Origin of the sequence: Empedobacter brevis (assembly GCF_965118635.1) — a bacterium.
Taxonomy (GTDB): Bacteria; Bacteroidota; Bacteroidia; order Flavobacteriales; family Weeksellaceae; genus Empedobacter; species Empedobacter brevis_A.
On the sequence record NZ_CBCPHV010000001.1, the window covers coordinates 288,358 to 346,028 of the forward strand.

The following is a 57,671-nucleotide window of genomic DNA, read 5'->3' on the forward strand; positions in this document are numbered from 1 at the left end:
TAAGTTTCGGATATTTAGGAGTTCAAATGGGTTTCGCCTTGCAAAACGCAAATGCGAGCCGTATTCTAAGTTCATTTGGTGCCGATGTGCACGAATTGTCTTGGTTCTGGATTGTAGCACCTTTAATGGGATTGATTGTTCAACCTATTATTGGTCATTATTCAGATAATACTTGGTCTAGATTCGGACGAAGAAAACCATACTTTTTATTGGGAGCATTGCTCGCTTCTATAGGGTTAATTTTAATGCCTCAAGCAGGAGCATTTACTTCATTAATGCCAGTTCTATGGATGGGCGCAGGTTTTTTGATGATAATGGATGCTTCATTCAATATTGCAATGGAGCCAATGCGAGCATTTGTAGCAGATATGTTGCCTTCGGATCAGCGAACATTGGGTTACTCAATTCAAACTGTAATTATTGGTTTAGGAGCGGTTATAGGTTCATGGTTGCCTTATATTCTGAGTAATTGGTTTGGTGTTTCAAGTGTTGCAGCAGAAGGAGAAGTTCCATTTCACTTAATTTTATCTTTTATTATTGGCGCAATAGCAATAATAGTAACAGTTTTAATCACAATTTTTACAACAAAAGAATATTCACCACAAGAATTAGAAGCTTTCGAAAAAGCAGAAGGTCGAGAACCAATTGTAGAAGAAAGAGCAAGTTTAACTCAAATTTTTACCGATTTTGGAAATATGCCAAAAACGATGAAACAATTGGGCTTAGTTCAGTTTTTTACTTGGTTTGCATTATTTGGCATGTGGGTATTTGCTACTCCAGCAATTGCGCATCACGTTTATGGATTATCATTGAATGATACACATTCCGAAACATATCAAAAAGCAGCCGATTGGGTTGGGATAATCTTTGGAGTTTACAACGGGATTTCAGCAATTTTTGCATTCTTTTTACCAGCAATAGCTTTAAAATTTGGTCGAAAAACTACACACGCTATATCATTAATTTGTGGAGGATTAGGATTAATTTCAATCTATTTTATTCACGATCCAAAATTATTAATCCTTTCTATGGTCGGAGTAGGAATTGCTTGGGCAAGTATCTTATCTATGCCTTATGCAATTTTAGCGGGAGCTATTCCTGCGAAAAAAATGGGCGTTTACATGGGAATTTTCAATTTCTTTATTTGTATACCTCAAATCGTCAACGCATTGTTAGGCGGTCCAATTGTAAAATATATTTATAACGATAATCCAATCTATGCCATTGTTACCAGTGGTGTTGCGTTAGTTATTGCAGCACTTTTTGTAACGCGAGTAAAAGACGTGGATGAACCAATCAAAGCATAATCATTTTGAAAACAAAAGCATTTATTTTTGATTTAGATGGTGTCATTGTTGACACTGCTAAATACCATTATTTAGCATGGAAAAAATTAGCGAATAATCTAAATATCGATTTTACGCATGAACATAACGAATTATTGAAAGGTGTTTCTCGTGTTCGTTCATTAGAAATTATTCTTGGATTAGGTAATGTCGAAGCAACTGAAGAACAGAAAAACGAATGGTTAATTCAGAAAAATAAAGAATATTTAGAATTCATCGATAAAATGGATGAGTCTGAAATTTTACCAGGCGTAATGAAAGTTTTAAAATTTCTAAAAGAAAATAATCAACCAATTATTTTAGGTTCAGCTTCAAAAAATGCACGCCCAATTTTAGAAAAAGTTAATATCCTAAGCTATTTCGATGATATTGTAGACGGAAATGATGTTTCGAATGCGAAACCAGATCCTGAAGTTTTTATCGTTGGAGCGAAAAAAGCAAATCAAACAAACGATAATTCAATTGTATTTGAAGATTCAGTTGCAGGAATTCAAGCCGCAAATATTGCAGGAATGACAAGTATCGGAATTGGAGATTTTTCTGTTTTAAATGAAGCGAAATATAACTTCAATAATTTTAATGAAATCACAGAAGAATTCTTATTAGAATTAATCAATCAATAATTATACAAAAGACAATAAAGAAACAAAATGAATCAAGATTATATCATCCCAAATCCGTGGTCAATTATCGAAGAAGGGTTTGAAAAAGATCGTGTAAAATCTTCAGAAAGCTTATTTTCAATTGGAAATGGAGCAATGGGACAACGCGCTAATTTCGAAGAATTTTATTCAGGCGATACATTTCAAGGAAGCTACATTGCTGGTGTTTATTATCCAGATAAAACAAAAGTAGGATGGTGGAAAAATGGTTATCCAGAATATTTTGCTAAAGTGTTGAATGCTCCAGTTTGGATTGGAATTGACATCGAAATTAACGGTGAAAAATTTGATCTAAATACATGTAAAGAAGTTAAAAACTTTCGTCGTGAATTGAACATGAAAGAAGGTTTATTAGAACGTTCTTTCGTTGCAATTTTACCTTCTGGATTAGAAATAGAAGTAAATGTTTGTCGTTTTCTTTCTGCTGATTTAGATGAATTAGGTGTTATCAAATATGATATTAAACCTCTTAATGGAGATGCAAAGATAGTTTACAAACCTTATGTAGATGCAGCTGTAAAAAATGAAGATGCTAACTGGGAAGAAATTTTCTGGCAACCAGTTTCTTCTGAAATAAAAGGTGAACAAGGTTTTGTACAAGCACGTACGTTTAAAACACATTTTGAAGTGGTAACATTTATGGAGAATAAAATCTTAGTAAATGGAAGTTATCAACAAATCGAACCATCAAATGTTGTAAAAACAGAAACAAAAATAGAATTTACTTACGAAGTTGAGGTAAAATCGAATGATACAGCAACAATAGAGAAGTTTGGTGGTTATGTTGTTTCAACAAATCATGCTAAAAATGAATTAGTTTTTGCTGCTGAAAATGTATTGTCTCAAGCAAATGAATTGGGTTATCAACAATTGTTGAAAAACCAAAAAGAAGCTTGGGCAAAGACATGGGATATGGCAGATATTACCATAGAAGGAGATGTAAAAGCACAACAAGGAATTCGTTTTAATATTTTTCAATTAAATCAAACTTATTCAGGAAAAGATGCTCGTTTGAATATTGGACCAAAAGGTTTCACAGGAGAGAAATACGGAGGTTCTACATATTGGGATACAGAAGCATATTGTTTGCCTTTTTATATGGCAACAAAAAACCAAGAAGTTGCACGAAATCTATTAATGTATCGTTTCAATCAATTAGAAAAAGCGATAGAAAATGCAGAGAAACTAGGTTTCAACAATGGAGCAGCTTTGTATCCAATGGTTACAATGAATGGAGAAGAATGTCACAACGAATGGGAAATTACATTCGAAGAAATTCACCGAAATGCAGCAATCGCATTTGCCATTTTTAATTATACACGTTTTACAAACGACGAATCTTATATTCCAGAAGCTGGTTTAGAAGTTTTATTAGGAATTGCTCGTTTTTGGAAACAACGTGTAAATTGGTCAAATGACAAAAAACAATATGTTATGTTGGGTGTTACAGGACCTAACGAATATGAAAATAATGTGAACAATAATTTCCATTCCAACTATTGTGCGCAATGGTGTATGAATTATTTATTGGAACAAGCAGAAAATGTCAAAACAAATCATCCTGAAGATTATGCAAGAATTGCAGCTAAAACAAATCTATCGAATGAGGAGTTAACAGAAATGAAAAAAATTGCAGCAAATATCTATTTTCCATTTAGTGAAGAGCACGATGTTTATTTGCAACAAGATGGTTTCTTAGATAAAGACTTAACACCAGTTTCTCAATTATCAAAAGAAGAACGCCCAATTAATCAAAAATGGTCTTGGGACAGAATTTTACGTTCAGCTTATATAAAACAAGCAGACGTTTTACAATCATTCTATTATTTTGAAGATCAATTCTCAAAAGATCAATTAGAAAAACATTTCGATTTCTATGAACCATTAACAGTTCACGAATCATCTTTATCACCTTGTGTACATTCAATTCAAGCCGCAACTTTGGGAAGAATGGAACAAGCTTATACATTTTATTTAAGAACATCTCGTTTAGATTTGGACGATTATAACAAAGAAGTTCACGAAGGATTACACATTACATCAATGGCAGGAACATGGATGTCAATTGTAGAAGGATTTGGAGGAATGCGTGTGAAAAACGGACAACTATATTTCGAGCCACGTTTACCAGAACAATGGGAAGGATTTTCATTCAAAGTCAATTTCCGTCATCAAATCTTAAAAGTTATTGTAAACAAAGGAGAAACAACATTTGAATTGGAAGGAAACGTACCGTTAGAGGTTTATGTTTTCGATCAAAAAATAATTGTTCAGCCTTCGATTTAATAAAGGGAATCTAATACCTTGAAGGCTTCGGTTTTCAGGGTATTTTTATCTAAAGTTGAAAATTTATATGTTTCATTTTATGAATTCAGATTTTCTAAAAAAATCATCATAATTCCTATAAAAACCCATTTTAAGTCATTGAATAAAAATGAAGGATAATAAATAAAAAAGATGACTTTATAAACTTAGAAAAACCATAAAACAAATGGATTTCTGGTGAAGAAAGCATCTTAGAAAAACAAAACACATGAAAAAAATACTATTATTATCATCTTTCTTATCAACATTTGCTTTTGCTCAAATACAAAAAGTAGAGCCAATGTTTTGGTGGAAAGGAATGAAAAATCCGGAATTACAGATTTTGGTTTATGGGAAAGATATCAATAAATATACGATTGAATTATCGGATCAAATTCAAATTAAAGAAATCCAAAAAACAGAAAATCCAAATTATGTTTTTGTAACCGTTAATACGAATGATGTTAATAAATCATCTTTCAAAATTAATCTGAAAAACAAAAATAAAATTGTTGATTCGTATATATATGAGTTAAAAAATCGTCAACCAAATTCAGCAAATCGTTCTTCATTTTCTTCAAAAGATGTTGTGTATTTAATTATGCCCGATCGTTTTGCAAATGGAGATGAAAGCAACGATTCTAAAAAAGAGTTAATTGATAAAGCAGATCGCTCTATTCCAGATAGTCGTCATGGTGGAGATTTGCGAGGAATTATCAACAATTTAGATTATTTACAAAATCTTGGTGCAACAGCAGTTTGGTTAACGCCAGTTAATGAAGATAACGAAAAACAACATTCATATCATGGTTATGCACAAACCGATTTATACAAAATAGACGGACGATACGGAACCAACGAAGATTATCGCGAATTATCTCAAAAATTAAATCAGCGCGGAATGATGCTGATTCAAGATTATGTAACCAATCATTGGGGATTATCACATTGGATGATTCAAGATTTGCCTGCTCAAAATTGGATTAATCAATTTCCTGATGGAGGTTTCAAAGGCTTTAAACGTTCTAATTATCGTACAAGTTCTCAGTTCGATACAAATGTTGCAGAAGTAGATAAAAAAGAAGCTCTAAATGGTTGGTTTGATTTATCTATGCCAGATCTGAATCAATCAAATCCTTTAGTCTTAAAATATTTAACACAAAATGCAATCTGGTGGATTGAATATGCAGAATTGGGCGGAATGCGAGTAGATACTTATCCATACAATGATAAAGAAGGAATGGCAAAATGGGTAAAAGCAATTACAGATGAATATCCGAATTTTAATGTTGTAGGAGAAGCTTGGATGCATTCGCCAGCGCATATATCGTATTGGCAAAAAGATTCTAAAATTGCCGAAATCGATCATTACAATTCATATTTACCTGCGGTGATGGATTTTAATTTATTTTCAGAATTACCAAAAGCAATCAAAGAAGAAGAATCTTGGGATGGAGGAATGATAAAATTATACAATTCATTTACCAACGACTTTTTATATCCAAATGTGAACAACATGTTTGTTTTCATGGAAAATCATGATACAGATCGTTGGAATGAAATTATGAATGGAAATCTTAATGATTATAAACTTGGTTTATCATTAATTTCTACAGTTAGCGGAATTCCACAAGTATATTATGGTTCTGAAATAGGAATGCGCGGAGATAAAAGCAAAGGAGATGCTTACATTCGACAAGATTTCCCTGGCGGATGGAACTCAGACAAACAATCAGCTTTTAAGGAAAGAACAGAGGAACAAAGCGCTTTTTACGATTTCACAGCAAAACTTTTGAACTGGAGAAAAAATAAAGAAGTTATTCATTCAGGAAAAACAAAACATTACATGCCACAACATAATGTTTATGTGTATTTCAGATACAATGACAAAGAATCTGTAATGGTTATTTTGAATGCAAATCGTGAAAAACAAACCTTAAAATTAGATCGTTTTGCCGAATCATTAAACGGAATCACTTCAGGAAAAGATATTATTTCAAACAAAGTTTTACCAATTAACACAAATGGCGAAATAACAATTGATGGAAAAACATCAATGATAATAGAATTAAAATAATATTTCGATGAATTTGTAAGAACAAACTTTACAAGTTTTGTTTGACAAAGGAGAAATTAAAATGAGATAAAACAAAAACAAAAAATATGAAAAACTTTAAGTATATATTGGGATTAGGAATCGCAATGATGAATATGGTTTACGGACAAGAATTAAAATCGCCAAATGGTGATTTTGTAATGGATTTCTCTTTGTCTAAAGACGGAAAACCAACATATCAATTAAAATACAAAGGAAAAGATGTTGTAAAACCAAGTCATTTAGGATTTGAGTTTAAAACAAAACACAAAGAAATGGACTTTGCAGTTCAAGATCGTGTAGAAGATGAAAAAGCAAAAGATATTGCGAACTTTTTCTCAGGTTTTGAAATTGTAGGTACAAAAACAGCTACATTCGACGAAACATGGAAACCTGTTTGGGGAGAAGTAGATAAAATTAGAAATAATTTTAACGAATTAGCTGTAACAGTTTCTCAACCAAATACAGATCGTCAAATGATTATTCGTTTTCGTTTGTTCAATGAAGGATTAGGTTTCCGTTATGAATTTCCAGAGCAAAAGAATTTAAAATATTTTGTGATCAAAGAAGAACATTCGCAGTTTGCAATGGCTGGAGATCACACAGCTTTTTGGATTCCTGGAGATTATGATACACAAGAATACGATTACACAGAATCTAAATTATCTGAAATTAGAGGATTATTTGACAAAGCGTATATCGGAAATGCATCTCAACAAGCTTTCTCAAAAACTGGTGTACAAACAGCTTTAATGATGAAAGCTACGAATGGACTTTATATCAATATTCACGAAGCAGCTTTGATTAATTATCCTGCAATGAGTTTAAATTTGGATGATAAAACATTAACATTCGAATCTTGGTTAACACCAGATGCTTTAGGTGATAAAGGTTATTTACAAGCGCCATTCAATACACCTTGGCGTACAATTATTGCAAGTGATGATGCAAGAGTGGTTGCATTTAAAGGACCACAATTAATTTATAATCTAAATGAACCTTCAAAAATAAAAGATACTTCTTGGATCAAACCAGTGAAATATGTTGGTGTTTGGTGGGAAATGATTACAGGAAAAGGTTCATGGGCATATACAGACGAATATCCAACAGTACAATTAGGAATTACAGATTATAAAAATGCAAAACCAAATGGAAAACATGCAGCAAATAACGAACATGTGAAAGAATATATTGACTTTGCAGCTGAAAATGGTTTCGATGCTGTTTTGGTAGAAGGTTGGAACGAAGGTTGGGAAGATTGGTTTGGAAATCACAAAGATTATGTTTTTGATTTTGTAACAGCTTATCCAGATTTTGATGTGAAAATGTTAAACGATTACGCAAAATCAAAAGGTGTAAAAATTATGATGCATCACGAAACATCTGGTGCAACGCGTAATTACGAAAGACATTTGGATAAAGCATATAAATTTATGCAAGACAATGGTTACAATTCTGTAAAAAGTGGATATGTTGGAGATATTGTTCCTCGTGGCGATTATCATTACAGTCAAAATACAATCAATCATTATCAATATGCAATAGAAAAAGCAGCTGATTATAAAATCATGGTAAATGCGCACGAAGCAGTTCGCCCTACAGGAATTGCTCGTACATGGCCAAACTTAATTGGAAACGAATCTGCTCGTGGAACAGAATACCAAGCTTTCGGAGGTTCAAAACCAAATCACGTAACTATTTTACCATTTACTCGTCTTTTAGGAGGACCAATGGATTATACGCCTGGTATTTTCGAAATGGATATTAAAAAGTTAAATCCAAATAATCATTCACATGTAAATTCTACAATTGCAAACCAATTAGCTTTATATGTAACAATGTATTCACCATTACAAATGGCAGCGGATATTATCGAGCATTACAAACAATTTTCTGATGCTTTCCAATTCATTAAAGATGTGCCAGTAGATTGGCAAGATTCTAAATATTTGGAAGCTGAACCAGGAAAATATTTAACAATTGCACGTAAAGATAAAAACTCGAACAATTGGTTTATTGGAAATGTAAACGGAACAGATGTTCGTTCTACGAAAATAAAATTAGATTTCTTAGACAAAGGCAAAAAATATCAAGCAACAATTTATGCTGATGCAAAAGATGCTGATTACAAAACAAATCCACAAGCCTATAAAATTGAAACAAAAAAAGTTGATTCAAAATCAGTTTTAGATTTAACATCTCAAGCTGGTGGTGGTTTTGCAATTAGTATCAAAGAAATTAAATAAGTTTTTTCAACTTAAAAACTTTTAATTATATGTTCTACGTGATAAGTTAATCAAAAACTTAGAGCGTAGAACTTAAAGCCTTTCACATCATTATGAAAAAAATACTTTTCACATTAGGAATAACTTCGTTGTTTTTAAGCTCTTGTTCCAAAACAACAATGCAAGCAACACAATCAAATCATTCGGAGAAACAACCGTTTGTTTGGAATGGCGCAAATGTTTATTTTTTATTGACTGATCGTTTCGAGAATGGAGACAAAAAGAATGATATAAATTATGGACGAACAGAAGAAACAGCTAAATTAAGAGGTTTTGAAGGAGGAGATTTTCGTGGAATTATCAATAAAATAGAAGATAATTATTTTTCTAATCTAGGAATTAATGCGATCTGGATGACACCAATTGTAGAACAAATTCATGGTTCTGTTGATGAAGGTCAAGGGAAAACATACGGTTTTCATGGATATTGGACAAAAGATTGGACTTCTATTGATAAAAACTGGGGAACTGAAAAAGAGTTGCAGGAATTAATTGATAAAGCACATGCGAAAGGAATCCGAATTATGCTAGATGCTGTAATCAATCATACAGGACCAGTTACAACTTCAGATGGCGTTTTTCCTGCCGATTGGGTTCGCGTTTCACCGCAATGTACTTACGATTCTTACAAAACAACTATAGAATGTACGTTAGTAAAGAATCTTCCTGATATCTTAACAGAATCTGATAATGATGTTATATTGCCTCCGCAATTAGTAGCAAAATGGGCACAAGAAGGACGTTTAGATAAAGAAGTTGCCGAATTGAATGCTTTTTTTGCAAAATATAATCTTCCAAAAGCACCGAAATATTATATCATGAAATGGCTTTCAGACTATATTCGTAAATATGGAATTGATGGTTATCGCGTCGATACGGTGAAACATACAGAAGAAGATGTTTGGAAAAAATTCGAAGAAATTTGTCAAGATGCATTTGCGGATTATAAAGCAAAAAATCCATCAAAAGTGTTGGATGAAAATAAGTTTTTCCTTGTAGGAGAAGTATATAATTATTCGATTAATGATGCGCAACAATTTCATTTTCCTGATAAAACTGTAAATTATTTCGAAAATGGATTCGATGCATTGATTAATTTCGATTTACGTTCAACTCAAAATGAATCCAATCAAAAAGTTTTTGATCGATACAATGATATTCTTCAAAACAAAATGAAAGGAAAATCTGTAATGAGTTATATTACATCGCACGATGATGGTTCTCCTTTTGATAAAGATCGTCAAAATACATGGGATGCAGGAACTCGATTATTATTAGCGCCAGGAATTTCTCAAATTTATTATGGAGACGAAACAGCTCGCCCTTTAGTAATAGAAGGAGTTAATGGAGATTCAAATCTTCGTTCGAATATGAATTGGGAAGATATTAAACCAAATTCAGAAACGGAATCATTATTGAAACATTATCAGAAATTAGGACAATTCAGAAGGAATCATTCAGCAGTTGGAGCAGGAAATCAAACAGATTTACAAAATTCTCCGTATCTTTTTACAAGAAAATATAAAACGGATGAAGTTATTATTGGTTTAGAAATGCCAACAGGCAAAAAAACAATTAATACAAATTCAATTTGGAAAGATGGGACGAAAGTTCGTGATGCTTATTCAGGATTTTCTGGAAAAATTGTTAACGGAAATTTAGAATTGAATACTCCATTTAGTATTGTATTATTGGAGAAAGTAAATTAATTTTATTAAAACTAAGAACGTAAAAATGATAAAAAAAATACTTGGTTTAACTTTGATGACAAGTTTGTTTTTGACAAGTTGTAACAACAACAAAAAAGAAACAAACAAAGAAGAAGTTAAATCTGAAAGAAAAGAACAAGCAATTTTACCATTTACAGCAGATATGGCAGAAACTTCTGTTATTTACGAAGTAAATGTTCGTCAGTTCTCACCAGAAGGAACTTTTGAGGGAGTGACAAAAGAAATTTCGAATATCAAGAAATTGGGTGTTAAAATCCTTTGGATAATGCCTATTTATCCAATTGGTGAAGAAAACAGAAAAGAAGGTTTAGGTTCGTATTATTCAATCAAAGATTACAGAGGAATCAATCCAGAATTTGGAACTGCAGAAGATTTCAAGAAGTTAGTTGATGAAGCGCACAAAAATGGAATCTATGTTATTTTGGATTGGGTAGCGAATCACACAGCTTGGGATCATCCTTGGGTAAAACAACATCCAGATTGGTATGAACAAGATAAGAATGGAAAAATGCATTCGCCTTATGATTGGTCAGATGTTGTAGCATTAAATTTTGATAACAAAGAAATGCGCAAACAAATGATTGCTGATATGAAATATTGGTTAGATGATTTCAAAATTGATGGTTTCCGTTGCGATATGGCACACGAAGTTCCAACAGATTTTTGGAATGAAGCAAAACCACAATTGGCAAATGGTCGTGAAATCTTTATGTTAGGCGAAACAGAAAAACCAGATTTGTTAGCGAACAATGCTTTCGATGCAGCTTATGGTTGGGAATTGCATCATATTATGAATGATATTGCAAAAGGAAAGAAAAACGTTTCTGCGATTGATACTTATATGGATTCGATTCCGAAAAAATGGCAAGCAGATGATTACAAATTACTATTCACTTCAAATCATGATGAGAACTCTTGGGCAGGAACTGAATATGAAAGAATGGGTGATGCAGTCGAAGTATTTGCTGCACTAACTTATACTTTACCAGGAATTCCTTTGATTTATAATGGTCAAGAAGAAGATTTTAATCGTCGTTTAAAATTCTTTGTCAAAGATTCTATCGATCGTAATCCAAATGCAAAAATGCGTAGCGTTTACGAAAAATTAGGAGAACTAAAAATTACAAACGAAGCATTTAACGGAGCGAAAAAAGCAGCTTCTTACGAACGTTTAAAAACTTCTGATGATAAATCTATTTTGGCTTTCAAACGTCAAAAAAATGAAACAGAAGCTTACTTCATTGCCAATTTCACAAAGGCAAATAAAGAAATTACAGTTCCAATTAATGGTTCATATAAAAACTTTATGAACAACGAAGATGTTACATTTGATGCAACGAAAAAACTGAAATTAAAACCTTGGGAATACCTAATTTTGGTTCAGAAGAAAAAATAAATTCTTAAAAGCTGGTTAAATTTTTAATCAGCTTTTTTTGTGGTATAATGCTTGTTGATAAATATTCAAAATCCAAATCATGAGAAGAATATTTTTATCAACGGCAGCAATTTTAAGTTTAATTTTATCTTCATGCGATTCGAAGAAATCTGGAGATAATGATGCTATATCAAATAAGTCAGAAGCTGCAGAACAACCAATCGTTTCAGAAACTGATATTTCAACCAATGTAGAATCATCTGCTTCGCCAAATACTTATGTTGTTTTGCAAGATAACGGACAACAGAAAACGATTACTATTGATGCAAACGAAACAGTAATTTCAGCGAATAATTTACCTGTAAATGCACAGAAATTTGTTACTCAAAACTTTGGTAATATTGAATTTATACATGCTGTAAAAGAAGTTGAACAAAATACCACAACGTATAATACTCAACTAAAAGACGGAACTAAAATTGAGTTTACAGATAATGGAGATTGGATAGAAGTGAAAAATGAATTAGGAAAAGCACTTCCAAATAAGTTTTTCCCAGAGAATATTCAAAAATATCTTCAAACGAAATATCCTAACATAAATGTAAAATCAATTGAAATGGATACAAAAGACAACGAAATAAAAGTAGAATTGTTAGAAACAAAAGTTGATTTGAAATTTGATTTGAACGGAAATTTTATCAAAATTGATTAATTATTAATACGTACAAACCTTGTCAATAGATGAGGTTTTTTTAATTTATATTTTAAAAACTTTACAATAATCTTCACATCAATTTTCTGCAAATTTCAATATATTTATATTAGAAAAAAATAAACCAAAATGGATAAAAAATATTTAAGATCATTAATTTTTAGACATCTCGATGGTTTGGTGACAGCTCCAGTGTTAAGCGCTTTAGCAAGAAAAGGTATCTTGCATTATATTGTTGAACGCAAAACATTATTGTTAGAAGAATTGACAGATGAATTTCAGACGAACGAAGGTTATTTGAATGTTGCTTTGCGAGTTTTAGCATCTCAAAATATGTTAGAATATTCTGTTGATAATGCAAAAAATAGTGTAGAAATTCAAACCAATAAATATTCAGATCGAGCATTTACAAATATTGATATTTACCACGATTTAGCTACTTTTTTAGCTGAAGATGAAGTTATAAATCAACATGATTTCTCAGAAGAGTTTTGTAAAAAATGGATTAAACTATTCGATAAATATAAAACCTATTTGATAACAGTAGATGAAAAAGAGTTCTTAGAGAAACCGCTACATTATCAAATTACAAAACACATCGAAGGAACTTTAGTAGGGCCAATTATTGTTCGAATGGGAATGAGTGGATTGTTTCACAAATATTTTATGGAAGCTTCTTTCAATCCAGATGAATTTCATAAAAATCCTCAAACTTTTGAAAAAATATTGGAAAGATTAACCGAATTAGGTTGGTTTACAAAACACGAAAAGAATTACAAATTTACAGAAATGGGATTGTTCTTTGCACGACGTGCTACTTCTTATGGTGTAACAGTTTCTTATTTACCAATGTTTGCGAAATTGAATGATTTACTTTTTGGTTCGCCAACCAAGTTGCGCGAAATTTCTGAAGGTGAAGATGAACAACATGTAAACCGAGAAATGAATGTTTGGGGAAGTGGAGGAGCGCACTCAACATATTTCAAAGTTATAGATGAGTTTATTGTAGAAATTTTTAATCGTCCTATAGAAGAACAACCGAAAGGAATTTTAGATATGGGATGTGGAAATGGGGCACTTTTACAACATTTGTATGATGTGATAGAGCGCCAAACTTTACGCGGAAAACACCTTGATGAATATCCTCTTTTTTTAGTTGGTGCAGATTATAATCAAGCCGCACTAAAAGTAACTCGTGCTAACTTAATCAAAAATGATATTTGGGCAAAAGTGATTTGGGGCGATATTGGCGATCCTGATCGATTGGCAACCGATCTGAAAGATGATTATTCAATAGAATTGAGTGATTTATTAAATATCAGAACGTTTTTAGATCATAACCGAATTTGGGAAGATGTAAAAGATGTCAAAACGAATCGAATTAGTACTTCGACAGGAGCTTTTGCTTTTCGAGGAAAACGATTATCAAATAATGATGTTGAACAGAATTTGTTGAATCATCTTAAAAAATGGGCGCCTTATGTGGATAAATTTGGATTATTACTGATTGAGTTGCATACGATTCCTCCAGGTTTAACAGCTAAAAATTTAGGAGAAACACCCGCTACAGCTTATGATGCAACACATGGATTTTCGGATCAATATATCGTAGAAGTAGATGTATTTCATCGAATTTGCGAAGAAACAGGTTTGCTCCCAGACAAAACATTGTTCAAGAAATATCCAAATAACAAATTGGCTACAGTGAGTATAAATCTTCTTAAACGATAAAATATATATAATTATAAAATCAAAAAGCTCAGCAATTGCTGAGCTTTTTAGTTTTTTTATTTTTTTAAATTAATTAGTTAAGTGTAATTTTTGCTTGACTAATTTTGAATCCATTTTCATAAACATTAAACGTATAAACACCTTTTTGAAAGTCTTCATTTTCCCAATCAAAAGTTATATTTTTTGTTTGTCCGTTTGTGTAATTAAAATTAATTGCATCAGAAAAATTCACAGTATCACCAGATCTTAATTCTATTTGTCCACCTTGTGCATTTCCATATCTTCCTAATGATCCGTCTGGATTATAGATCGCAACATATAATTTTTTGTCACCTGATTCTGTTCTAGAATTACGATCGACATCAAAAGAAACACGAATTTTATCAATACGTTTTGCACGTGTTTTTTCTACTTCTTTTCCGCTGTTTCGTACACGAATTCCTGTTATTTTTTGATTTGATACAGATAAAGTAGAACTTAGTTCGTTGATTTTTCCTTTCGAAATTGCATTATCTTTTTGGCGAACATTCTTTTCTGTTTCGTAGCTATAAGTTAGCTCTTTATTATTTTCTCTTAAGTTGTTATTGTCCGATGTAAGAGCAGCATTTTTATTATTTAATTCGTCTACACTTCTAACAAGAATAGCGTTTTCTTTTTGTAAACGAGCAACTTCCGTTTTGTAATTTCTTACACTTCCTTCTAAATCGTTGATCATTTTACGAGCACGATTCATTTCTTCTGCAGTTGGATTGTCTTTATCTAAGATTTCTTGAATATCTTGATTCTTTAATTGAATCATATTTTCTTTATCTCCTAATAAATTATTACGATCCTCAATTCGAGCTTTATATTGAGTATAATCGCTTAAAATCGAATCATATTGTTTACGAATTTGATCTTTCTGACCAGTTTCATTTTTAAGAATTTGAGAATTTAAAGATTCATTTTTTTCAAGATTTCCGATTTGATTTGCTTGATAAATATTATATCCTACACTTCCTGCTAATAAGATTCCAACTAATGCCAAAGGAACTACTAAACCATTTTTTCCTTTGTTTACCGGTTGATTGTTTTCTTCTAATCCTTGCATATAAATTATTATTTAAGGTTAATTGTTTTTTTTTGGTAAGAAATTATAATGCCAAAAACTTAGAATGATTTTAAAAAAAAGGTTTTTTAACAATTTTTTTTACATTTTAGACTGAAAATGAATAATTATCAAGATTTTTCATTCTTAATAAGTAATAAAAAAAGCTCCAGAATCATCTGAAGCTTTCTTTTATTGATAATCAATTAATTTATTTTTGGTTAAAAGTTCCTGTGTAAACAGATGTTAATTTATCCAAAGAAATATACTTTTTGAAAACTTGGTTAACTTGATCTACATTTAGTTTATCTACTTTTTTCTCTAAATTATCAAATTCATCAAAACTAATTCCGTTTAATAAATAGCCATTAGATAATCCTAATAAAGTTCCATCTGTTCCTAAAGACGTGTTTCGACTATTTTTCCAGCTTACGATATTTGTTTTTAATTCTTCTGCTGTAAATCCGTCTTTTAATGCTTTTGCAACTTCTTCTTTCAATGCATTTTCAACAGCTTCACGTTTTGTAGGATTCAAGAATGCATAATATCCCCAAGAAGCCGCATCATTTTTAGGATCATTTGGGATTGATACATAAGAACCAGCTCCGTAGCTAATTCCTTCTTTTTCTCTTAATCGCATTGGAATACGAGCAGATAAGAATCCTCCGCTTCCAATCATTTCATTTGCCATAACCATTGCTGGATAATCTGCACTTTCGCGATTCATCTTGAAGTTGATTGCTCCAACAGCAGCTGCATTTTCTTTGTCTGGAATATTGTAAAGTTTATCTTCTTTCTTCGTTGCTGTAAATGTTGGATATGCTTTTTCATATTTCGATTCGCTTTTCCATTTACCAAAAGTATCATTCAATAATTTTTCAACTTTTGATTTGTCATTTGTTCCAACAATAGAAACAACTCCGTTTTGAGCACCTAAAATATTTTTGTAGAAATGAACTAAATCTGATTGTTTTATATTTTTTAATTCTTCTTTTAATTCATTGAAAGAAGCTGTGTAGAAAATTGAAGATTTAGGATAATTAGAAGTTAAACGTCTAATTTCATTGAATGCTAAAGCTTGAGGATCGTTTGTGTTTGCGTCCAAATACGTTACATATTCTGTTACAGTTTTTGTTAATTCTGCTTCTGGGAATGTAGATTCTGTAATGATTTGGCGAACAATATCCATTGTTTTATCTAATGAATTTTTGTACGTATTAATGTTTACAGTTAATGTTTGACCACTAAATCCGAATCTAACCGTAGATTTTAAAAGATCTAATTGATCTTTGATTTGTTCTTTTGTTAAATTTTTTGTTCCAGCTGTTAATAATTGAGCGGTTAATTGACCAATCATTCCTTTGTTTGCTAAATCTTTTTCATTAGAAATAGGCAAATTAAATGATAGAATAACTTTTTCTCCTTTTATTTCTTTGTCAATTATTCCATATTTTAGACCATTATTTAATTTTCCTTCCGCATAATTTGCTTTTAGATTTTTGATCGAAGCTTCGAATGGTTTTGCTTCTTTTTCTACTGCACGACCTTTGTAATTAGCAACTAGTTCTGTAATCTGTTTATTTGTTAATTCATTTGGTTTTACGCGAATTTCATCTTTAGTTGGGATAAAAGTACCAACTGTTCTATTGTTTGCTCTGAAATATTTCTCAGCAACACGTTTTACATCTTCTTTAGTAACTTTTTCAATGTTATCTCTGTACAAAAATCCTAAACGATAATCACCAGAACCGATAATTTCTGTTAAGTTAATGGCGTAATTAATCGTATTATTTTTCTGATTTTCTATATTTTTGATAATAGTAGCTTTTGCACGTTCTACATCTTGATCGGTATAATTGATAGATGGAACTTTGTCCAATTCAGCACGAATATCATTTTTAGTTTGTTCTATATTTTTTTCTTTTGGAATTTCAGTTCCGATATAGAAAAAACTTGCGTCACGAACTTCTGGACTATAAGCCCAAATAGAAGCGATTTTATGAGTATCAACTAATGATTTGTATAAATATCCTGATGGATCTGAAGTTAAGATATTATTTAACACATCAATTGCTGCATAATCTTTGTCGCTGTATGCTGCAACATGATACATTACACCAACGGATTGAGAATCTCCAGCTCGTTTTACTTCTACAAATTTTTCGCCATCTTGAGCAGGTTCAACGGTTAAAATTTCATCTAAAACACGTGTTGGTTTTGGAATTGTTGCAAAATATTGATTAACATATTCGATTGCTTTTTTCTCATCAAATTTTCCTGCAATAATTAAAGTCGCATTATCTGGTTGATAATATTTTTCATAGAATTTACGTAATTGAGGTGTTTTTACACGCTCAATATCTTCTTTTGATCCAATAGTTGATCTTCCGTAATTGTGCCATAAATATCCAGCTGAAATTACACGTTCCATTAAAACACTTGATGGATTATTTTCTCCAATTTCAAATTCATTTCGAACGACAGAGAACTCTTTGTCTAAATCTTCTTGCTTAATTGTTGCATTAATCATACGATCAGCTTCCATTTCTAAACTCCAACGTAAATTTTCGTCAGAAGAAGGGAAAACTTCATAATAATTTGTACGATCATAATAAGTTGTACCATTTGCAGATCCTCCTTTATCAGATAACATTTTTTTGATATCACCAAGATTTTTTGTCGATTTGAATAGCATATGTTCTAATAAATGTGCCATTCCTTTTTCGCCATATCCTTCGTGTTTTGATCCAACATTATACACAATGTTTACCACCATATTACTTTGCGATTGATCAGGAATTAATAAAACTTGCAAACCATTTGCTAGTTTATATTCTTTAATTCCTTCTACTTGCGTAACAAATGTTGCGGTTTGGTTTTTAGTTTGAGCTACAACATAAGTTGTAGAGCCAAGAGTGAAAACAAGGCATAAACTCAGTAAAGTTTTCTTCATTCGTTTAATTTTATACTAGTTTTTATTGTTGATAATTCTTATCTAATTCATTAGTTAGACGCAAATTGTTTGGTGTAAGTTACAAATCTTTTGTTAAATTTGTGATGCAACAAACAAAAGAAATGGAAACAAAAGAGGTAAATAAAATTACTTTCGAAGAGTTTAAGAGCCAAATCATTAATGATTATAAAACAGCTTTTATGTCTCGTGAAGTAAGTCTTTTAGGAAGAAGAGAAGTACTTACAGGAAAAGCTAAATTTGGGATTTTTGGTGATGGAAAAGAATTGCCTCAAATTGCAATGGCAAAAGTATTTAAAAATGGAGATTTCCGTTCTGGATATTATCGCGATCAAACATTTATGTTCGCAATTGGCCAATTAACGGTTGAACAATTCTTTGCACAATTATACGCTTTAACAGATTTAGAGAAAGAACCTTCTTCTGGAGGTCGACAAATGACTTCTCACTTCGGAACACGTTCTTTGAATGAAGACGGTTCTTGGAAAAAATTAACAGAACAAAAAAATTCAAGTGCTGATATTTCACCAACAGCTGGCCAAATGCCACGTTTGTTAGGTTTAGCACAAGCTTCAAAATATTTTAGAAATGTTCCTCAAGCAGATGAAGATCAACAATTTTCTGTAAAAGGAAATGAAATTGCATTCGGTACAATTGGAGATGCAAGTACTTCGGAAGGACATTTCTGGGAAACAATAAATGCAGGTGGAGTATTACAAGTTCCAATGATTGTTTCTATTTGGGATGATGGTTATGGTATTTCTGTTCCAGCAAAATACCAACGTACGAAATCTAATCTTTCCGAATTATTATCTGGTTTTGGAAGAACTGAAAATGAAAGAGGATATGAAATTATAACCGTAAAAGCATGGGATTATCCTGCGTTAATTGAGGCTTATACACGAGCAGAAAGATTTGCGCGTGAACATCATATTCCGTGTATTGTACATGTACAAGAATGTACACAGCCACAAGGTCATTCAACTTCTGGTTCTCACGAACGTTATAAATCAGAAGAGCGTTTGAATTGGGAAAAAGAATTTGACGGTATTGCAAAATTCCGTGAGTATATTTTAGCATTTGCAGATCATTCAGAAGCAATTATTTCTCCAGAAGAATTAGATCAATTAGAAGCTGAAGTAAAAGCTGAAGTAAAAGCTTCTCAAAAACAATGTTGGGACGATTATTTGAATCCAATTCTAGAATTGAAAAATGAAGCGTTAGAATTGTTAACAAAAGTTGCTTCAGAAAGTATTAACGGAGCTTTTATTAATATTGAAATTACAAATCTAAAATCGAAGAAAAGTCCATTCAAACGTGATGTTTATGGAACTATTCGTAAAGTAATTCGATTAACTCGATCTGAAAATTTAGCTTCTAAAGGTGAATTAATTTCTTGGTTAGATACTAAGATGAAACACGAAGAAGAAGTTTATTCGACGAAATTAGTTTCAGGAACAGCAACAAAAGTACCACAAGTAAAACCAGAATTTGGAGAAAATCCAACATTAGAAGATGGACGTGTAATTGTTCGTGATAACTTCGATAAAATTTTTGAAAAATATCCAAAAGCATTGGTTTTTGGTGAAGATGCTGGTAATATTGGCGATGTTAATCAAGGTTTAGAAGGTCTTCAAGCAAAATATGGAATTGATCGTATTTCTGATACAGGTATTCGCGAAGCAACAATTCTTGGTCAAGGAATTGGATTAGCAATGCGCGGATTACGTCCAATTGCCGAAATTCAGTATTTAGATTATATTCTTTATTGTTTACAAGGTATTTCAGATGATTTGGCAACTGTACTTTATCGTACAAACGGAGGACAAAAAGCACCAGTTATTATCAGAACTCGTGGTCATCGTTTAGAAGGAGTTTGGCATTCAGGTTCACCAATGGGAGGAATCTTGAATTTAGTTCGTGGAGTGAATGTTTTAGTTCCGCGCGATTTAACAAAAGCAGCTGGTTTCTACAATACATTGATGCAAGCAGATGAACCTGCGATTGTTGTCGAAAGTTTGAATGGTTATCGTTTAAAAGAACCTGCACCAATCAATATCGGAGAATTTACTACACCAATTGGAGAAGTAGAAATTACAAAAGAAGGAAAAGATGTAACTTTATTAACATATGGTTCTACTTGGAGAATTGTAATGGATGCAGCGAAAGAATTGGAACAATTAGGTATTTCTGTTGAAGTGATAGATGCACAATCTTTATTACCTTTCGATATCAATGCTGATGTTGCAAAAAGTTTGAACAAAACAAATCGTTTAGTTATTGTAGATGAAGATGTTCCAGGTGGAGCAAGTGCTTACTTATTACAAGAAATTATCGAGAAACAAGGTGGATATTTCACGTTAGACAGTGCTCCATTAACAATTACAGCAAAAGCGCATCGCCCTGCTTATGCAACGGACGGAGATTATTTCTCAAAACCTTCTGTTGATGATATTACAGAACAAATTTATGACTTGATGCATGAAGCAAAACCAAATGAGTTTCCTGCTTTGTACTAAAAAATAAATTTTAGAGTTATATAAGCGTATGTCTTCCCAGAAAGACATACGCTTTTTTTGTATTTTTAAAAATCAAAATTGTAATAAAATGAAATTCTATTCAATCATATTTTGTCTGTTGACTTCTATTCTTTTTGGACAATTTCAGGACGCTGAACCTCCAAAAAATATCAAAACAATTCAAGTTTTTAATCCACAAACAAATGATAACACGCCTATTATTAGATTAGGTTCTGGTGAAAGATTGTTTTTCCTTTTTGATGATATAAATGCAGGCTATAAACGTTACCAATATTCAATCGAACATCGGAATGCTGATTGGTCAGAATCCAATATATTTCAGTCCGAATTCTTAAATGGAGTTAATTCTGATTATGCACGAATCCATAAAAATTCGTTCAATACTTATCAAAAATATACAAATTATCAAATTCAGTTTCCGAATGAACAAATGAATGTGAAGTTAGCTGGAAATTATCTTTTGAAAGTTTATTTAGAAAACGACTCGAATCCTATTTTCACTAAACGATTTGCCGTTTATCAGCCAATTACTGATGTTGGTGTTATTGTTTCTCGTTTCAATAATCCAACCGTAAAAGAACTGAATCAACGTTTACAAATCCAAGTTGCAAGTGGTACTCAAAATTTAACAGAAGTTCCAGATGGAGCAAAATTATTTTTGATGAAAAATAATAATTGGAATGAAGGTTATTTTATCAATCGCCCATCTTTCTCTAGACCAAATCAGCTAACTTATAATGCGACGGATATTTTATTCGAAGGTGGAGCAGAGTACAATTGGTTTGATAATAAAAATCTTGAAGTTCCAAGTTTAACAACAGAAAAAACGTTTCGAAAAGACAGCGTTTATCATACTGTTTTACGTATAGATTTTCCGAAATATAATTTACCTTATGATGATTATCCAGATATTGATGGTAATTTTTATATCCGAAACAACCGTTACGGAAATGAATATGCAGCAAATTCTGAAGCTGATTATTCATGGGTTTATTTTGCATTAGATGCTTTCGAAGATCAAAATGGTTTGTACGTTCCTTATGTTGTTGGAGCATTTAATAATTGGAGCATTGATGAAAATTCGAGATTAGAAAAAGATGATTCTGGACTTTGGGTGAAAGAATTATTCTTGAAACAAGGATATTACAATTATCAATATGTTGTTAAAAATACCAAAACAGGAAAAATTGATCCAAGTTATGTAAGTGGAAGTTTTTGGCAAACGGAGAATCAATATCAAGCGTTATTTTACTATCGTCCTTGGGGACAACGCTACGATGTTCTAATGGGATATGGATCAGGAAACTCGAGGAGATAAATAATTCAGTTTTTTATCAATCATGACATTCAAAACCCAACCGATAAAATTCAAATACAATTGGCGCGATTATCAACAGCGTGTATTATCAGAATTAGAAACTCATTTAGAAGATGCTCATCTAAATGTTGTAGCACCACCTGGTTCTGGAAAAACAGTTTTGGGGTTGGAAGTGATGCTTCGAATTAATGAACCTACACTTATTTTAGCTCCAACTTTAGCCATTCGTAATCAATGGAAAGATCGCTTCATAGAACTTTTTTTGAATGATCAGGAAGTTGATTGGATTTCGATGGATATTCATCAACCTCGTTTCCTTACAATTTCTACTTACCAAGGCCTACATGCTGCGATGGTAAAAGATGAACAGTCTTTGATTGAATTATTAAAAGAAAATAAAATCAAAACCTTGATTGTAGATGAAGCGCACCATCTAAAAAATGAATGGTGGAAAAGTCTCAACAAAATCAAGAGTGAATTATCTCCAAAAGTGATAGCACTAACAGCGACACCACCTTTTGATGTTTCGAAAGAAGAGTGGAATCGTTACCTTACTTTTTGTGGACCGATTGATTGCGAAATCTCTGTTCCAGAATTGGTGAAACAAAAAGATTTGTGTCCTCACCAAGATTTATTGGCATGTTCATTTCCAACAAGTTTCGAGAAAGAAATTATTTCCAAGAATCTCGAAGAGATAGAAGTTTTTTTTCAGTCTATAAAAGAGAATACAGCTTTATATGAATTTGTACTGACGTTAGATTTTATAAAGAATCCTGCAAGCTGTTTTGATGAGATTTATGCGGACTTTGATCTGTATGCGGCTTTTGTGATTTATCTAAAATCATTTGATTCTCCAATCGATTTTCAACATTTAGATTTATTGGAAAATGAAACGATAGATTTTCCTCCTTTCAATTATTATTGGGCAGAATGTATGTTTAATTATCTTTTGTTTAAAGATGAAGCATTTTATTTGGAGCATGAAAAATTCTTGAAACCTTTTTTGGTTCACCTAAAACGTATTGGTGCAATCGATCAGAAGAAAGTCACGTTACATTACAATCAAAAGGTTAAAAACTCATTGATAAATAGCGTTAAAAAGATTGACAACATTGCAGATATCGTTACTTCAGAATTTCAGCATTTGGGTGATAAGTTGCATATGGTGATTTTGACGGATTATATTCGAAAAGAATTTTATTCTGATAATTTACAGAACGAACCAAGTAAAATAAAATTGGGCGTTTTTCCTATTTTTGAAAAACTTCGAAATCTAAATCCTCAAATAATGCCACATCTTGCGGTTATTACGGGTTCTATGGTGATTGTCTCGAAAACAATACTTTCAAAAATCATTTATCAATTCAAAGAGAAAGCAGAAGCGATTCAGTTTAAATCGGTGATGTTTGATGATAACTTCTTCGAAGTTGTCGCGCAAGATAATTCAAGAGGAAATTTACTCGCTGTTTTAACAAAGTTATTCAATGAAGGTTGTATTAAAATAATTGTCGGAACTCGTGCATATTTGGGTGAAGGTTGGGATGCGCCAAGTATTAATAGTTTAATTTTAGCAAGTAATGTTGGCTCTTTTGTAACCTCAAATCAAATGCGTGGCCGTGCAATTCGCGTAAATTCTAATGAACCCGATAAAGTAAGTAATGTTTGGCATTTGGTTACGTTGGATTTGCTAGGGCAGAATGGAGGATCAGATTTAGAAAAAATGAAACAACGGTTTGAAGCTTTTGTTGGTATTTCACAAAAAGAAAATAGTATACCGAATGGCATTTCGCGTTTAAATCTTCCCGAAGAATTAACGATTCAGTCAATTGAAAATTATAATCAACAAACAATAGAATGGAGTAAAAATGATGTTCAAATCAGAGATAATTGGGCAAATTCAATTGCTCAAGGAACCACGATAGATAATGAATTAAAGTATTTTTATGACGGAGAAAATGAGTATGATTTCTCGAAACATTTATATTATTCGAAGTCGATAAAGAATGTTACAGCAAGTTTAATAATTTCTTTAACCTCTTTTATCGTTTTCTTTTTCGAAGAAAGTATTCGAACACTTCTCTTTTCAATGTCAAAGAAAAGCTTCCTTTCGACATTAGTTTTTCTATCAACTGTCGGAATTGTTTACTTCGGAGTTAACTTTTACAAGAATATCAAACTTTATATTCAGTACAGAGATATCACCAAAGATTTTCATAAAATTGCGCTTGCGTTATTCAAAACATTACAACATTTTAATTTATTGTCTGATGAATTGCGAGAATCTAATATATTGACAACGGTTGATAAAAAAGGAAATATCTCGTGTAGCTTATTATCGGCAACAACTTTTGATAAAGCGATTTTTTTAGATGCATTAGAAAATATCTTAAATCCAATTGATAATCCACGTTATTTCATTGAACGAAAAAGCGAATTGATGAATCTTTTTAAACAAAGAGATTATCATGCAGTTCCTGAAATTATAGGTCAACACAAGAAAAAAGCAGAATATTTTCATCAACAATGGTTGCAATTTGTCGGCGATGCAGAATTGCATTATACAAGAAGCTATTATGGCAGAAAGAAATTGATAAAAGCCAAAATTAAGTCATTAAGTTTTCAGTTGAAACAACCAATTGAACATATCAAAAAATGGAAATAACACTTTTAAAAGTTCTCTTCTCAAACTAAAATCTCACCAAATTTATTGATTGTACACAATGCTTTTCTAACTAAATTTGGATATGAAATTTTTATTCAAAATAATAACACCTTTCATGTTGTTACTTTTTTGTTTTGGTTGTACTTCCGAAACAAAAAAATCGCCAATAGATTTTTATTATTGGCGAAGCAATTATTCTATAAACGAGGCTGAAAAAAAGGTTGTCGATTCACTAAAAGTAGAAAATATTTACGTTCGTTTTTTTGATGTAGATAAGAAAGTGAATAAAATTTCTCCGATTGGAATCATTCAGAATTTTGATGCAATAAAACTTAATGTCAATTATATTCCAACGATTTTTATTACGAATCAAACTTTTCTGAATACGTCAAAAGATCAAGTGAAAGTTTTAGCCAAAGATGTCTATAATTTTTTGAGCGAAACCGCAGAAAGAGGAAACTTAAAAAACTTCAATGAAATTCAAATCGATTGCGATTGGACAAAGTCTACGCGCGAAAATTATTTTATGTTTTTATCAGAATTAAAACATATTTCGGGCAAGAAACTTTCGGCAACTTTGCGATTGCATCAAGTAAAATTCAAAGAACAAGAAGGAATTCCGCCTTTAGATAAAATGGTTTTAATGTGTTATGCAACCGAAAATCCAACCGATCAATCTGAAAATAATTCGATTTTAGATTTGAAAATAGCCAAAGATTATTTGAAAAATTTGAACCAATATCCAATTAAATTAGATGTTGCTTTACCAATTTATTCATGGGCAATTTTGACGAATTATCTCGGAAGAATAAAGTTGATAAATTCTTTTTCGACACAAGATTTGGTAGGAAAACCTGTAAAGAAAATTAGAAATAATTTTTATGAAGTAGAAGATGATTTTTTTGTTCGAAACTTCTATGTGAGTAAAGGTTTTACGATTAAAATAGAAACTGTTTCACCAGAATTATTAATTGAAACAAAATCTTTTATCGATACAAAATTATCGTACAATTATCGCTTGATTTATTATCATTTAGATTCAAAATTTCTAAAAACAATCCCAACACAATTATGAAAAAAATAGCACTTACTTTATGTCTAGCTTTTGGCCTTACAAAAGCATTTGCTTGCGCAGATGGAGGAGGAGAGGATTATTATTACTACAATCTTTTTTCGCAAACATTAAGCGAAGCGCCACAATATCAGCCGTTTTTAATGACAATGGATAATCCTTATTATTCAATGGATGCGAATCAAAAAAATGAGAATATTTTGGATTGGCAGAAAACGTTAGGAATTAATTATCAACAAGCATATCAATTTGTGTTCAAAGCATCGAAACAAGACATTGATTCGATGATAAAGAATGGAAAATCGACCAATTCTACTTATAGTTTTGCGACAACAGATTGGGTTAAAAAACACAAACAAGATTTACTTTATTTATCTTATGCAAAATATTTAGAACCATATATGGCGTTCTATTATATTGATAATGGAGAATGGTCTTATGTTGATCATCCCGAAAAAAATGTGAATAATCTGAATTATAAAAAAGTATTAGATGTTCTAAAGAAGAGTTGGAATGCAGAAACGGATAAAGAATTAAAAATTCGTTATGGTTATCAATTGGTTCGCTTTGCTCATTATTTTCACGAATATAAAGATGCAATCAACTATTTCAATATGTATGTTGCTTCGCAAGGAATTAAAAATTCGATGTATTATTATGCATTAGATCAAAAAGGCGGAGCAGAGCGTGCGCTAGGAAATTACATTCAAGCAAATTATGATTTCTTCAAAGTTTTTTCTCATTCCAATGATCGCAAATTAAGTGCTTATCAATCGATGCGTGTAACAGAAGATTTGAATTACGAGAAAATGTTGGCGAATGCAAAAACAATACAAGAGAAAAATGATTTGTATTTGTTGATTGGTTACAATGATTTTTCGAATCCCTTGGCGCCAGCTAAAAAGATTATTGCAAATGATGTAAATGCGGCTCAAGCGAGAATCTTATTTGCGCGTTCAATCAATTTAATTGAGCGAGAATATTTGCAACAAAATCCTGAAGATTATTATTGGAGTTCAACTCAAGAACGAAAAAAATATACTGATTTGTATTTGCCTGTAAAAACGAATAATTATTACGGAAGTTCTGAAGAAAACTCAAAAGACGAAATTCAAATCAATGAATTGATTGCGTTAGCAAAATCACAAGCGACAAAAGCGAACGATAAAGAATATTGGAATTTATCCGTTGCATATTTGAATTTGCTGAACAAGAATTTTTCGGAAACCAAGAATTATTTAGCAAAAGTAAATTCAAGTTCAAAAGAATTTCAGCAACAGAAAAAGGTAATCGAAATTTTATTAGAAATCTTCGAACAAAAGAAAATTACAGATAATTTCGAGAATCAATTGATGCAAAAATATGCTTCGATTTTAAATTTTGAATATCCGAAATTGCCAGAAAATGTTTATGAATATTCAAGTGAAGATGAACAAAAAATGAAGCTGAAAAATGTGATTTTAGATGTTTTGGCGAACCGATATTTTTTGCAAGGCGATAAAGGAAAAGCGTTTTTAATTCATAACAACATCACAGAATTAGGCTCAAATCCAGATTGGGCAATCATTAATGATTTGGATAAATTGGATAAAAAATCGAATAAAACAGCTTTCGAAAAATATTTGATTAATGCAAAAGTAAAATCGAGTTCATGGGATTGGAGAGCCGAAAAATCAACAGATATTCAGTTTAAATTAGCTGATTATATAGCCGATTTCAAAGGAACGTTGTATTTAGGCGAAATGAAATTTGATTTAGCAAAGAAAGAATTTGAAAAAATCGATCCTAAATTTCATACTTCTGAAAGTGCTTATTTTAGTTATGATTACAATTCTTCTACAGGAAAAGAAACCAAAACTTGGCTAGAGAATCAATTTGATGGTTATCATAATATTCCAAACAAAATTTTTGGATACAATAAAATCGAATGTTTTAATTGTGATGAAGAGCAAGTAATCGCAACGCCATATCTGAATGAATTCAAATTCATCAAACCAAAAATGTCAAAATTAGAATTGACAAATGCAATGATTGAATTGAATAAAATTGCAAAGAAAAATACCGAAGAAGCTGCAAAAGCAAATTATTTATTAGGAAACTTCTATTACAATACGACAACTTTGGGCTACTATCGTTACTTGTTAACATTTGATCAAAACAATGATAATGGTCCGAAGTTTAATAATTTTGACAACGAATACGAAGCCACAAATAATTTCTTTTATAAAAGTTTTGGTTGGGGCGGAAATTATGTTGACAATTTTTCTCCTTCTGAAAATTATTTGAAAAAAGCTTTCGATTTGACAAAAGACAAAGAGATGAAAGCGCAAATATTGTTTGCATTATCCAAAGATGAACAAGGTCGATTTTATAATGCAAAAGATCCTATTTTAAAACGTTTATATGAAAATCAATATGATAATGAAGCTAAAATCTTAGCATACAAAGTCGCTAATTATCGAGAAAATTTCAAAAAAATGAAACAATATTCAGATACTAAAGCATATCAAGAAATCAAATCTAATTGCAACTATTTTGATTATTATACGAACAACTTTTAAAGATAGAAACGCTCCTAAATTTAGGAGCGTTTCTATCTTTAAAATCAATTTAATCTAATTATATTAATCCATAATCAGAATAGAAAACTCAATTACGAAATATGAAGATTTATATCTATTGTTCTATCAACTCATAAAACCTGAAAATTAAATAGGGTATTTTATAATAACAGAATATAAATGAAGCTTTTTCTATTACTAGAACTGAGATTCTTTTCATTTATTTTTTGTAATTTTGGAATTCGAAAAGTTAAACAAACAAAATAATCAAAATGTCAAAATCATTTGCTCAAATTCCTCAAGCTGTAAACGAAGAGGTAAAATCATATGCTCCTGGATCTCCAGAGCGTGCGCAATTATTAGACGCATATAAAAAAATGTTTAATGAGGTAACAGAAGTTCCTCAATACATTGGATCTGAAGAAGTATTTTCAGGAAATAAAAAAGAAATTCGTCCTCCACATGATCATCAAAAAGTTGTAGGTTACTACCACGCAGGTACGCAAGAAGATGTAGTAAAAGCAATTGATTCTGCTTTAGCTGCAAAAGAAGCTTGGGTTGCAATGCCATGGGAAGACAGAGCTGCGATTTTCTTAAAAGCTGCAGATTTAATCGCTGGACCTTATCGTGCTAAATTAAATGCTGCAACTATGATTGGTCAATCTAAAAATGCAATGCAAGCAGAAATTGATTCAGCTTGTGAGTTGATTGACTTTTTACGTTTCAACGTACAATATATGACAGAAATTTATGCAGATCAACCAATTTCTTCTCCAGGAATTTGGAATCGCGTAGATTATCGTCCGTTAGAAGGGTTTACATTTGCTATAACTCCTTTCAATTTTACAGCAATTGCAGGTAATTTACCATCTTGTATGGCTTTAATGGGGAATGTTGTTGTTTGGAAACCTTCTGATAAACAAACATTGGCTGCTAAGGTAACAATGGAAGTTTTCAAAAAAGCAGGTTTACCAGATGGTGTAATCAATATGATTTTAACAAGTGGTGCAGAAACAGCAAAAACTGTTTTAGAGCATCGTGATTTTGCTGGTTTACATTTCACAGGATCGACAAAAGTTTTCAATACATTATGGAAACAAATTGGTGATAACATCGATAGATACAGAACTTATCCACGTATCGTAGGTGAGACAGGAGGTAAAGATTTCGTAATGGTTCATAAATCAGCTTGTGCAACAGAAGTTGCTGTAGGTTTAGTTCGTGGAGCATTCGAATACCAAGGACAAAAATGTTCTGCTGCTTCTCGCGCTTATATCCCATCTAATTTATGGAATGAAGTGGAGAAACAAATGAAAGAAATGTTAGCTACTGTAACATTAGGATCTCCAGAAGATTTCTCTAATTTCATGACAGCAGTTATTGACAAAAACTCTTTCGAAAAATCAAAAGCGTATATCGATCGTGCACAAGCATCTTCTGAAGCTGAAGTTGTTATCGGTGGTACGTATGATGATTCAGTTGGATACTTTGTTCAACCAACAGTTATCAAAGCAACAAATCCTAAATATGAATCAATGGTAGAAGAGATCTTCGGACCTGTATTATCTGTTTATGTTTATGATGAAAATGAATTTGAAGCAACTTTAAAATTAGTTGACGAAACTTCTGCATATGCTTTAACAGGATCAATCTTTGCAAAAGATCGTGCTGCAGTAGAATTAGCTTCTAAAGCATTGAAAAATGCTTGTGGAAACTTCTACATTAACGACAAACCAACAGGAGCTGTTGTAGGACAACAACCTTTCGGTGGAGCACGTGCTTCTGGTACAAATGATAAAGCAGGTTCTGCAATGAACTTGTTACGTTGGACATCTGTTCAAACGATCAAAGAAACATTTGTTCCTGCAAAAGATTACAAATATCCATTCTTAGAAAAATAATATTTTCGAGATATAAATTTAGAATAAGCCTTACCTTTGTAGGGCTTATTTTTTTTGGTATGAATGACAATTCGGAAAAAGCAATCAAAGCTTCGATTTTTAGTATAGTAGGAAACGCTTCTTTGGCTGGAATTAAGTTTTTGGCTGGTTATTTTGGGAATTCATACGCATTAATTGCAGATGCAATTGAGTCTTCTGCAGATGTTTTTTCTTCTATTTTTGTTTTCTTTGGACTTAAATATTCGGCTCGTCCTGCAGATGAAAATCATCCATATGGACATGGAAAAGCAGAAGCATTAATTACATTTTTGGTTGTAACGTTCCTAATTGTTTCAGCAGTTATCATTGCGAAAGAAAGTATTACGAATATTATTACGCCACATCATCAACCAAAACCATTCACTTTATTAGTTTTAGGAGGAATTATTTTGTTTAAGGAATTATCGTTTCAGTATGTGATGCGAAAAAGTGTAGAAACAAATAGTTCATCTTTAAAAGCAGATGCTTGGCATCATCGTTCAGATGCAATTACATCACTTATGGCTTTTATCGGAATTTCTATTTCCTTAGTAATGGGACCAGGTTGGGAAGCAGCAGATGATGTAGCCGCGCTTTTCGCTTCTGTATTTATTTTATACAATGCGTATAAAATTTTGCGTCCTGCTTTAGGTGAAATAATGGATGAACAGTTGTATCAAAACGAAATTAAACAAATCAGAGAAATCGCTTCTCATGTTCCTGGTGTTATGGCAACTGAAAAATGTAATGTTCGTAAAAGTGGAATGAATTATTATGTGGATTTGCACGCAATTGTAGATGGTTCAATCTCAGTTGTGGAAGGACATAAAATTAGTCACGATCTAAAAGATGCTGTACAAGCTGAAATGCCGCAAGTAAAAGATGTTTTAGTGCACATTGAACCTACTTTTGTTTCAGTGGAAGAATATTTTAAAATGAATAACATCGAAGATAAAAGAGTGCAATAGAGTTTTATTTACAAAACATAATAAAGTTTAACTTCAGAAAGAAATATTTCTGATTAAAAATATTGGGTAAAATTTAAATAAAAAAAGAGAAGCTATAGCTTCTCTTTTTGATTTTTAATCATGTAAAAATCATAATATATATAAAAGGTCGATTCTTAGAATAGTTTGAAACCAATACCAGTACTGATTAACCAAGGATTAAGATCTACATCTGCTGGCACATAAACTTGTTGACCCAAATCAGCTCCAACAGTTACATCGGTATTAAGATATAATTTTTTAACATCTACATTCCAGTACAATTTATCATTGATTTTGTAATCAAATCCTAATTGAAATCCGAAACCAACATTGTTTTTATAATCCACACTTGTTACGGCTGCATTTCTACCTTTACCTTGCCCTTTGTCATAGAAAATTGTATAATTAATTCCAGCTCCAACGTATGGTTTCAAGTTTTTAGTTGGGTATAAATGATATTGCACATTAAGTGTTGGAGGTAACAACATCACACGTCCTAAATCTAAATTTCCTAATGCAGTATTTACTGCAACTACTTCATGCTTAGATGTTCCTAAAATTAATTCGGCCGCAATATTTTTAGTTACATAATATGTAAAATCAATTTCTGGAATAAGGTTGTTTGTTACTGCGACATTTCCACCAATAGCTTCAATTTTAGCATCTTCCATAGGAACTACACCAGTTGCTCTCACACGCATATGCAATTCACCTGCTTCTTGTCCAAATGAAATTATTGATGTAAAGATTGCTCCAAGTAATATAAGTCCTTTTTTCATATCTTTTTATTTTAATTCTCTTTGCAAAACTCGGATTAATTTATCCGAATTAAAATGTTAAAAATCATTTTCGAAAATGACTTTTAACATTTGTTTCTTTTGATGATTTTATTAACTTAAAACCGCTGATAATCAATTATTTTTAATGAATAAAAATAATCATAAAAGAAAAACTTTTCACTTGATAGAAATTTATTACTTTTGGAGTTAAGTCATAATAAAAACTCAAAAAAATGAATTTCTTAGAAAACGAAAATTTATCGTTAATTGCACAATCTGCTAGAGATTTTGCAAAACAATATATTCAACCAAATATTATGGAATGGGACGAAGCCCAAACTTTTCCTGTTGAAGTATTCAAAGAATTAGGGAAAATGGGATTCATGGGAATTGTTGTTCCAGAAGAATATGGAGGAAGCGGATTGTCTTATGATGAATATGTATCAATTGTAGATGAAATTTCACAAGTAGATCCATCAATTGGTTTATCTGTAGCTGCACACAATTCACTTTGTACAAATCATATTTTAGAATTTGGTAACGAAGAACAAAAACAGCGTTGGTTGCCAAAATTAGCAACAGCAGAATGGATTGGAGCTTGGGGATTAACAGAGCACAATACTGGTTCTGATGCAGGAGGAATGTCTACTACAGCAGTAAAAGATGGTGATGAATGGGTGATAAACGGAGCGAAGAATTTTATTACACATGCCATTTCTGGAGATGTAGCTGTTGTAATGACAAGAACAGGAGAAAAAGGAGCAAAAAATAATGCAACAGCATTTGTTATAGAGAAAGGAACACCAGGTTTTACATCAGGTAAAAAAGAGAATAAATTAGGAATGCGTGCTTCAGAAACAGCAGAATTAATTTTTGATAATGTTCGCGTTTCTGATGCTAATCGTTTAGGAAATGTAGGAGATGGTTTCAAGCAAGCACTTAAAATTTTAGATGGTGGACGTATTTCAATTGCCGCATTATCATTAGGAATTGCAAAAGGAGCATACAAAGCAGCATTAAAATATGCACAAGAACGTCATCAATTTGGTACTGCTATTGCAAATTTCCAAGCAATTAATTTCAAATTAGCAGAAATGATTACAGAAATTGAAGCTTCAGAGTTATTAATTCGTAAAGCATCTTATCTTAAAAATCATAAAAAACCAATGTCTACAGAAGGTGCAATGGCAAAATATTATGCTTCGGAAGCGTGTGTTAAAATCTCGAATGAAGCGGTTCAAATATTTGGAGGTTACGGTTATACAAAAGATTTTCCTGTGGAAAAATTCTACCGCGATTCTAAATTATGTACAATAGGAGAAGGAACAACAGAAATACAAAAATTAGTTATTGGTAGAAATATTTTGAAAGATTAATACAAAAGGATTTGTTTAATTACTAAAGAGTTGTATATTTGCCATCTCAAAAAGAAATAGATAAAATTATGTTGATTATACCAGTAAAAGACGGAGAGTCAATCGAAAGAGCTCTAAAAAAATACAAAAGAAAATTTGATAAAACAGGTGTTGTACGTCAGTTAAGAGCACGTCAACAATTTACAAAACCTTCTGTTACAAAAAGACAAAAGATGAGTAGAGCAATCTACAAACAAGCTTTAGTTTCACAAGAAGAAGCATAAATTGCTGTTTTAAACAATATAAAGAATTAATTTCTATTGACCTATTTATTAAAGTTGTAACTTTGATGAATAGGTTTTTTTTATGGAATTTATTCAATTATTCTTAGATTATTTAGCGCTCGAGAAAAACTATTCTACGCTAACGATTACAAGTTACAAAAGAGATTTAGATGATTTTGTTGAGTTCTATCAACAAGAAGAAAACTCATCCGAAATTCAACTCGCTACCAAAAATCATATCCGCGCATTTGTAATGTATTTAACTGAATTGGAGAAATCCGAAAAAACAGTTAATCGCAAACTAAGCGCTCTTCGCACATTTTATAAATATTTGATCAAAGAGAATTATTTAACAATAAATCCAATAGAACAAATTCATTCACTAAAACAGCATAAACAAGTTTTGGTTCCGTTTACCGAAGCAGAATTGAATGATTTATTAAATAACGAAGAATTCTTTCCAGATACTTTCGAAGGAGTTCGCGATCGTTTAATGATTGATGTGATGTATCAAACTGGAATTCGTCGTGCCGAGTTGATTGGTTTAAAAGAAAACGATATCGATCCTAATACGCTTTCTATAAAAGTTTTGGGAAAAAGAAATAAAGAACGAATAATTCCTATTTCAACTTTTTTGTTGGAAGATTTAGCAAATTATAACGCCAAAAAACATAACGAAATTACCTTACAATGTACGAATGTTTTTGTAACAGAAAAAGGAAAACCTTTGTATGATAATCTTGTTTATTCGAAAGTAAAATATTATCTTAGTCTTATAAGCGTAAAACATAAAAAAAGTCCTCATATGCTGAGGCATTCATTTGCGACTCATATGTTAGATTCTGGAGCAGATCTGAATGCAGTAAAAGATATTTTAGGGCATTCAAGTTTGTCATCAACTCAAATCTATACACATGGTAGCATCGAAAATCTAAAAAAAGTGTTTAACAAAGCTCACCCACGTGAGAACAAAAAAGAGTAATTATGACAATTAACTTTCAAGCAGTAAACTTCAATACTAAACCAGGTTTAGAGGAGTATTTAGAGAAAAAATTAGAAAAATTAGAAACTTTGTCAGACAAAATCATTGCAGCGAATGTTTCTTTTAAATTAGAAAATACTGCAGAAAAAAATAATAAGACAGTTGATATTAAGCTAGAAGTACCAGGAGATGATATTATAGTTAGTAAAACAGGGCAGTCTTTTGAGGAATGTATTGATTTGTCGGTAGATACATTAAAAAAAATAATTATCAGAAAAAAAGAAAAAATTAGCGAGAGATAAAAAATAGAGAATTGACTAAAAAAAGAACCTAAAAATTTGGTTAATTCAAAAAACAACGTAAATTTGCAGTCCGTTAAACAAACATATTTAACGGACTGTTCTTTTAAAAATACTTTAAAAACAAAATGCCGATGTAGCTCAGCTGGCTAGAGCAGCTGATTTGTAATCAGCAGGTCGTGGGTTCGAGTCCGTCTATCGGCTCAAAGTTTTAAAAGAATGAAAAAAATAGGTCGGGGAGATACTCAAGCGGCCAACGAGGACGGACTGTAAATCCGTTGGGTAACCTTCGCAGGTTCGAATCCTGCTCTCCCCACAAACTTAATTTTTAAAAATTTTTGTAGTTTAGGATTTAATCTTTAAATTTGCAAAGCTTTTTAGAAGTGAATGCGGGAATAGCTCAATTGGTAGAGCGTCAGCCTTCCAAGCTGAATGTTGCGGGTTCGAGTCCCGTTTCCCGCTCAAATTCTGGTTCGTCCAGTGTAGTTAATCTTTTAAGTAGTTGTTGAGACTCATTTAAACCAAGGTTAACGCGAGTCAAAAATTAATATCTTTATATAAATCAAAAAGTGTATTTTTGCACTTGAAAATAATTTAAAGTTATTTTTTTAATTTAAGTATAACAATAGAAATTAATAAAAAGTAAAATGGCAAAGGAAACTTTCAACCGTAATAAGCCGCACTTAAATATTGGTACTATTGGTCACGTTGACCACGGTAAAACAACTTTGACTGCAGCGATTACTAAAGTATTAGCTGATGCTGGTTATTCAGAAGCAAAAGCTTTCGATCAAATCGATAATGCTCCAGAAGAAAAAGAGCGTGGTATTACAATTAATACATCTCACGTAGAGTATGAAACTGCTAACCGTCACTACGCACACGTTGACTGTCCAGGTCACGCGGATTACGTAAAAAACATGGTTACAGGAGCTGCTCAAATGGATGGTGGTATCTTAGTAGTAGCTGCTACTGATGGTCCAATGCCTCAAACTCGTGAGCACATCTTATTATGTCGCCAAGTAAACGTTCCTCGTATCGTTGTTTTCTTAAACAAAGTTGATATGGTTGACGATGCTGAGTTATTAGAGTTAGTAGAAATGGAAGTAAGAGATTTATTATCTTCTTACGAATATGACGGAGATAACACTCCAGTTATCCAAGGATCTGCTTTAGGTGCATTGAACGGTGAGCCTCAATGGGTTGAAACTGTATTAAACTTAATGAACAATGTTGATGAGTGGATCGAGCAACCAGTTCGTGATGCTGATAAACCATTCTTAATGCCAGTAGAGGATGTGTTCTCTATTACAGGTCGTGGTACTGTTGCAACAGGACGTATCGAGGCTGGTGTAATTAACTCTGGTGAAGCAGTTGATATCGTAGGTATGGGAGAAGAAAAATTAACTTCTACTGTAACTGGGGTTGAGATGTTCCGTAAAATCTTAGATAGAGGTGAAGCTGGTGATAACGTAGGTTTATTATTACGTGGTATTGAGAAAACTGAAATCCGTCGTGGTATGGTTATCGCGAAACAAGGATCTGTTAAACCACACAAAAAATTCAAAGCTGAGGTTTATATCTTAACTAAAGAAGAGGGTGGTCGTCACACTCCATTCCACAACCGTTACCGTCCACAGTTCTACGTACGTACAACTGACGTAACAGGGGAAATCAACTTACCAGAAGGAGTAGAGATGGTTTTACCAGGAGATAACTTAACTATTACAGTTGAATTATTACAACCAATCGCATTAAACGAAGGTTTACGTTTCGCAATCCGCGAAGGTGGACGTACAGTTGGTGCTGGTCAGGTAACTGAAATTTTAGACTAATTATAGTCAAAATATAATACAGAAGATGTGGTAATCTTCAATGATTACCACTCTTTTTTATCTACGGGCATAGTTCAATGGTAGAATAGCGGTCTCCAAAACCGTTGATCAGGGTTCGAATCCTTGTGCCCGTGCTAAATGAAAACGATATGAAAGTCGTACAATATTTTAAAGATTCCTTTGTAGAATTTAAAGATCATGTTACATGGCCATCATTCTCTGATCTACAAAGAGACACAATTATTGTTGCAATAGCTACAGTTTTGTTAGCTATATTTTTATATGCGGTAGATACATTATTCACACAAGTGCTTAACTTTATCTACGGCGCTTTTTAGTTTGTAAAATATCCCGTTTAGTAATTAGAATCATGAGTGAAAAGAAATGGTATGTAATCAAGACTGTGGCTGGACAAGAGCTAAAAGTTAAGGATTATATTGAAAGAGAAATTCAGTACCAAAATTTGAATGATTATGTAGGGCAAATAGTTGTCCCTATGGAAAAAGTGATTCAAATCCGTAACGGTAAAAAATATCAAAAGGAAAAAGTACACTTTCCTGGTTACATTATGATCGAAGCTGAACTGGTAGGAGAAATTCCTCACATGGTAAAGAATACATCAGGCGTAATTAGCTTTTTAAGTGCAACGAAAGGAGGTGATCCTGTACCAATGAGACAATCGGAAGTTAACCGAATGTTAGGTAAAGTTGACGAATTAGCAGAAAACGTTGATACAAACTTAGGAGTATCTTATATCGTAGGAGAAACAGTAAAAGTAATCGACGGACCATTCAATGGATTCAACGGAACAGTTGAAAAAATCATTGAAGACAAACGTAAACTTGAAGTGATGGTTTTAATCTTCGGACGTAAAACACCACTTGAGTTAAGTTTTAACCAAGTTGAAAAGATTGCATAATCTATCAACAAATTAAAAGTAGAAATTTAGGCTGCTTCCACATAACGCTTAATTTTAAGAATTAAAAAAATGGCAAAAAAAATTGAAAAAGTTGTAAAACTTCAAGTTAAAGGAGGACAAGCAAATCCTTCGCCACCAGTAGGACCAGCTTTAGGTGCTGCAGGTGTTAACATTATGGAGTTTTGTAAACAATTTAATGGACGTACACAAGAAAAACAAGGTGCAGTGTTACCAGTTGTTATTACTGTGTATCAAGATAAATCATTTGATTTCGTAATTAAAACTCCTCCAGCTGCTATTCAGTTAATGGAAGCTGCGAAATTAAAAAAAGCATCAGGTGTGCCTAACCGTCAAAAAGTTGGTACTGTTACTTGGGATCAAGTTAGAGCTATTGCTGAAGATAAATTAGCGGACATGAACTGTTTCACTGTTGAATCTGCTATGAAAATGGTTGCTGGAACTGCACGTTCTATGGGTATAACTGTAAAAGGTGGGCAAGCTCCAGAATAATTAAAACATTTTAGGAAATGGCAAAGTTAACAAAAAGACAAAAAGAAGCACAAGCTAAAGTAGAGAAAAACAAACTTTATTCTATCGATGAAGCATCATCTTTAGTAAAAGAGGTAAACTACGCAAAGTTTGATGCATCTGTAGATATAGCAGTTCGTTTAGGTGTAGATCCTAAGAAAGCTAACCAAATGGTACGTGGAGTAGTTTCATTACCACACGGAACAGGTAAAGATGTAAAAGTATTAGCATTAGTTACTCCAGACAAAGAAGCAGAAGCTAAAGCAGCAGGTGCTGATTATGTAGGATTAGACGAATACTTACAAAAAATTAAAGAAGGTTGGACAGATGTTGACGTTATCGTTACAATGCCAGCTGTTATGGGTAAATTAGGACCATTAGGACGTGTTTTAGGACCTCGTGGATTAATGCCTAACCCAAAATCAGGAACTGTAACTTTAGAAGTTGGTAAAGCTGTTTCTGAAGTAAAAGCAGGTAAAATCGACTTCAAAGTAGACCGTTACGGAATTATCCACGCTGCAGTTGGTAAAGTATCTTTCGATGCTGAGAAAATTAAAGAAAATGCGAATGAATTAATTCAAACTTTAATTAAATTAAAACCAACAGCTGCTAAAGGAACATATGTAAAAAGCATCACGCTTTCTACAACTCAATCTGTAGGTGTATCAGTAGATCCAAAAAGTGTAAACGCTTAAAATTAGTAGATTATGGCAATGACAAAACAAGATAAAGCAAATATGATAGATGAATTGCAAGCTGTATTAGCAGAAGCAAAAATCATCTACTTAGCAGATATCGACGGATTAAACGCTGTTAATACTACTGAATTAAGAAGAACTTGTTTTAAAAGCAATGTATCTTTACGCGTAGTAAAAAACACTTTATTAAAGAAAGCTATGGAGCAAATCGAAGACAAAAACTTCGAAGAGCTTTACGGATCTTTAAAAGGAAATACAGCATTAATGACTGCTGAAGTTGGTAACGCACCAGCTAAAGTAATCGATACTTTCAGAAAAAAATCTGAAAAACCTATTTTAAAAGGAGCTTGGATTGAAGATAATATTTTTGTTGGTGATGACAAATTACCACAATTAGTAGCATTGAAATCTCGTGAAGAATTAATCGCAGATATCATCATGTTACTTCAATCTCCAATCAAAACAGTTGTTTCTCAATTAGAGAACAAAGAAGCTGCGAAAGCAGAAGAAGGAGCTTCAGAAGAATAAGACACACTCATATTAAATAAAAGTTTAAAAAACAAAAAGCATTAAAATGGCAGATTTAAAAAAATTAGCTGAAGAGTTAGTAAACTTGACAGTTTTAGAAGTTAATGAATTATCTACAATCTTAAAAGATGAGTACGGAATCGAACCAGCTGCTGCTGCTGTAGTTGTTGCTGCAGGTGGAGCAGGTGAAGCTGCTGAAGAGCAATCAGAATTCGACGTAATCTTAAAAGAAGCAGGTGCATCTAAATTAGCAGTTGTTAAATTAGTTAAAGAATTAACTGGAAAAGGATTAAAAGAAGCTAAAGATTTAGTAGATTCAACTCCAGCAACAGTTAAAGAAGCAGTTTCTAAAGACGAAGCTGAAGCTTTAAAGAAACAGCTAGAAGAAGCTGGTGCAGTAGTAGAATTGAAGTAATTTTTATTACTCAAAAATATAGGTTTGGACCTAACACAGGACGTGTTAGGTCTAAACCTTTTTACGCATAAAGTCATTATATAAACCAAAATTCATTCGAAATTGGCCACTAAAGCAACATTAAGCAACTCGACTGAGAAAAAAGAAAGATTGAACTTCTCTTCTGCAAAAGCAGTCGCTCAGTTCCCAGATTTCCTTGACATTCAGATCAAATCGTTTGAAGATTTTTTCCAGTTGGAAACAAGACCTGACCAACGAAAAAATGAAGGTCTTTACCGAACATTTGCTGAGAATTTTCCAATTACGGATACTCGCAATCAGTTTGTTTTAGAATTCTTAGATTATTTCGTAGATCCACCACGTTACACAATTGATGAGTGTATCGAAAGAGGATTAACGTACAGTGTACCATTGAAAGCTCGTCTTAAATTGTACTGTACAGACGAAGAACACGAAGATTTCGAAACTGTTGTGCAAGACGTATATTTAGGAACAATTCCTTACATGTCTCCTTCAGGATCATTCATCATTAATGGTGCAGAGCGTGTTATTGTATCTCAATTACACCGTTCTCCTGGGGTATTCTTCGGACAATCTTTTCACGCGAATGGTACAAAATTGTACTCATCTCGTATTATTCCTTTCAAAGGATCTTGGATTGAGTTCGCAACAGACATCAACAGCGTAATGTACGCTTACATCGATCGTAAGAAAAAGTTACCATTAACTACTTTATTACGTGCTATCGGATATGAAAGAGATAAAGATATCTTAGAAATTTTCGACTTAGCAGAAGAAGTAAAAGTTAATAAAGCTAATTTAAAGAAAGTTGTAGGTCGTAAACTTGCTGCACGTGTATTAAATACATGGCACGAGGATTTCGTAGATGAAGATACAGGAGAAGTTGTATCAATAGAACGTAATGAAATTATCTTAGATCGTGAAACAATCTTAGAAAAAGATCACATCGATCAAATCGTAGATTCTGGCGTTAAGACAATCTTATTACACAAAGAAGATATCAATTCTGCTGATTATGGAATTATCCATAATACTTTACAAAAAGACCCTACTAATACTGAAAAAGAGGCAGTAGAGTATATCTATAGACAATTACGTAACGCTGAGCCACCAGATGAAGAAACAGCAATTGGAATTATTGATAAATTATTCTTCTCAGATCAACGTTATTCATTAGGTGAAGTAGGTCGTTATAGATTAAATAAAAAATTAGGCTTAAACATTAGTGAAGACATACAAGTCTTGACTCGTGAAGATATCATTTCGATTATTAAATACTTAATCGAATTAATCAACTCTAAAGCAGAGGTAGATGATATTGACCACTTATCTAACCGTCGTGTAAGAACGGTAGGTGAGCAAATGGCAAGCCAATTCGGAGTAGGTTTAGCTCGTATGGCTAGAACTATCCGTGAAAGAATGAATGTTCGTGATAACGAGGTGTTTACACCAATCGATTTGATTAATGCTAAAACATTATCATCAGTTATCAATTCATTCTTCGGAACGAACCAGTTATCTCAGTTCATGGATCAAACAAATCCATTATCAGAGATTACACACAAACGTCGTTTATCAGCATTAGGACCTGGAGGTTTATCAAGAGAAAGAGCGGGATTCGAGGTACGTGACGTACACCACACTCATTACGGACGTTTATGTCCAATTGAAACTCCTGAGGGACCAAACATTGGTTTGATTTCGTCATTATGTGTATTCGCTAAAGTTAATAACTTAGGGTTCATCGAAACACCGTACAGAAAAGTAGAAGATGGAAAAGTGGACGTCGAATCAGCACCAATCTATTTAACTGCGGAAGAGGAGGAATCAAAAGTAATTGCTCAAGCCAATATCAACATGACAGACGATGGTACTATTGCTACTGAACGTGTAACTGCTCGTGAAGATGGGGATTTCCCTGTGGTAACACCTGCAGAAGTTGATTTAATCGACGTTGCACCTAACCAGATTGCTTCTATCTCAGCATCATTAATTCCTTTCTTGGAGCATGATGACGCCAACCGTGCGTTAATGGGATCGAACATGATGCGTCAGGCAGTTCCATTATTGAAACCTCAAGCACCAATTGTAGGTACTGGATTAGAAAAACAAGTTGCAAAAGATTCTAGAATCTTAGTTAATGCAGAACGTGAAGGTACAGTAACTTATGTTGATGCTGACATTATAACAATAAAATATGATCGCTCAGAAGACGAAGAATTAGTAAGTTTCGATTCTGCTGAGAAAACATATAACTTAACTAAATTCAGAAAAACGAATCAAGGAACTACAATCACGTTAAAACCAATTGTAAAAGTTGGAGATCGTGTAGAGAAAGGACAAGTTTTATCTGAAGGTTATGCAACAGAAGGAGGAGAACTAGCAATTGGTCGTAACATGGTTGTTGCCTTCATGCCTTGGCAAGGGTACAACTTCGAGGATGCAATTGTAATCTCTGAGAAAGCTGTTCGCGAAGACTGGTTTACATCTATCCACATCGATGAGTATTCATTAGATGTACGTGATACAAAATTAGGTATGGAAGAATTAACTTCAGACATTCCTAACGTTTCGGAAGAGGCTACTAAAGACTTAGACGAAAATGGTATGATCCGTATTGGAGCAGAAGTAAAACCTGGTGATATCTTGATTGGTAAAATTACTCCAAAAGGAGAATCTGATCCAACTCCAGAAGAAAAATTATTACGTGCGATCTTTGGTGACAAAGCTGGTGATGTAAAAGATGCTTCTCTTAAAGCTTCTCCATCATTACGAGGTGTTGTTATTGATAAAAAATTATTCTCACGTAGTATAAAAGATAAACGTAAACGTTCTCAAGACAAAGCAATTATTGATAGTGTAGAAGCTGAGTACGACGTTAAATTCAACGAATTAAGAGATATTTTATTAGAGAAATTATACGTTTTATTAAACGGAAAAACTTCTCAAGGTATTTACAACGACTTGAACGAAGAAGTAATCAAGAAAGGTGTAAAATATACGCAAAAAATATTATCTAATGTTGAAGATTTCTTAAACTTAACTGGAGCAGAATCTCTTTGGACAACAGACGAGGATAAGAATGAATTAGTAAAAGAGTTAATACATAATTATAAAATTAAGTATAACGATTTACAAGGAGCTCTTAACCGCGAAAGATTTACAATTTCTGTTGGAGATGAATTACCTGCAGGTATCGTAAAATTAGCTAAAATCTATATTGCGAAGAAACGTAAACTAAAAGTTGGGGATAAAATGGCGGGACGTCACGGTAACAAAGGTATTGTTGCACGTATCGTTCGCGACGAAGATATGCCTTTCTTAGAAGACGGAACACCAGTAAATATCGTACTTAACCCACTTGGGGTACCATCTCGTATGAATATCGGACAGATTTATGAAACGGTATTAGGATGGGCTGGACTTAAAATGGGACAAAAATTTGCAACACCTATTTTCGACGGTGCAGAAATCGAGGATATCGATAGAATCACAGAAGAAGCAGGTATTCCAAAACATGGTACAACATATTTATATGATGGTAATACTGGAGAACGTTTTGATCAAAAAGCTACTGTAGGTGTTATTTACATGTTGAAATTAGGACACATGGTTGACGACAAAATGCACGCGCGTTCTATCGGACCATACTCACTAATTACTCAACAACCATTAGGTGGTAAAGCACAATTCGGTGGACAACGTTTCGGAGAGATGGAGGTTTGGGCATTAGAAGCATTTGGTGCATCTAATATCTTACGCGAAATCTTAACAGTTAAGTCGGATGACGTAATTGGACGTGCGAAAACTTACGAAGCAATCGTAAAAGGAGAGCCAATGCCAGAACCTGGTATTCCAGAATCATTTAACGTATTGTTACATGAATTACAAGGTCTTGGATTAGACATAAACTTGGAAGAATAATAGGGAAACCTATTATTCTACCTTTTTCGTTATAATAATATAATTGTTAGATACATCTATATGTCAACAAAAAATAAAACAAGTCAATTCTCAAAAATCCGTATCGGGTTAGCTTCTCCAGAATCGATTCTTCAAGAATCTAAAGGTGAAGTTTTAAAACCTGAAACGATTAACTATAGAACGCACAAACCAGAGCGTGACGGGTTATTCTGTGAGCGTATCTTTGGACCTGTAAAAGATTATGAATGTGCCTGCGGAAAATATAAAAGAATCCGTTATAAAGGTATCGTTTGTGACCGTTGTGGGGTTGAAGTTACTGAAAAGAAAGTTCGTCGTGAGCGTATTGGACACATCAATCTTGTTGTGCCAATTGCACACATTTGGTATTTCCGTTCATTACCAAATAAAATTGGTTACATCTTAGGATTACCATCTAAGAAATTAGACATGGTAATTTACTACGAAAGATATGTAGTGATTCAACCAGGTATCGCAAAAGGACCAGAAGGAGAAGAATTAAACAGATTAGATTTCTTATCAGAAGAAGAATACTTAGATATCTTAGAAACTCTTCCAATCGAGAATCAATATCTAGAAGATTCAGATCCTAATAAATTCGTTGCGAAAATGGGTGCTGAAGCACTAGAAGACCTATTATCTCGTATCAATTTAGATGAATTATCTTACGAATTAAGACACAAAGCACATAACGAAACATCTAAACAACGTCGTACAGAAGCGTTAAAACGTTTACAAGTTGTTGAATCGTTACGTGAGTCAAATATGCATCACGTAAACCGTCCAGAATGGATGGTAATGCGCGTTATTCCAGTTATTCCACCAGAATTACGTCCATTAGTTCCATTAGATGGAGGTCGTTTTGCAACATCAGATTTAAATGATTTATATCGTCGTGTAATTATCCGTAACAATCGTTTGAAACGATTAATGGAAATTAAAGCGCCAGAAGTAATCTTACGTAATGAAAAACGTATGTTACAAGAAGCGGTAGATTCATTATTCGATAATACACGTAAAGCATCAGCCGTTAAAGCAGATGGTAATCGTCCATTAAAATCATTATCTGATTCATTAAAAGGTAAACAAGGTCGTTTCCGTCAAAACTTATTAGGTAAACGTGTGGATTATTCTGCTCGTTCTGTAATTGTTGTTGGACCAACACTTAAATTACACGAATGTGGTTTACCAAAAGATATGGCAGCTGAATTATACAAACCATTTGTTGTTCGTAAATTAATCGAACGTGGAATTGTAAAAACAGTTAAATCGGCTAAGAAAATTATCGATAGAAAAGAGCCAGTTGTTTGGGATATTTTAGAAAATGTAATTAAAGGACATCCAGTTTTATTAAACCGTGCCCCAACATTACACCGTTTAGGTATCCAAGCATTCCAACCGAAATTAATCGAAGGTAAAGCAATTCGTTTACACCCATTAGTGTGTACAGCCTTCAATGCCGATTTCGATGGTGACCAGATGGCCGTTCACTTACCATTAGGACCAGAAGCTGTTTTAGAAGCACAATTATTAATGTTAGCTTCTCAAAATATTTTGAATCCTGCAAATGGATCTCCAATTACTGTACCATCTCAGGATATGGTTTTAGGTCTTTACTACATGACGAAAATTCGTCGTACTGACCACCAATTTACAGTAAAAGGTGAAGGATTAACATTCTATTCAGACGAAGAAGTTCAAATTGCATATAACGAAGGAGCAGTTGATTTAAATGCACCAATTCGTGTAAAAGGAACTATTCGTGTAGGAGAGGAGTTAGTAGAAAATCAATTAATCGAAACTTCAGTAGGACGTGTGTTATTTAACCAAATCGTTCCGAAGCAAGTAGGATTTATCAATGAAGTATTAACGAAAAAATCGTTACGTACAATCATTAATAAAATCATTAAGATTACAGATTTCCCTACAACAGCTGCTTTCTTAGATGATATGAAACAATTAGGATATAGAAATGCCTTCGAGGGTGGTTTATCATTCTCATTAGGAGATATCTTAATTCCAGAACAAAAGAAAGACCTTATCTCTGGTGCAATCAACCAAGTTGAGAACATTAAGATGAACTATAACATGGGTCTTATTACAAATAACGAACGTTACAACCAAGTTATTGATGTTTGGACAACAACAAACGCAACATTAACAGAAATTGTAATGAAACGTATGACAGAAGATCAACAAGGATTTAACTCTGTATTCATGATGCTTGATTCAGGAGCACGTGGATCTAAAGAGCAAATTCGTCAGTTATCAGGTATGCGTGGATTGATGGCTAAACCTCAAAAAGCTGGTTCTACTGGTGGGGATATTATCGAGAATCCAATTATCTCTAACTTCCGTGAAGGTCTTTCTATCTTAGAGTACTTTATTTCTTCGCACGGTGCGCGTAAAGGTCTTGCCGATACTGCCTTAAAAACTGCCGATGCTGGATACTTGACTCGTCGTTTAGTTGACGTTGCACAAGACGTTATCGTAATGCACGAGGATTGTGGTACATTAAGAGGTTTAGAAGTTACAGCACTTAAGAAAAAAGAAGAAATCATTGAAAGTTTATCTTCTCGTATTTTAGGTCGTACTTCATTAAATGATATTTATAACCCAGATAATGGTGAATTAATCATCGCTGCTGGTAATATTATTACAGAAGATATTGGTGATGCTATCGAAGCAGCTGGTATTGAAAATGTAGAAGTTCGTTCTCCATTAACATGTGAAGCGAAAACTGGAATTTGTGCTAAATGTTACGGACGTAACTTAGCGACAGGTAAAGGAGTTCAAAAAGGTGAATCTGTAGGTGTAGTTGCTGCACAATCTATTGGTGAGCCTGGTACACAGTTAACATTACGTACTTTCCACGTTGGGGGTACTGCGGGTAACGTTTCTGAGCAAAATACAATTAATGCTAAAGTTGACGGTACAGTTGAGTTTGATGACTTACGTACAGTTGAATCTACAGATGATTCAGGTAACAAAGTAGATACAGTTGTTTCTCGTTCTACAGAGATGAAAGTAATTGACGATTTAGGAAACGTTCGTCAACAAACTAACATCGCTTACGGTACTATTTTATCTGTTAAAAACGGAGCTAAAGTTCAAAAAGGTCAAGAGATTGCAAGTTGGGACCCTTATAACGGGGTAATTATTGCGGAATCTACTGGTAAAATTGAGTATGAACAATTAGAGCAAGGGGTAACTTTCCAAATTGAAATCGATGAGCAAACAGGATTCCAAGAAAAAGTTATTTCTGAATCACGTAATAAAAAATTAGTTCCAGCGTTAAGAGTTATCACAATCGATGGTGAAGAAAAAACATACAACTTACCAGTAGGTGCACACTTAATGGTAAATGATGGAGAAAAAATTAATGCAGGTAAAATCTTAGTTAAGATTCCTCGTAAATCAGCTAAATCTGGTGATATTACAGGAGGTTTACCTCGTATTACAGAGTTATTAGAAGCTCGTAACCCATCTAATCCATCAGTTGTTTGTGAAATGGATGGAGTTGTATCTTTCGGTAAAATTAAACGTGGTAACCGCGAAATCATCGTTGAATCTAAAAATGGTGAAATCCGTCGTTACTTAGTTAAATTATCTGCGCAAATCTTAGTTCAAGAAAATGACTTCGTACGTGCAGGTGAGCCTTTATCAGATGGAGCAATTACACCAGAAGATATTTTAAGAATTTTAGGACCAACAGCGGTTCAAGAATACTTAGTAAACGAAATTCAAGATGTTTACCGTTTACAAGGTGTAAAAATTGATGATAAACACTTCGAAATTATCGTACGTCAAATGTTACGTAAAGTTCGTATTGTTGATTCAGGAGATTCAAGATTCTTAGAAGATAGTTTAGAGCATAAAGACGATTTCATGCAAGAAAACGACCGTTTATTCGGAATGAAAGTCGTAGAAGATGCTGGTGATTCTGATACATTAAGTGCAGGACAAATCATCACAATTCGCGAATTACGTGACGAAAACTCTAAATTAAAACGTGAAGATAAAAACTTAGTAACAGCTCGTGAAGCTTTACCTGCAACAGCAGAAGCAGTTTTACAAGGGATTACAAGAGCATCTTTACAAACTAAATCTTTTATGTCTGCGGCATCGTTCCAGGAAACTACAAAAGTTCTTAACGAAGCAGCTGTAGCTGGTAAAGTAGATGGTTTAGTAGGATTAAAAGAAAATGTAATTGTTGGACACTTAATTCCTGCTGGAACTGGATTAAAAGAGTATCAAAACATCATCGTAGGATCTAACCGTGAATACGAGGAATTAATAAACGCAAAACAAGAATTATAATGTCAGAAAATCAACAAAACGAAGGATTAAACATTGAGTTAAACGAATTAGTAGCTCAAGGTGTTTATGCTACAGGAGCAATCATCAACCACTCACCATCTGAGTTCGTTGTAGATTTCGTTCAATTTTTACCAGGTGCTAGACCATCAGTAAAATCAAGAATTATTTTGTCTCCATTACAAGCAAAACAATTATCTCAATCGTTAGCAGAAAACGTAACTAACTTCGAAAAAAACTTTGGTGAAATCAAAGAACCTCAAGTAAATAACGGTACTGCAACATACGAAGCTTAAGAATTATTCTTAATATTTCAAAAGTCCCTCAATCTTTGATTGGGGGATTTTTTTATTTGCTTAAAACTATTAAATTCATAATATTAACTTCTTAAATTCTTACTGAATTATAATATTCGTAATATTTTAAATTAATATTATTAATATGGTAAAATTAAAATGAATTAAACTTGTTTACGGTATTTTTTAAAATCGAAAAAATGTTTAGATTTGTATTAAGCAAATAACACAAGAATGTCTGACTATAAATTAATTCTACCTTCTATGGGAGAAGGTGTAATGGAAGCTACTGTAACAAATTGGATCAAAAATATTGGAGATTCAATTGCTGAAGATGAATCTGTTGTTGAAATCGCAACTGATAAAGTAGATTCTGATGTTCCTTCGCCAGTAGCAGGAGTTTTAAAAGAAATCTTAGTTCCTGTAGATGGAATTGCAAAAGTAGGAGAACCTATCGCAATTTTGTCTGTTGAAGGAGCTATTGAACAAGAAAACTCGGTAGAAGAAATTAATACAAATAGTGAACAAGAAATTGCAGATGTAGTAAAATCTATCGAAGCAGAAGTAGCAACAATTAAAACTGAAGTTGCTATTATTTCGTCTGATGATAAATTTTATTCTCCTTTAGTAAAATCGATTGCAAAAGAAGAAGGTGTTTCTCAAGCAGAATTAGATCAAATTTCTGGTTCTGGAAAAGACGGACGTGTAACGAAAGATGATATTTTAAATTTCGTTAAGAACAGAGGAAATCAAACAGAAAAACCAATAGGACAAACTGCTGTACCAACACCTGTTGCTCAACCTCAAACATCACAAATTCAATCAGCACCAATTTCTGTTGGAGAAGGTGATGAAATTATAGAAATGGATAGAATGCGTAAAATTATTGCGCAAAACATGTTACAAGCAAAACAAGTTGCTCCTCATGTAACTTCATTTATTGAAGTGGATATGACAAACATTGTATTGTGGAGAGATAAAAATAAAAATGAGTTTTTGAAAAAACATGGTGAGAAGATTACTTTCATGCCAATTTTTATAGAAGCTGTAGCAAAAGCTATTCAAGATTTTCCAATGATTAATATTTCTGTTGACGGAGATAAAATCATCAAAAAGAAAAATATCAATATAGGAATGGCAGCTGCTTTACCAAGTGGAAACTTAATCGTTCCTGTAATCAAAAATGCAGATCAATTTAATTTAGCAGGATTAGCTTCACAAGTTAATGATTTAGCAAATCGTGCTCGTAACAATAAATTGAAACCAGTAGAAATTCAAGGCGGAACTTATACAATTACTAATATTGGTTCTTTCGGAAATACATTAGGAACGCCTATTATTCCTCAACCACAAGTAGCTATCTTAGCTGTGGGAGCAATTGTGAAAAAACCAGCAGTTATAGAAACTCCACAAGGAGATATGATTGCTATTCGTCACAAAATGTATTTATCTCATGCATACGATCATCGTGTTGTAGACGGAGCATTGGGAGGAATGTTTGTAAAACGTGTTGCAGAATATCTTGAAGCATTTGATATGAACACACCCGTATAAGTGTAAAATAATATAAAATAAAAAAAGTTCAACTAAATTTTTAGTTGAACTTTTTTGTTAGAATTTATCGTAATCTAATAAAAAATTTATTTTTCGTAATAGATATTATTCATTTGGATTGAATAAGTTCATAGAAACTATTCTTTTTTCGATATGCAGGCTAAACTAAAACAAAAAAAATAGTTTATTTAGATGTTAATTCCAGCTTTTTTATAACTTTACTTAACATTTAAGTAAACTATGGCGCCAATCATATCAATTCTAATTATATTTTTAATTTTCGGAATTTTTGTTTCTATATTCTTTATTATTGCCGTATCCGACGCTAAAGTCAGAGAAAAGAATGAGCAACATACATTGAATAGTTTGCCAGATCAAGTTGATCTGAAAGCTGTTGTGCGATATAATATTGGTCGTCCTCAAGGTAGATTCCTGAAAATGAAATCTTTTCAAGGAAGTGGAGTTTTGTATGTGCAAGGAGATCAGTTAATTTTCAAAGATATTTTAGGAAATGAAGATCATATTTTTGATCTAAAAACATGTAAATTATCTTGGGTTGAAAACAAGATTAATGGGATTACAAATGCTTTTAAAATCGCTGATCACGAAGCTATTATATTCTTTTATATTGATAAAGGTTTATTTATTTTTAATGCAATCGAAGAAAATGCTTCTACTTCAGATTTATATATTCGTCTGAAAGAATTACGTAAAAGCATTCGAAATGCTAAAAAAGCTGAGTCGGCAAGTGAATAACCAAACCAGCTCGGAAACCACTCATATCTTTAAAATTATTATTCTCTCTAAACTCAAAAGAATAACCAGCATTTAGTTCAACAATGCTCAAAACAGCAATACCAGCTTTTGGTGTAATTGTCCAAGGAGAAACTTCTGCGCGAATAACATAAAAAGCAGAATTAAAATTAGAGCTATAAGGATCACCAGGATTATTACGGAAATTGAACATATATCCAGCTCCAATTTCTGGAATTACACGAAATTTATCTTTCATATAACCCAAATTTGCATTGGCGCTAAACGTCAAAATATTGTTGTTGTCTTGTACCAAGAATAGATCGGTACCAACTTTTCCATAGTTTCCATTCCAATATTCATAACCTAGATTAATTGTAAAATAATCGGTAAGGTTTTGTTGTGCTTTTACTTGAAAACTAAAGATTAAAACAAAAATTGCGATGAACTTTTTCATGTAACAAAACTAATGAATAATTAATATATGTTGAAATTTAAAGGAAGATTTAATCCAATACTAAATTGAAATCCATCAATAGTTTTAAAATTTGTTTTTTGCTTTAGTTCAATTCCATATCCAAATCCAATATCAAAGAATGTAAACAAACTAATTCCGCCTTTTGGTGTAAATGTATAAGGAGTGAATTCTGTTTCTGCAAATAAACCAATACCGCCTAAGCGTGCAGGGAATTTGTAAAATGTTAATCCAACTTCAGGAATAATGCTTGTTGTTCCTTGCATTCCTGTAAAATTTCCATTAAAATCTAATTTTAATAAATTTAAATCGCCAATTGATAGCTCTCCAAAAAAACCAATTTTTCCAAAATTACCAGCTTGATTTGAATACCCAATTGTTGGTCCGTAGAGAAATTCTTGTCCTTTTTGTTGTCTAGATTGAGCAAAAGTAATTGTACTAACGAATAAAACAAGAAGAGAAAGCAATAGTTTAAATTTCATAAGATTAATTTTATCAAATGTAAGCATCTATTGCAGATGGTTTAATCCCTGTTATTGATGATTTTTTAACTTCTAGTTTTGATTTGAAATTTATCGCAAAAAAAATAGCTACAACTTAATTTGTTATAGCTATTTGTAATGAATTATTAAAATTTAAAATCGACTCTAAATTTTAATCCATCGTGAAACCTTTTGTATAAATACGTCCGTAATAATCAGCAAATTTGATTGAAACACGACCTTTATGATTTTTCAATATTTTTTCAATATCTTCTTGCGAACTTACATTTTTATCGTTTACAGAAAGAATAATAAATTCGTCTTGAACACCAGCTGCCGCCAATTTTCCACTTGATTCTAGGTTTTTCACCATCACACCATAATTGATTCCAAAATTATCTTTTTGGCGTTCTGTTAATGGTTCAAATTGTGCTCCTAAAAGTTCAGTAGGTGTTAAGTCTGCTTTGCTTCTTACTTTTGTACTTCCTTTTGCATCTTTTAATGTAATTGAATATGTTTTCTCTGTGTTTCCACGTTTTACTGTAAGTGAAACATTGTCTCCTGGACGTTTGCTACCAACCATGAAAGATAAAGTAGAGAAAGATGTAATTGGTTTACCATCTACAGCTGTAATGATATCTCCTTCTTCAATTCCAGAATCAATTGCAGAACCTTTCGAAACCAATTCAGTTACCATCACACCATTATCAGTTTTGATGTTTTTCTTGAATTGTTTGTTGTATTGTTTTACAGCATCTTCATTAGTTAAATCAAAACCTTTGATTCCTAAATATCCACGTTGTACAATTCCATATGATTTTATATCCTCAACTACTTTTTTCACCAAGTTAGCAGGAACCGCAAATCCATAACCAGAATATGCTCCTGTAGGAGAAGAAATAGCGGTATTAATACCAATTAAATCTCCATTAGCATTTACTAATGCTCCACCAGAGTTTCCTGGGTTAATTGCAGCATCGGTTTGGATAAATGATTCGATTGGTGATTCAGAATTTTTACCTAAAATATTAATGCTACGTCCTTTTGCAGAAACAATACCTGCAGTAACAGTAGATGTTAACCCAAAAGGATTACCAACTGCTAACACCCAATCACCTACATTAATCGCATCAGAATCGACAAATTTTGTAAAAGGCAATCCTTTTTCAGTAATTTTTAATAATGCAATATCTGTACTTGGATCTGTACCTACCAATTCTGCTATATAGCTTTTTTGGTTATTTAAAGTAACTTCGATTTTTGAAGCTCCTTGTATGACGTGATTATTTGTAACAATGTATCCATCCTGAGAAATAATTACACCAGATCCCATTCCTGATGGTTGATCTTGATCTGGTTGCTGCTGTTGTCTTCCTCTTTGTTGCTGTTCTGGTTGTCCAAAAAAGAAATCAAACGGATCAAAAAACTGTTGTTGTCTTTGTTGTTGTCTTTGATTAGAATAATTCTTAATACTAACAACTGTATGTACTGCTTTATTAGATGCCTGAACAAAGTTTGGTGCATCATAACCATAATTTCCTTTATAATCTACAAACTCAAAGTCTCCATTTTTTTGATTACTTGCATTTGTAATAAATGGATTGTTTCCATTGTCATTCATTAAATAAAAACCTCCCATAGTTGTCATAGAACTAACTAATCCAACTAATAAGTAACCTGTATATTTTTTCATCTTTTTATATAAGTTTTAATGTTTTTGATTAAATCAAATTTAAGACCAAAATTTTAACATTTCAAACCGTTTAACGCATGTTAACAGAATATTATAAATGTTTTATAATATTAGTTAAGAGTTATTAAAATATCTTTACTTTGCTTAAAATTTTTAGAAGTTGAAATTAAAGTTTTATAAATATCAAGGAGCAGGAAATGATTTTGTCATGATTGATGATCGCGAAAAAACGTTTCCAATATCGATTGAATTGATTAATAAATTATGTGATCGTAATTTTGGAATAGGCGGAGATGGTTTGATTTTATTACAAAATGATGATAATTCAGACTTTAGAATGGTTTATTTTAATTCCGATGGAAATGAAAGTACAATGTGCGGAAATGGTGGACGTTGTATTATTCGGTTTGCCAATGATTTGTCTGTTGCAGATGACAAAATGACATTCAATGCAATTGATGGTTTACATCACGGAATAGTTGATGGAAATGTTATTCGTTTACAAATGATAGATGTAAATGAAGTAGAAGAATACGACAATTATTTGTTTATGAATACAGGTTCGCCACATCATGTAGAGTTTGTAGAAAATGTAAAAAACATTAATGTTTACGAAAGAGGAAAAGTAATACGCAACGGAGCTCCTTATTTCGAGAAAGGTTCTAATGTGAATTTTGTTGAAGTAATGCCAGATAATAGCCTTAAAATACGTACATATGAACGTGGCGTAGAAGACGAAACTTTGGCTTGTGGAACAGGAATTACAGCAGCAGCAATTTCGGCTTATGTTACAAAGAAGGTTAATAATAGCGATATTAAAGTAAAAGCACTAGGAGGAGATTTATCTGTTAATTTTGAAGAAAATAATCATAACTTTGTCAATGTTTGGTTGAATGGACCAGCAGTAAAAGTTTTTGAAGGTGAAATTGAAATTTAATTCAATCCAATGAAAAAATTAAATTTAGTATTAATATTAATCTGTTCATTCGTACTTATAGGATGTACATTTATAGATGGTTTCAAAGGAAATGCAACCAAAGATGGTTTTATTTATATTTCTCGTGGAGCTAAATTTGAACAAGTTTTAGATTCTTTAAAACCATTTTTGAAGGATGAAAAATTATTCAAAAAATACGCAGAAGATGCTGATTATCCTGCAACAATAAAATCTGGAAAATATAAAATATCAAGCTCAGATTCTAATCGAGATATTATTGATCGTTTGCAAGGAGGTGAACAAGAAGAAGTAAAACTTCGTATCAAAAATGAACCAACAATTTATCATTTAGCTGGATCAGTTTCCAAACAAATTGATATGGATTCGATTGAAGTTTTAACAGCTATTCGCGATTTTGTAAAAGAAAAAAATGATACAACATTAAACGACGAAACGGTTAAACAATATTTTATTCCAGAAACTTATTTCGTGTATTGGGGATTAACACCAGAAAAGTTTGTAGATAAAATGGTGGCGCAACACGATAAAGTATGGAATGCAGATCGTTTAGCTAAAGCAAAAGCGCTTAACATGACGCCTTTGCAAGTGACAACGTTGGCATCTATCGTGCAATTAGAATCGTCTGATAATATGGATGAACAACAAAAAGTTGCACGCGCATATATGAATCGTTTAGCAAAAGATATGCGTTTAGAAGCCGATCCAACATCTATTTATGCGTATAAAATGGAAAATGGTTGGAACCAAAAAGTACAACGCGTGTACAAAAAATGGACATGGTCGTCGAATGCCTATAACACATATCGAAACAAAGGTTTGCCTCCAGCGCCAATTTGTTTACCAAATTTAGGTGCAATAGATGCTGTTTTATCACCAGCAAATCACGATTTTATTTTCTTTGTTGCTGATCCTAAAAAACCAGGTTATCACATTTATACCAACGATTATCAAGAACATTTAAAAAATGCTGAGAATTATAGAAATTGGTTAAAAGAGAATAATATTAAATAATTGTATCTTTAGCTAAATCAAATTTTAGCGATGAAACAACAAAAATATACAAAAAGAGAATTCCTAAAATTACTTGGTTCAGGTAGTTTAGGAATTTTTTTTATGTCCTTTTATTCGTTTGATGATTTCTTGGATAATGATTTAATTTTAGTAACAAAAGATGATGAGAAGTATGATAAATACAGAAAATCATTTAATAAAAGAATTGAAAAATTTCCGAAAATAATAGCTATTTGTAAATCTGAAAATGGAATAAAAAAAGCAATTTCATTGGCAAATGAAAAGAAACTGAAAGTCGCTATTCGAAGTGGAGGACATAGTTTTGAAAGTTTTTCGAATATAGATAACGGAATGTTGATTCATCTCGGATTGATGAATGAAATTACGTGGTTGCAAGGAAATAAAGTGAAATTGCAACCAGCTTGTTTGTTGCAAGAAATTTATGCTAATTTTTTACCAAAGAAAAGAATTATTCCGGCTGGTTCTTGCGGAACTGTTGCTATTGGCGGTTTGACATTAGGCGGAGGTTATGGATTTTTCAGCAGGAAATATGGTTTGACATGCGATAATTTGCTTCGTGTAAAAATGATCGATTACAAAGGAAATACAATCGATTCTGATAAAGATCCAGATTTACTTTGGGCATGCAAAGGTGGCGGAAACGGAAATTTTGGAGTTGTAACGGAATTACATTTCAAAACTTATCCTGTACCACAATCGTTCAGCGGATATCGTATGAAATTTAATAATCTTACGAAAGATAAATTTATCAAGCTTATTCGACTTTGGTTTCAAGCAACCGAAAAATTACCAAATGAAGCCTTTTCTGCTTTTGTATTGAATGGAAAATTTTTAACAATTTTATTCACCAATTTTGCAGCAAATCAAACAGATTTTGAGAAAATATTTTCGAATTTAATTCCTTTAGCAAATAATTACAAACCAATGAAAGATAGGAATTTGGCAGCTGCGCTAAAAAATTATTATGGCGTAAAAGAGCCCATTTATTTTAAAAATGCTTCTGCTGGTTTGTACAAAGGAATTGATGATATAGAAAAAGGTTTAGGAGATATTTTTGAAAAAGTAGCCGCTTCTAAAGGAATGATTTATCAGATAAATACATTGGGAGGAAAAATTAATGAAATAAAATCTTCTGATTCTGCATATCCACATCGAGATATTAATTATTTGAGCGAATTACAAGCTTATTGGGATTTGCCTGCACAAGAAAAAAAGTTGACAAAATCATTTGAAGAAGTTCAACAATTGTTAAGAAATATCGGGAATACAAAACAATATCGAAATTATCCTGACATCAATTTTCCTGATGCAAATAATGCTTATTTTGGTGATAATTTGGTTCGATTACAACAATTAAAAAAGAAATATGATCCAAATAATATATTTGATTATCCACAAGTGATAAAATAAATTCAATAAAAAAGCCCTTATACAGAAGGGCTTTTTTATTGAATTCATCATAATTTAGACTAAAACTTGTATCGTAAACTCACGATAAAATATCTTCCCAAAACATTTTTAGTTGTAGTTGAGATGTAGTTGTCATTAAATCCATTTGTAACAATTACATTGTTTCCTAATAGGTTTCCTCCTGTAAGTGTTAAATAAGTTTTCTTCGCAATATTATATCGTGCAGAAGCGTTCAATTCTCTTGCTGTATTTATTTCTTTACCATCACGATATTGTAAACGATAAGAGAAATCGGTCTGAATTAACAATTTATTTGTAGCAGACCAAGCAGCTTCTCCGTATGGTCGCCAGTTTGTAAATTTCTGTTCAGATAAGGATTTATATTTACTTAAGTTCAAATTAACTCCAGCTTTCAATTCAAATTTCTTTTTGAATGTAAATGAGTTCTCTAAATTATATGTTTGATTAAAACTTTTGTTGTTTACATTATTCAAATCATCATTTGTTACAACACCATTTTTATATTCAATATTTCGTGTAATTGTATAATAATTAGAAGTAGAAATATTACCTGTTAATCGTGCATTGTACCATTTAGCAAAACGTTTTCCTATTCTAAAATATCCTGAATATGTTTCTTGGTTATTACCAGAATTTATTAAGGTATTGAATTGATAATTGTTTACAATTGTATCGTTTCCAGAGATTATAAAATCACGATTCAAAATAGATTGTGTTTGTATACTTTTTTCTTGTA

42 protein-coding genes and 4 tRNA genes (2 of these 46 only partly in view) are annotated in these 57,671 nt (G+C 32.4%); 39 read left to right on the forward strand and 7 right to left on the reverse strand.

The features are described from left to right. The 9 genes from ACMHJW_RS01370 to ACMHJW_RS01410 all read left to right on the forward strand — a co-directional run. Positions 1-1,307 carry the 3' portion of an MFS transporter gene (locus ACMHJW_RS01370; protein ID WP_413531647.1) on the forward strand. The gene continues 40 nt to the left of window position 1, outside the view, so only the last 1,307 of its 1,347 coding nucleotides appear in the window; its start codon lies off the left edge, out of view; the stop codon is at positions 1,305-1,307. Positions 1,308-1,312: 5 nt separating this feature from the next. Beyond that, positions 1,313-1,969, forward strand: a complete 657-nt coding sequence (pgmB, locus tag ACMHJW_RS01375) for a beta-phosphoglucomutase (RefSeq protein WP_413531648.1) — start codon at positions 1,313-1,315, stop codon at positions 1,967-1,969. Between the two features lie 27 nt (positions 1,970-1,996). Continuing rightward, positions 1,997-4,294: a glycoside hydrolase family 65 protein gene (locus ACMHJW_RS01380; RefSeq protein WP_413531649.1), complete on the forward strand. Its 2,298-nt coding sequence runs from the start codon at positions 1,997-1,999 to the stop codon at positions 4,292-4,294. A 247-nt stretch (positions 4,295-4,541) separates the two neighbouring features. Next, a complete protein-coding gene (locus ACMHJW_RS01385) occupies positions 4,542-6,389 on the forward strand; it encodes a glycoside hydrolase family 13 protein (protein ID WP_413531650.1) in 1,848 nt (615 codons plus the stop codon). Positions 6,390-6,475: 86 nt separating this feature from the next. After that, on the forward strand, positions 6,476-8,653 hold the full coding sequence (locus tag ACMHJW_RS01390; RefSeq protein WP_413531651.1) for a glycoside hydrolase family 97 protein: 2,178 nt from the start codon (positions 6,476-6,478) through the stop codon (positions 8,651-8,653). A 92-nt stretch (positions 8,654-8,745) separates the two neighbouring features. Beyond that, positions 8,746-10,401 carry an alpha-amylase family glycosyl hydrolase gene (locus ACMHJW_RS01395; protein WP_413531652.1) on the forward strand — a complete coding sequence of 552 codons (1,656 nt, stop codon included), beginning with the start codon at positions 8,746-8,748 and terminating at the stop codon, positions 10,399-10,401. A gap of 25 nt (positions 10,402-10,426) precedes the next feature. Continuing rightward, entirely contained in the window at positions 10,427-11,818 is a 1,392-nt protein-coding gene (locus ACMHJW_RS01400; RefSeq protein ID WP_413531653.1) for an alpha-amylase family glycosyl hydrolase, read from the forward strand. A gap of 79 nt (positions 11,819-11,897) precedes the next feature. Further along, a complete protein-coding gene (locus ACMHJW_RS01405) occupies positions 11,898-12,509 on the forward strand; it encodes a PepSY-like domain-containing protein (RefSeq protein ID WP_413531654.1) in 612 nt (203 codons plus the stop codon). 129 nt (positions 12,510-12,638) lie between these two features. Then, the gene (locus ACMHJW_RS01410) at positions 12,639-14,240 is read left to right on the forward strand and encodes a class I SAM-dependent methyltransferase (protein WP_413531655.1); all 1,602 of its coding nucleotides are present in this window, start codon (positions 12,639-12,641) and stop codon (positions 14,238-14,240) included. Between the two features lie 73 nt (positions 14,241-14,313). Here ACMHJW_RS01410 and ACMHJW_RS01415 read toward each other — a convergent pair whose 3' ends face one another. Continuing rightward, a complete protein-coding gene (locus tag ACMHJW_RS01415; RefSeq protein WP_413531656.1) occupies positions 14,314-15,330 on the reverse strand; it encodes a hypothetical protein in 1,017 nt (338 codons plus the stop codon). A gap of 208 nt (positions 15,331-15,538) precedes the next feature. Further along, positions 15,539-18,280 (reverse strand): M16 family metallopeptidase, encoded by a 2,742-nt coding sequence (locus ACMHJW_RS01420; protein ID WP_413531657.1) that lies wholly within the window; start codon positions 18,278-18,280, stop codon positions 15,539-15,541. A gap of 122 nt (positions 18,281-18,402) precedes the next feature. Between ACMHJW_RS01420 and ACMHJW_RS01425 the strand changes: the two genes are divergently transcribed. The 7 genes from ACMHJW_RS01425 (at position 18,403) to ACMHJW_RS01455 (ending at position 31,338) form a co-directional block, all read left to right on the forward strand. Beyond that, the gene (locus ACMHJW_RS01425) at positions 18,403-20,817 is read left to right on the forward strand and encodes a thiamine pyrophosphate-dependent enzyme (protein WP_413531658.1); all 2,415 of its coding nucleotides are present in this window, start codon (positions 18,403-18,405) and stop codon (positions 20,815-20,817) included. Positions 20,818-20,905: 88 nt separating this feature from the next. After that, entirely contained in the window at positions 20,906-22,156 is a 1,251-nt protein-coding gene (locus ACMHJW_RS01430) for a type IX secretion system plug protein domain-containing protein (RefSeq protein ID WP_413531659.1), read from the forward strand. 22 nt (positions 22,157-22,178) lie between these two features. Beyond that, a complete protein-coding gene (locus ACMHJW_RS01435) occupies positions 22,179-24,818 on the forward strand; it encodes a DEAD/DEAH box helicase family protein (RefSeq protein ID WP_413531660.1) in 2,640 nt (879 codons plus the stop codon). 82 nt (positions 24,819-24,900) lie between these two features. Further along, positions 24,901-25,893 carry a hypothetical protein gene (locus ACMHJW_RS01440; protein ID WP_413531661.1) on the forward strand — a complete coding sequence of 331 codons (993 nt, stop codon included), beginning with the start codon at positions 24,901-24,903 and terminating at the stop codon, positions 25,891-25,893. After that, positions 25,890-28,451 carry a hypothetical protein gene (locus ACMHJW_RS01445; RefSeq protein ID WP_413531662.1) on the forward strand — a complete coding sequence of 854 codons (2,562 nt, stop codon included), beginning with the start codon at positions 25,890-25,892 and terminating at the stop codon, positions 28,449-28,451. The genes ACMHJW_RS01440 and ACMHJW_RS01445 overlap by 4 nt, the downstream gene beginning before the upstream one ends. Before the next feature lie 272 nt (positions 28,452-28,723). Then, the gene (pruA, locus tag ACMHJW_RS01450) at positions 28,724-30,352 is read left to right on the forward strand and encodes an L-glutamate gamma-semialdehyde dehydrogenase (RefSeq protein ID WP_413531663.1); all 1,629 of its coding nucleotides are present in this window, start codon (positions 28,724-28,726) and stop codon (positions 30,350-30,352) included. 59 nt (positions 30,353-30,411) lie between these two features. Next, positions 30,412-31,338: a cation diffusion facilitator family transporter gene (locus tag ACMHJW_RS01455; RefSeq protein ID WP_413531664.1), complete on the forward strand. Its 927-nt coding sequence runs from the start codon at positions 30,412-30,414 to the stop codon at positions 31,336-31,338. Positions 31,339-31,493: 155 nt separating this feature from the next. Here the strand turns inward: ACMHJW_RS01455 and ACMHJW_RS01460 are convergent, their stop codons facing one another. Then, positions 31,494-32,138 (reverse strand): OmpW/AlkL family protein, encoded by a 645-nt coding sequence (locus ACMHJW_RS01460; protein WP_413531665.1) that lies wholly within the window; start codon positions 32,136-32,138, stop codon positions 31,494-31,496. Between the two features lie 233 nt (positions 32,139-32,371). Here ACMHJW_RS01460 and ACMHJW_RS01465 point away from each other — a divergent pair, with 233 nt between their 5' ends. The 20 genes from ACMHJW_RS01465 to ACMHJW_RS01560 all read left to right on the forward strand — a co-directional run bounded on the left by ACMHJW_RS01465 (position 32,372) and on the right by ACMHJW_RS01560 (position 50,867). Beyond that, the gene (locus ACMHJW_RS01465; protein WP_413531666.1) at positions 32,372-33,514 is read left to right on the forward strand and encodes an acyl-CoA dehydrogenase family protein; all 1,143 of its coding nucleotides are present in this window, start codon (positions 32,372-32,374) and stop codon (positions 33,512-33,514) included. Positions 33,515-33,582: 68 nt separating this feature from the next. After that, positions 33,583-33,777, forward strand: a complete 195-nt coding sequence (gene rpsU / locus ACMHJW_RS01470; RefSeq protein WP_413531808.1) for a 30S ribosomal protein S21 — start codon at positions 33,583-33,585, stop codon at positions 33,775-33,777. Between the two features lie 82 nt (positions 33,778-33,859). Beyond that, entirely contained in the window at positions 33,860-34,759 is a 900-nt protein-coding gene (locus tag ACMHJW_RS01475) for a tyrosine-type recombinase/integrase (RefSeq protein ID WP_413531667.1), read from the forward strand. A gap of 2 nt (positions 34,760-34,761) precedes the next feature. Further along, positions 34,762-35,061: a ribosome hibernation-promoting factor, HPF/YfiA family gene (gene hpf, locus ACMHJW_RS01480; RefSeq protein ID WP_413531668.1), complete on the forward strand. Its 300-nt coding sequence runs from the start codon at positions 34,762-34,764 to the stop codon at positions 35,059-35,061. A 127-nt stretch (positions 35,062-35,188) separates the two neighbouring features. Then, positions 35,189-35,262 (forward strand) — tRNA-Thr (locus tag ACMHJW_RS01485). Positions 35,263-35,293: 31 nt separating this feature from the next. Then, positions 35,294-35,374 (forward strand) — tRNA-Tyr (locus ACMHJW_RS01490). Between the two features lie 73 nt (positions 35,375-35,447). Next, positions 35,448-35,520: transfer RNA gene (locus ACMHJW_RS01495), tRNA-Gly, on the forward strand. Positions 35,521-35,705: 185 nt separating this feature from the next. Then, positions 35,706-36,893 (forward strand): elongation factor Tu, encoded by a 1,188-nt coding sequence (gene tuf / locus ACMHJW_RS01500; protein WP_135835360.1) that lies wholly within the window; start codon positions 35,706-35,708, stop codon positions 36,891-36,893. Positions 36,894-36,956: 63 nt separating this feature from the next. Further along, positions 36,957-37,027 (forward strand) — tRNA-Trp (locus tag ACMHJW_RS01505). A gap of 15 nt (positions 37,028-37,042) precedes the next feature. Beyond that, a complete protein-coding gene (secE, locus tag ACMHJW_RS01510; RefSeq protein ID WP_038331172.1) occupies positions 37,043-37,231 on the forward strand; it encodes a preprotein translocase subunit SecE in 189 nt (62 codons plus the stop codon). Positions 37,232-37,263: 32 nt separating this feature from the next. Continuing rightward, positions 37,264-37,812, forward strand: coding sequence for a transcription termination/antitermination protein NusG (nusG, locus tag ACMHJW_RS01515; RefSeq protein WP_413531669.1), 549 nt, complete (start codon positions 37,264-37,266; stop codon positions 37,810-37,812). Positions 37,813-37,881: 69 nt separating this feature from the next. Beyond that, on the forward strand, positions 37,882-38,322 hold the full coding sequence (gene rplK, locus ACMHJW_RS01520) for a 50S ribosomal protein L11 (protein WP_038331069.1): 441 nt from the start codon (positions 37,882-37,884) through the stop codon (positions 38,320-38,322). A gap of 17 nt (positions 38,323-38,339) precedes the next feature. Further along, entirely contained in the window at positions 38,340-39,035 is a 696-nt protein-coding gene (gene rplA / locus ACMHJW_RS01525; RefSeq protein WP_413531670.1) for a 50S ribosomal protein L1, read from the forward strand. A gap of 18 nt (positions 39,036-39,053) precedes the next feature. Continuing rightward, entirely contained in the window at positions 39,054-39,566 is a 513-nt protein-coding gene (gene rplJ, locus ACMHJW_RS01530; protein ID WP_413531809.1) for a 50S ribosomal protein L10, read from the forward strand. Between the two features lie 46 nt (positions 39,567-39,612). Next, positions 39,613-39,981, forward strand: a complete 369-nt coding sequence (gene rplL, locus ACMHJW_RS01535; protein WP_019974307.1) for a 50S ribosomal protein L7/L12 — start codon at positions 39,613-39,615, stop codon at positions 39,979-39,981. Positions 39,982-40,083: 102 nt separating this feature from the next. Continuing rightward, positions 40,084-43,926, forward strand: coding sequence for a DNA-directed RNA polymerase subunit beta (gene rpoB / locus ACMHJW_RS01540; protein WP_413531671.1), 3,843 nt, complete (start codon positions 40,084-40,086; stop codon positions 43,924-43,926). Between the two features lie 60 nt (positions 43,927-43,986). After that, positions 43,987-48,264 (forward strand): DNA-directed RNA polymerase subunit beta', encoded by a 4,278-nt coding sequence (rpoC, locus tag ACMHJW_RS01545; protein ID WP_413531672.1) that lies wholly within the window; start codon positions 43,987-43,989, stop codon positions 48,262-48,264. Continuing rightward, complete coding sequence (locus ACMHJW_RS01550; protein ID WP_019974304.1) at positions 48,264-48,557, forward strand: DUF3467 domain-containing protein; 294 nt, start codon at positions 48,264-48,266, stop codon at positions 48,555-48,557. Before rpoC ends, ACMHJW_RS01550 begins: the two co-directional genes overlap by 1 nt. A gap of 234 nt (positions 48,558-48,791) precedes the next feature. Then, positions 48,792-50,111, forward strand: a complete 1,320-nt coding sequence (locus ACMHJW_RS01555) for a dihydrolipoamide acetyltransferase family protein (protein WP_413531673.1) — start codon at positions 48,792-48,794, stop codon at positions 50,109-50,111. A gap of 240 nt (positions 50,112-50,351) precedes the next feature. Then, positions 50,352-50,867, forward strand: a complete 516-nt coding sequence (locus ACMHJW_RS01560; protein ID WP_413531674.1) for a hypothetical protein — start codon at positions 50,352-50,354, stop codon at positions 50,865-50,867. On the opposite strand, the gene ACMHJW_RS01565 is transcribed toward ACMHJW_RS01560, so the two are convergent. From ACMHJW_RS01565 to ACMHJW_RS01575, 3 genes are all read right to left on the reverse strand, one after another. After that, positions 50,839-51,321 carry a hypothetical protein gene (locus tag ACMHJW_RS01565; RefSeq protein ID WP_413531675.1) on the reverse strand — a complete coding sequence of 161 codons (483 nt, stop codon included), beginning with the start codon at positions 51,319-51,321 and terminating at the stop codon, positions 50,839-50,841. The two genes, ACMHJW_RS01560 and ACMHJW_RS01565, sit on opposite strands and share 29 nt — an antisense overlap. A gap of 20 nt (positions 51,322-51,341) precedes the next feature. Next, complete coding sequence (locus ACMHJW_RS01570) at positions 51,342-51,821, reverse strand: hypothetical protein (RefSeq protein ID WP_413531676.1); 480 nt, start codon at positions 51,819-51,821, stop codon at positions 51,342-51,344. A 172-nt stretch (positions 51,822-51,993) separates the two neighbouring features. Continuing rightward, positions 51,994-53,514, reverse strand: a complete 1,521-nt coding sequence (locus ACMHJW_RS01575; protein WP_413531677.1) for a Do family serine endopeptidase — start codon at positions 53,512-53,514, stop codon at positions 51,994-51,996. Positions 53,515-53,674: 160 nt separating this feature from the next. Between ACMHJW_RS01575 and dapF the strand changes: the two genes are divergently transcribed. The 3 genes from dapF to ACMHJW_RS01590 are packed head-to-tail and all read left to right on the forward strand — an operon-like array spanning position 53,675 to position 56,914. Beyond that, entirely contained in the window at positions 53,675-54,451 is a 777-nt protein-coding gene (gene dapF / locus ACMHJW_RS01580; RefSeq protein WP_413531678.1) for a diaminopimelate epimerase, read from the forward strand. Positions 54,452-54,460: 9 nt separating this feature from the next. Then, positions 54,461-55,483, forward strand: coding sequence for an endolytic transglycosylase MltG (gene mltG / locus ACMHJW_RS01585; RefSeq protein WP_413531679.1), 1,023 nt, complete (start codon positions 54,461-54,463; stop codon positions 55,481-55,483). Positions 55,484-55,513: 30 nt separating this feature from the next. Beyond that, positions 55,514-56,914, forward strand: a complete 1,401-nt coding sequence (locus ACMHJW_RS01590; RefSeq protein ID WP_413531680.1) for an FAD-dependent oxidoreductase — start codon at positions 55,514-55,516, stop codon at positions 56,912-56,914. 59 nt (positions 56,915-56,973) lie between these two features. On the opposite strand, the gene ACMHJW_RS01595 is transcribed toward ACMHJW_RS01590, so the two are convergent. Next, on the reverse strand, positions 56,974-57,671 hold the 3' portion of the coding sequence (locus ACMHJW_RS01595; RefSeq protein ID WP_413531681.1) for a TonB-dependent receptor. The gene runs 2,050 nt beyond the window's last position; the window shows 698 of its 2,748 coding nt (coding positions 2,051-2,748); its start codon lies beyond the right edge, outside the window; the stop codon is at positions 56,974-56,976.

What these genes read in the sequence shown, in the direction of transcription:
- ACMHJW_RS01380 (WP_413531649.1), top strand. Translation starts at nt 1,997, where the DNA reads ATGAATCAAGATTATATCATCCCAAATCCGTGGTCAATTATCGAAGAA.
- ACMHJW_RS01385 (WP_413531650.1), top strand. Translation starts at nt 4,542, where the DNA reads ATGAAAAAAATACTATTATTATCATCTTTCTTATCAACATTTGCTTTT.
- ACMHJW_RS01390 (WP_413531651.1), top strand. Translation starts at nt 6,476, where the DNA reads ATGAAAAACTTTAAGTATATATTGGGATTAGGAATCGCAATGATGAAT.
- ACMHJW_RS01395 (WP_413531652.1), top strand. Translation starts at nt 8,746, where the DNA reads ATGAAAAAAATACTTTTCACATTAGGAATAACTTCGTTGTTTTTAAGC.
- ACMHJW_RS01400 (WP_413531653.1), top strand. Translation starts at nt 10,427, where the DNA reads ATGATAAAAAAAATACTTGGTTTAACTTTGATGACAAGTTTGTTTTTG.
- ACMHJW_RS01405 (WP_413531654.1), top strand. Translation starts at nt 11,898, where the DNA reads ATGAGAAGAATATTTTTATCAACGGCAGCAATTTTAAGTTTAATTTTA.
- ACMHJW_RS01410 (WP_413531655.1), top strand. Translation starts at nt 12,639, where the DNA reads ATGGATAAAAAATATTTAAGATCATTAATTTTTAGACATCTCGATGGT.
- ACMHJW_RS01415 (WP_413531656.1), bottom strand. Translation starts at nt 15,330, where the DNA reads ATGCAAGGATTAGAAGAAAACAATCAACCGGTAAACAAAGGAAAAAAT.
- ACMHJW_RS01420 (WP_413531657.1), bottom strand. Translation starts at nt 18,280, where the DNA reads ATGAAGAAAACTTTACTGAGTTTATGCCTTGTTTTCACTCTTGGCTCT.
- ACMHJW_RS01425 (WP_413531658.1), top strand. Translation starts at nt 18,403, where the DNA reads ATGGAAACAAAAGAGGTAAATAAAATTACTTTCGAAGAGTTTAAGAGC.
- ACMHJW_RS01430 (WP_413531659.1), top strand. Translation starts at nt 20,906, where the DNA reads ATGAAATTCTATTCAATCATATTTTGTCTGTTGACTTCTATTCTTTTT.
- ACMHJW_RS01435 (WP_413531660.1), top strand. Translation starts at nt 22,179, where the DNA reads ATGACATTCAAAACCCAACCGATAAAATTCAAATACAATTGGCGCGAT.
- ACMHJW_RS01440 (WP_413531661.1), top strand. Translation starts at nt 24,901, where the DNA reads ATGAAATTTTTATTCAAAATAATAACACCTTTCATGTTGTTACTTTTT.
- ACMHJW_RS01445 (WP_413531662.1), top strand. Translation starts at nt 25,890, where the DNA reads ATGAAAAAAATAGCACTTACTTTATGTCTAGCTTTTGGCCTTACAAAA.
- pruA (WP_413531663.1), top strand. Translation starts at nt 28,724, where the DNA reads ATGTCAAAATCATTTGCTCAAATTCCTCAAGCTGTAAACGAAGAGGTA.
- ACMHJW_RS01455 (WP_413531664.1), top strand. Translation starts at nt 30,412, where the DNA reads ATGAATGACAATTCGGAAAAAGCAATCAAAGCTTCGATTTTTAGTATA.
- ACMHJW_RS01460 (WP_413531665.1), bottom strand. Translation starts at nt 32,138, where the DNA reads ATGAAAAAAGGACTTATATTACTTGGAGCAATCTTTACATCAATAATT.
- ACMHJW_RS01465 (WP_413531666.1), top strand. Translation starts at nt 32,372, where the DNA reads ATGAATTTCTTAGAAAACGAAAATTTATCGTTAATTGCACAATCTGCT.
- rpsU (WP_413531808.1), top strand. Translation starts at nt 33,583, where the DNA reads ATGTTGATTATACCAGTAAAAGACGGAGAGTCAATCGAAAGAGCTCTA.
- ACMHJW_RS01475 (WP_413531667.1), top strand. Translation starts at nt 33,860, where the DNA reads ATGGAATTTATTCAATTATTCTTAGATTATTTAGCGCTCGAGAAAAAC.
- hpf (WP_413531668.1), top strand. Translation starts at nt 34,762, where the DNA reads ATGACAATTAACTTTCAAGCAGTAAACTTCAATACTAAACCAGGTTTA.
- tuf (WP_135835360.1), top strand. Translation starts at nt 35,706, where the DNA reads ATGGCAAAGGAAACTTTCAACCGTAATAAGCCGCACTTAAATATTGGT.
- secE (WP_038331172.1), top strand. Translation starts at nt 37,043, where the DNA reads ATGAAAGTCGTACAATATTTTAAAGATTCCTTTGTAGAATTTAAAGAT.
- nusG (WP_413531669.1), top strand. Translation starts at nt 37,264, where the DNA reads ATGAGTGAAAAGAAATGGTATGTAATCAAGACTGTGGCTGGACAAGAG.
- rplK (WP_038331069.1), top strand. Translation starts at nt 37,882, where the DNA reads ATGGCAAAAAAAATTGAAAAAGTTGTAAAACTTCAAGTTAAAGGAGGA.
- rplA (WP_413531670.1), top strand. Translation starts at nt 38,340, where the DNA reads ATGGCAAAGTTAACAAAAAGACAAAAAGAAGCACAAGCTAAAGTAGAG.
- rplJ (WP_413531809.1), top strand. Translation starts at nt 39,054, where the DNA reads ATGACAAAACAAGATAAAGCAAATATGATAGATGAATTGCAAGCTGTA.
- rplL (WP_019974307.1), top strand. Translation starts at nt 39,613, where the DNA reads ATGGCAGATTTAAAAAAATTAGCTGAAGAGTTAGTAAACTTGACAGTT.
- rpoC (WP_413531672.1), top strand. Translation starts at nt 43,987, where the DNA reads ATGTCAACAAAAAATAAAACAAGTCAATTCTCAAAAATCCGTATCGGG.
- ACMHJW_RS01550 (WP_019974304.1), top strand. Translation starts at nt 48,264, where the DNA reads ATGTCAGAAAATCAACAAAACGAAGGATTAAACATTGAGTTAAACGAA.
- ACMHJW_RS01555 (WP_413531673.1), top strand. Translation starts at nt 48,792, where the DNA reads ATGTCTGACTATAAATTAATTCTACCTTCTATGGGAGAAGGTGTAATG.
- ACMHJW_RS01560 (WP_413531674.1), top strand. Translation starts at nt 50,352, where the DNA reads ATGGCGCCAATCATATCAATTCTAATTATATTTTTAATTTTCGGAATT.
- ACMHJW_RS01565 (WP_413531675.1), bottom strand. Translation starts at nt 51,321, where the DNA reads ATGAAAAAGTTCATCGCAATTTTTGTTTTAATCTTTAGTTTTCAAGTA.
- ACMHJW_RS01570 (WP_413531676.1), bottom strand. Translation starts at nt 51,821, where the DNA reads ATGAAATTTAAACTATTGCTTTCTCTTCTTGTTTTATTCGTTAGTACA.
- ACMHJW_RS01575 (WP_413531677.1), bottom strand. Translation starts at nt 53,514, where the DNA reads ATGAAAAAATATACAGGTTACTTATTAGTTGGATTAGTTAGTTCTATG.
- mltG (WP_413531679.1), top strand. Translation starts at nt 54,461, where the DNA reads ATGAAAAAATTAAATTTAGTATTAATATTAATCTGTTCATTCGTACTT.
- ACMHJW_RS01590 (WP_413531680.1), top strand. Translation starts at nt 55,514, where the DNA reads ATGAAACAACAAAAATATACAAAAAGAGAATTCCTAAAATTACTTGGT.